This is a genomic window from Duganella sp. LjRoot269, assembly GCF_964254095.1.
GTDB lineage: Bacteria > Pseudomonadota > Gammaproteobacteria > Burkholderiales > Burkholderiaceae_D > Rugamonas > Rugamonas hordei.
Genome location: NZ_CAXUSL020000001.1, coordinates 4,325,913 through 4,381,639, shown reverse-complemented (window position 1 = coordinate 4,381,639; position 55,727 = coordinate 4,325,913). Strand labels below are relative to the sequence as shown.

Sequence of the window (55,727 nt, the reverse complement as noted above, 5' to 3'; positions counted from 1 at the left end):
AAATCGCTGGAAACCTTGCGCGCCGATCTGGCCAAGGTCCGCACCGGCCGCGCCCACACCGGCATCCTGGACCACGTGCAGGTCGAGTACTACGGTTCGCCGACCGCGCTGACGCAGGTGGCCAACGTGACCCTGATCGACGCCCGCACCATCGGTGTGCAGCCGTTCGAGAAGAAGATGGCGGCCACCATTGAAAAGGCGATCCGCGACGCCGACTTGGGCCTGAACCCGTCGTCGCAGGGCGACATGATACGCGTGCCGACCCCGCCGCTGACCGAAGAGCGCCGCAAGGAAATGGTCAAGCTGGTCAAGAGCGAAGCGGAAGACGCGAAAATCGCCGTCCGCAACATCCGCCGCGATGCCAATGAAGGCATGAAAAAGCTGGTCAAGGACAAGGCGATCTCGGAAGACGACGAACGCCGCGGCACCGACGAGGTGCAGAAGCTGACCGACAAGTTCATCGTCGACATCGACAAGATGGTTGCGGAGAAAGAAAAAGAAGTTCTGACGGTTTAAATACCAAGGGGCGCCAGCATGGTTTCCCCACCCCGGGGTCAGTTCCGGCAATCTGCCACGCGTGGCAGATTGCCGGAACTGACCCCGCGGGTGGTACGCTATGCTGGCGTCTTGTCTTTTTGCGTCACACCTGCAATACTTAACACTTTGGCACCAAAGTTTTCATGAAATATACGAGTTCGACTACCGAGGTCCCGGAAGCCCCTAACGTGCCGCGCCACGTTGCCATCATCATGGACGGCAACGGCCGCTGGGCGACCAAGCGCTTCCTGCCGCGCGTCGCCGGCCACGTCAAGGGCGTGGAGGCGGTGCGCACCGTGGTCGAGGCCTGCGCCCGCCGCGGTGTCGAATACCTGACCGTGTTCGCCTTCAGTTCGGAAAACTGGCGCCGCCCGGAAGAGGAAGTGTCGCTGCTGATGCGCCTGTTCGTGACCGCGCTGGACCGCGAAGTGTCCAAGCTGCACGCCAACAATATCCGCCTCAAGGTCGTCGGCGACCTGACCCGTTTCGACGACAAGCTGCAAGGCATGATCGCCTCGGCCGAGCGCAAGACCGCCAACAACACCCGCATGACCGTCACCGTCTGCGCCAACTATGGCGGCCGCTGGGACATCATGCAGGCGGTGGCCAAGATGGTCGCCGCCCACCCCGGCGCGACCGACTTCAGCGAGGAGCAGCTGGCGCCGCACCTGGCGATGGCCTACGCGCCCGAGCCCGACCTGTTCATCCGCACCGGCGGCGAGCAGCGCATCTCCAATTTCCTGCTGTGGCAGCTGGCCTACACGGAACTGTTCTTCACCGAGACCTACTGGCCCGATTTCTCGATCGAGTGCCTTGACGAGGCGATCGCCTCCTACCAGCACCGCGAACGCCGCTTCGGCCGCACCGGCGCGCAACTGGCTGAAAAGACAAGCTGATGCTGAAAACTAGGATTATTACCGCTGTGATCTTGCTGGCGGTGCTGCTGCCGGTCCTGTTCTTCAACTATTTCCCAGCGTTTGCCGTCGTCGTCACCCTGTTCGTCGGCGCCGCGATGTGGGAGGGCGCCCGCCTGTTCGGCCTGTCCGCCATGGCCGCGCGCGTGTTCGGCGTGGTCTGCGCCGGCCTGTTCGTGCTGCTGATGTACTCGGCCAAGCCGGGCGCCGTCAATTCGCTGTACGGCGTGGCCTGCCTGCTGTGGCTGATCCGCTACGTGCCGTCGCTGGGCCTGGGCCTGCCGCCGCTCAAGGGCGGCGGCAACTGGTCCATGGGCGTCACCTTCAGCTTCGCCGTGTTCGCCTGCTTCTTCGCCATCGTCGGCCTCTACCTGCATTCGCCGCTGTACCTGCTGTCGGTGATGGTGCTGGTGTGGATCGCCGACATCGGCGCCTATTTCTCCGGCAAGGCCTTCGGCAAGCGCAAGCTGGCGCCGTCTATCTCGCCGGGCAAGTCGTGGGAGGGCGCCATCGGCGGCGGCATCGCCGTGCTGGCGCTGTCGGCGCTGGGCATAGTCCTGGCCGCCTCTTTCCCGTGGCTGCGGGACACCTTCGCCTACCAGCTGCAGCAGCGCTTCGGCTGGCCGCTGGCCCTGCTGGCGCTGCTGCTGATCGTCGCCGCGTCCGTCGTCGGCGACCTGTTCGAATCCCAGCTCAAGCGCCGCGCCGGCCTCAAGGACAGCAGCAACCTGCTGCCCGGCCATGGCGGCGTGCTTGACCGTATTGACGCCTTGATCCCGGTCCTGCCCCTGGCCGCGCTGATCGGCTCCTGGTTCTGAAAGAATAAAATGCAACAAATCACCATCCTTGGCGCCACCGGTTCGATCGGCGTGTCCACGCTGGACGTGCTCGCCCGCCACCCCGAGCGCTATGCCGTCTACGCGCTGTCCGCGCACAGCCGCGTCGACGAATTGGCGGCCCAGTGCATCGCGTTCCGTCCGGCGCGCGCCGTGGTCGGCAGCGCCGCCGCCGCCGACCGCCTGGGCGTGTTGCTGCGCGCGGCCGGCGTCGACACCGAAGTGGAATATGGCGAAGCGGCCTTGTGCAGCATCGCCAGCGCGGCGGAAGTCGACAGTGTGATGGCCGCCATCGTCGGCGCCGCCGGCCTGGCGCCGACCCTGGCCGCCGCCCGCGCCGGCAAGAAGGTGCTGCTGGCCAACAAGGAAGCGCTGGTCATGTCCGGCCAGCTGTTCATCGACGCCGCGCACGAAGCGGGCGCGGTGCTGCTGCCGATCGACAGCGAGCACAATGCGATCTTCCAGTGCCTGCCGCAGTTCGGCGGGCGCGTGCCGGCGGTGCGCGACGACGCGGCCGGCGTGGCCAAGATCCTGCTGACCGCCTCCGGCGGCCCGTTCCTGACGCGCGACGTGGCCACGCTGGACGCGGTCACGCCGGAGCAGGCCTGCAAGCACCCCAACTGGTCGATGGGCCGCAAGATCTCGGTCGATTCGGCCACGATGATGAACAAGGGCCTGGAAGTGATCGAGGCGCACTGGCTGTTCGGCGCGCCGGCCGACCGCATCGAAGTCGTCATCCACCCGCAGTCGGTGATCCATTCGATGGTGTCGTATGCCGACGGCTCGGTGCTGGCGCAATTGGGCAATCCCGACATGCGCACGCCGATCGCCCACGCGCTGGCCTACCCGGAGCGCATCGCTTCCGGCGTGGCCCAGCTGGACCTGACGCAGATCGCCACGCTGCAGTTCGAGCGTCCCGATTTCAACCGTTTCCCCTGCCTGGCGCTGGCGTTCGAAGCGCTCAAGGCCGGCGGCACCGCGCCCGCGCTGCTGAACGCCGCCAATGAAGTGGCGGTGCAGGCCTTCCTCGACCTGCGGATAGGCTTCCGCCAGATCGACCGCGTGATCGCGCACGTGATGGAAGCGTTGCCGCACGGCGCCGCCGACAGCATCGCCGCCGTCATGGCGCAGGACGGCGCCGCGCGCGCCGCCGCCGAAACCTATATCGCCGGACTGGCAAAATGAACTTCCTGCAAACCGCGCTGGCATTTGTCGTCTGCCTGGGCTCCCTGGTCATCTTCCACGAGCTGGGGCACTACCTGGTGGCGCGCTGGTGCGGCGTCAAGGTGCTGCGCTTCTCGGTCGGCATGGGCAAGGTGGTGTGGTCGCGCCGTTTCGGGCCGGACCAGACCGAATGGGCCGTCTCCGCGCTGCCGCTGGGCGGCTACGTCAAGATGCTCGACGCGCGCGAGGCCGACCTGGGCCACCTGCCGCCGGAAGAGCTGAAGCGCGAGTTCACGCGCCAGAACGTGTGGAAGCGCATCGCCATCGTGGCCGCCGGCCCGCTGGCTAATTTCCTGATCGCGATCGTGCTGTTCGCCGGCTTGTACATGCACGGTGTCGAAGAACCGGCCAGCAAGGTCAGCGTGCGCGCGACGGTGGACGCCGCGCCGGCCGCCGCCTGGGCCGCCGGCCTGCGCACCGGCGACGTGGTCACCGCCGTCAACGAGCAGCCGGTCGCCGTCTGGTCCGAGCTGCGCTGGAGCCTGATCCAGGCCGCCATCGATAAGAAGGAAGCCCGCATCGCCGTCGAGCGCGTGGGGCAGGGCCGCTTCACCTTCACGCTGCCGGCCGCCGCGTTGTCCGCGCTGGACCTGGAGGGCGACGTGCTGGGCAAGCTTGGCGTCGGCGTCTCCCGCCCGACGCCGGTGGTCGAGCAGGTGATCGCCGGCGGCGCGGCCGACCGGGGCGGCCTGCGGGTCGGCGACCTGCTGGTGGCCGTCGACGGCACGCCGGTGGCCGACGGCATCGCCTTCATCGACATCATCCGCGCCTCGGCCGGCAAAACCGTGCAGGTGGCGGTCCGCCGCGCGGGCCAGCCGCTGACGCTGGCCATGGCGCCGCAGGCGGAACAGGTGAAAGGCGAGGCAAAAACCGGTAAGGGAACTGTAACAGTCGGTAAGATCGGCGCCTACGTCGCTCTGCAGCCGGATATGATCACCGTGCCATCATCCCCGGTTGCGGCCGTGGGAAAAGCCATGACGCGGGTCTGGGATACCTGCACGATGACCCTGAAGATGATCGGCAAGATGATCACCGGCGAGGTCTCGCTGAAGAACGTCACCGGACCGATCACGATCGCCGATTATGCCGGGCAAACGGCGCGGATGGGCGCGGCGAGCTATTTGAGCTTCATCGCCTTCATCAGCATCAGTTTGGGGGTGATGAATTTGCTACCGATTCCGGTTCTAGATGGGGGGCATTTGCTGTATTATTCGCTGGAAGTTTTAACTGGGCGTTCTGTACCGGAACGTTTTGGCGAGATTGCGCAGCGTGTCGGTATGGGGTTGTTGCTGACCCTGATGCTGCTGGCGGTGTTTAACGACGTCGCCCGGCTGCTGTAGCAGGCGCGCTTTCGCTTTGTATCTATATGAGTAGTTCGTTGATTTAGCCATTGAATAACCCCAATGAAATTATATTCTGACCGTATTACTTCACCTTCCTTTCGCCGTAGCCTGATCGGCGCCGCTGTCCTGGCGCTGTGCGCCGGCAGTGCCATGGCCATCGAGCCCTTCGTCATCAAAGACATCCGCGTCGAAGGGATCCAGCGTACGGAAGCCGGTACGGTCTTCAGCTATCTGCCGGTACGGGTGGGCGAGACCTTCAACGACGACAAATCCATCACCGCCATCAAGGCGCTGTATGCCACCGGCTTCTTCAAGGACGTCAAGCTCGAAGCCGACGGCGGCGTGCTGGTGGTGCTGGTCGAGGAACGCCCGGCCATCTCCAAGGTGGAATTCACCGGTACCAAGGAATTTGAAAAAGACACGCTGGTCAAGGCGCTGAAGGACATCGGCGTCGGCGAGACCAAGATTTTCGACAAGGCGTCGGTCGACCGCGCCGAGCAGGAATTGAAGCGCCAGTACCTGTCGCACGGCCTGTATGGCGTCAAGATCGTCACCACCGTCACGCCGATCGAGCGTAACCGCGTCAACATCACCTTCGCGGTGGACGAGGGCGACGTCGCCAAGATCAAGCAGATCAACATCGTCGGCAACAAGGTGTTCTCGGACAAGGAGCTGAAAGACCAGCTGGCGCTGAACACCGGCGGCTGGTTCAGCTGGTACACCAAGGCCGACCAGTACTCCAAGACCAAGCTGACCGGCGACATCGAGTCGCTCAAGTCCTACTACCTGGACCGCGGCTACATCGAGATGAACATCGACTCGACGCAGGTGTCGATCACGCCGGACAAGAAGGACATCTACATCACCATCAACATCACCGAGGGCGAGAAGTACAAGGTCTCGGGCATCAAGTTCGAAGGCGAGACCTTCGGCCGCGAAGAGGAACTGCGCTCGCTGGTGCTGCTGCGCGAAGGCGAAACCTATTCCGGCGCGCGCCTGACCGCCACCAACAAGCTGATCTCCGATCGACTGGGCACCTTCGGCTACGCCTTCGCCAACGTCAACGCCAATCCGGACATCAACCGCGAGAAGCGCGAAGTGGCGTTCACGTTCTTCATCGATCCGGGCAAGCGCGCCTACGTGCGCCACATGAACATCGCCGGCAACACCACCACGCGCGACGAGGTGATACGCCGCGAGTTCCGCCAGTTCGAGTCGTCGTGGTACGACGCCAACAAGATCAAGCTGTCGCGCGACCGCGTCGACCGCCTGGGCTACTTCAAGGACGTGACCATCGACACGCCTGAAGCGCAGGGCACGTCCGACCAGGTCGACGTCAACCTGACCGTGGTGGAAAAACCGACCGGTAACTTCCAGATCGGCGGCGCGTTCTCGCAGTCGGAGAAGTTCAGCTTCCAGGCCGCGATCCAGCAGGCCAACTTCGCCGGTTCGGGCACCACCGTCGGCATCGAACTGAATACCTCGAAGTACAGCCGCACGATTTCGTTCTCGCAGACCGACCCGTACTACACCGACGACGGCGTGTCGCGCTCGTACGAAGTGTACCTGCGCACGCAGCAGCCGCCGGCGCTCAACATCGGCTCCTACACCATCAAGCAGCAGGGCGGCCGCATCAGCTACGGCGTGCCGTTCTCCGAAGTGGACACGGTGTTCTTCGGCATCGGCCTGGAACGCTCGAAGATCACCACCGACGAAACGTCGCCGATCCGCTTCAAGGAATACGTCACCACGATCACCGGCAACACCACCGGTATCGGCACCGCCGCCACCAACGCCGTGCCGCTGACGGCCGCCTGGGCGCGCGACAGCCGCGACTCGGCGCTGACGCCGACCGTGGGCCGCTACCAGCGCGCCAACCTGGAGCTGGATCTGGTCGGCCAGCAGAAATACTACCGCGCCGTGTACGAGCACCAGTGGTACAAGCCGTTGTTCTCGAAAGTGACGCTGGCGCTGAAGGGTGAGATCGACTACGGCCATGGTCTGGGCAGCAGCAGTTATCCGGTGTTCAAGAACTTCTACGGCGGCGGCATCGGTTCGGTGCGCGGCTACCTGAGCTCCTCGCTGGGCGCGGTCGACTACACCTACGGCGATGCGCTGGGCGGCGCCTCGCGCCTGATCGGCAACGCCGAGCTGCAGCTGCCGTTCCCCGGCTCGGGCCAGGACCGCAGCCTGCGCTGGTTCGGTTTCCTCGATACCGGCCAGGTCTACCAGGAAGGCCAGAAGATGCGCGCCTCCGAGCTGCGCTACTCGACCGGCCTGGGTATCAGCTGGATTTCGCCGGTCGGCCCGCTCAAGTTGAGTTATGCTAAGCCTTTGAACGCCAAGCAGGGCGACCGCCTGGAACGCTTCCAGTTCCAGATGGGCAGCGGCTTCTGACGCGCTTCCAATGATGACTAGAGACTTTAATATTTTCCCCGGAGAAACAAGTTGAAGACTGTATCTGCTACCTTGACCAAATCCCTCGCCGTGCTTGCACTGGGCTGGTGTGCGTTGGCGCCGGTGCAGGCCCAGACCTCGGCCTCGCGCATCGCGTGGCTCAGCCCTGAGCGCATCTACAACGAATCGAAGCTGGCCAAGCTGGCCGGCGAAAAGCTGCAGGAAGAGTTCAAGAGCCGCGAGAAAGCCATGGCGGACATGGCTTCGCGCCTGAAGACGTCGACCGAAAAGCTGGAAAAGGACATGCCGGCCCTGTCCGAGGCCGACCGCGTCAAGCGCCAGCGCGACGTGTTCGAGCTGGATAAGGAATACCAGCGCCGCCAGCGCGAGTTCCGCGAGGATTTGAACCAGCGCACCAACGAGGAACGCCAGGCGATCTCGGAAAAAGCCACCAAGATCATCAAGCAGCTGGCACTGGTCGAAGGCTTCGACATCGTGCTGCAGGACGCGGTCTGGGCCAGCCCGCGCATCGACATCACCGAAAAAGTGCTGGCGGCGCTGGATAAAGACAAATAAAACGATAGATTGGACCACCCGATGGGCACTCGACTAGGGGAATTGGTCGAACGCTTGGGCGGGCAGTTGATGGGGGACGCGAACCTGGAAGTGACCGGGATCGCGCCATTGACGGACGCCGGCGTTTCGCACATCAGCTTTCTCAGCAATAGCAAACTGCGCGCGCAAGCGCTGCAAAGCCAGGCGGCGGCACTGATCGTGTCGGCCGCCGACGACGCTTTTATCGCCGCCGGCTTCCAGGGCGCGCGCATCGTCACCAACAATCCGTATGTGTATTTCGCCCGCGCGGCGCAGTATTTCGAATCGCTGACGGCCATCGTGCCGGCGGCTGGCGTGCACGCCAGCGCGGTGGTCGCCGACGACGCGCGCATCGCCGCCAGCGCCCATGTCGGCGCGCGCGTGGTGGTGGAGGCGGGCGCGGTGATCGGCGAGGGCGCGGTGATCGACGCCGGCTGCTACATCGGCCGCGAGGCGGTGATCGGCGAGGACACGCATTTGTTCGCCAACGTGACGTTCCATTCGCGCTGCGTGATCGGCAAGCGCGGCATCATCCATTCGGGCGCCGTCATCGGCACCGACGGATTCGGTTTCGCCAACGAGGGCGGGGCCTACATCAAGATTCCGCAGACCGGGCGCGTGGTCATCGGCGACGATGTGGACATCGGCGCCAACACCACCATCGACCGCGGCGCGCTGGCCGATACGATCATCGAGGACGGCGTCAAGCTGGACAACCAGATCCAGATCGGCCACAACTGCCACATCGGCGCGCACACGGCGATGGCCGGCTGCGTCGGCGTGGCCGGCAGCGCGAAGATCGGCAAGTACTGCACCTTCGGCGGCGCCGCCATGGTGCTGGGCCACCTGACCATCGTCGACAAGGTCCACGTGGGTTCGGGCAGCATGGTATCGCGCTCGATCCTGGAACCGGGACAGTACACAGGCTTTTATCCGCTGGCCAAAAACAGCGAATGGGAAAAATCAGCCGCCATCGTCCGCAATTTGTCGACGATGCGCGATAAAATTCGCGCGCTGGAAAAAACAATTAAAACACTGACGAATCACGACGAGAAATAAATCATGACTACTACCACTCCAGAAACCACCGAAGCGTCCACCTGCACCAAGAAGTGCCTGGACATCCACGCCATCAAGCAGTACCTGCCGCACCGCTACCCGATGCTGCTGGTGGACCGCGTGCTGGACTGGGAGTCGGGCAAGACCATCACCGCCATCAAGAACGTCACCGTCAACGAGGAATTCTTCAACGGCCACTTCCCGCACAAGCCGGTGATGCCGGGCGTGCTGATGATCGAGGCGATGGCGCAGACCGCCGCCATCCTGTCGTTCCTGACCATGGACATCAAGCCGGACGAGAATTCGGTGGTGTACTTCGTCGGCATCGACAACGCGCGCTTCAAGCGTCCGGTGGAGCCGGGCGACCAGCTGGTGATGAATGTCGAGATCCTGCGCGTGTCGCGCGGCATCTGGAAGTACAAGGCGGTCGGCACGGTCGACGGCCAGACGGCGGTCGAGGCGGAACTGATGTGCACCATCCGCAGCGCATCGGACGCCAGCCAGCCAGCAGGCAAGTAATCATGGCGACGATACACGCCACCGCCATCGTCGATCCGAAGGCGCATCTCGACACCGGTGTCGAGGTCGGGCCGTATTCGGTCATCGGTCCCAACGTCGTCATCGGCTCGGGCACCGTGGTCGGGCCGCACGTGGTCATCGAAGGCCACACCACCATCGGCCGCGACAACAAGCTGTTCCAGTTCTCGTCGATCGGCGCCGCGCCGCAGGACAAGAAATGGAACGGCGAGCCGACCAGGCTGACCATCGGCGACCGCAACACCATCCGCGAGTTCTGCACCTTCAACACCGGCACGGTGCAGGACAAGGGCGTGACCTCGCTGGGCAACGACAACTGGATCTCGGCCTACGTCCACCTGGCGCACGACTGCCAGGTCGGCAGCAACACGATCTTCTCGAACAACGCGCAGATCGCCGGCCACGTCGAGATCGGCGACTGGGTCATCATGAGCGGCTTCGCCAATGTGCACCAGTTCTGCAAGATCGGCGCGCACGCGTTCGTCGGCATGAGCACCTCGCTGACGCAGGACGTGCCGCCGTTCGTGCTGTTGAACGGGAATCCCGCGCAGGCCCACGGCGTCAATATCGAGGGCCTGAAGCGGCGCGGCTTTACGCGCGAGCAGATCAACGGCATCCGCGGCGCCTACAAGACCATCTACCGCTCCGGCCTGACGCTGGAAGAGGCCAAGGCCGCGCTACAGGCCGAAGAAGAGGCCAGCCCGGCCGACGTGGCGCAGCACATCCGTGCCATGCGCGACTTCCTCGGCGTCGCCAGCCGTGGCATCGTCCGCTGACAGCGCGCGGCCGATGGTGGCTGCGCAACCGGGCGTGCCATCCATAGCGCTGGTCGCCGGCGAACCGTCCGGCGACGTGCTGGCGGCGCGCCTGCTGTCCGGCCTGCGGCCGCACCTGCCCGACACCCGCTTCCACGGCATCGGCGGCGAGCACATGATCGCCCAGGGCTTCGAATCGCACTACCCGATGGACAAGCTGACGGTGCGCGGCCTGCTGGCCGTGATCCCGCGCTACCGCGAGATCAAGGGCATCCAGAACGCGCTGCGCGACCGGCTGCTGGCCGAGCGGCCGGCGGCCTTCATCGGCGCCGACTACCCGGGCTTCAACCTCGGGCTGGAAGAGCAGCTGAAGGCGGCCGGCATTCCGACCATCCACTACATCGGCCCGCAGATCTGGGCCTGGCGCGGCGGCCGTATCAAGAAAATCATCAAGGCGGTGTCGCACATGCTGGTGGTGTTTCCGTTCGAGGAAGAAATCTACAAGCAGGCCGGCGTGCCGGTCAGCTATGTCGGCCATCCGCTGGCCGAGCTGATCCCGCTGGCGCCGGACGAGGCGGGCGCGCGCCGCGCGCTGGGCCTGGCGGAGGACGCCAGCGTGGTGGCCATCATGCCGGGCAGCCGCATGTCCGAACTGAAGTACAACACGGCGGCCTTCATCGGCGCCGCCAAACTGCTGAAGCAGCGCGACAGCACGCTGAGGTTCGTCGCGCCGATGGCGGGCGAGCGCCAGCGCCGGTACTTCCTCGAACTGGTGGCGCAGGCCGGCCTGCAGGACGTCGAAGTGCAGCTGCTCGACGGCCAGTCGCATACCGCCATCGCCGCGGCCGACGCGGTGCTGGTGGCGTCGGGCACGGCGTCGCTGGAGGTGGCGCTGTTCAAGAAGCCGATGGTGATAGCCTATCGCATGATGGAGCTGGAATGGCAGATCCTGCGCCACTTTGGCTACCAGCCGTGGATCGGCCTGCCGAACATCCTGGCGCGCGAGTTCCTGGTGCCGGAGCTGCTGCAGGACGCGGCCAATCCGCAGGCGCTGGCCGACGCGATGTGGCAGCAGCTGAGCGACGCGCCGCACCGCCTGCGGCTGGCGCAGCGCTTCGCCGACATGCATCACAGCCTGCTGCGCAACAGCGCGGTGGAGAGCGCGGCCGCCGTGCTCAAAGTCATCCAAGCATAAAGAGTATCAACGTGAATAATCAACAATCCGGCCTGTTCGACTTCCTGCCCGATTCGCCCGACGAGATCATCTGCGGCGTCGACGAGGCGGGACGCGGGCCGCTGGCCGGCCCGGTGTTCGCGGCCGCCGTCATCCTCGACGTCTCGCGGCCCATCGACGGCCTGCGCGATTCGAAAAAACTCACCGAAGCCAGGCGCGACATGCTGGCGCCGCTGATCAAGGCCCACGCGCTGGCGTGGGCGATCGCCGAGGCGTCGGAAGAGGAAATCGACAAGCTCAACATCCTGCAGGCGTCGATGCTGGCGATGCGGCGCGCGGTGGAGGCGCTGAGCACCGTGCCGACGCTGGCCCTGATCGACGGCAACCGCTGCCCGGTGATGAAGATCCAGTCGATCGCCGTGATCGGCGGCGACGACAAGGTCGATGCGATTTCGGCCGCGTCGATCCTGGCCAAGACCGCGCGCGATGCCGCGCTGGTGGCCTTGCATGCGCAGTATCCGCAGTACTGCTTCGACCAGCACAAGGGCTACGGCACCGCGCTGCACCTGGAGCGCCTGCGCGAGCACGGCGCCTCGCCGGTGCACCGCCGCTCGTTCGCGCCGGTGCGCGAGGTGCTGGAACTGTTCGCGGCCCGTACCAGTGGCGGGAGGGCGGCATGAAGACGATCACCTCGCGCGACAACGCGCAATACAAGGACCTGGTCAAGCTGGCCGGCAGTTCCCAGGCGCGACGCAAGTCCGGCCGCACCCTGCTCGACGGCGTGCACCTGTGCCAGGCCTACCTGCAGCTGCGCGGCCTGCCGGAGCAGTGCGTGGTCAGCGAATCGGCGCTGCACAATCCGGAAGTGATGGACATCGTCGGCCAGCTGGAAGCGCGGCATGCGCACGTGCTGGGACTGCCGGACGCGCTGTACAACGCCGTCAGCCAGGTCGAACACGGCGTCGGCGTGATGTTCCTGATCGAGACGCCCGAGCGTGCGGTGGGCGGGCCGCTGGCCGTGTCGGCGGTGCTGCTCGACAACGTGCAGGATCCCGGCAACGTCGGTTCCATCCTGCGCAGCGCGGCGGCGGCCGGCATCACGCAGGTCTATTGCAGCGCCGGTACGGCGTTCTGCTGGTCGCCCAAGGTGCTGCGCGCGGCCATGGGTGCGCACTTTGTGCTGGATATTTTCGAGAACGTCGACCTGGCGGCGCTGGTGTCGGCGGCCAAGGTGGCCACGCTGGCCACCAGCGGCTATGCGACCCAGCGGCTGTACGACGTCGACCTGCGCCAGCCTGTGGCCTGGCTGTTCGGGCACGAGGGGCAGGGCGTGGCGGACGATCTGCTGTCGATGGCGACCCATCAGGTGGTGATACCGCACCTGGGCCAGGTCGAGTCGCTGAACGTGGCCGCATGCGCGGCAGTATGCTTTTTCGAACAAGTAAGGCAGAATCAGTCTTAACGCATCAACGGAGCAGTTCATGGATATCGCGCAGTTGCACTTTCTGGTAGCCGAAGGGGATCAGGTACAACGCCACGCGCTGGCCGACATCCTGGTGCACCTCGGCGTCGGCCGGATTACGCAGGCGCCGGACGGCCACACGGCGATGCGCCATTTCAGCACCGCCGCCAACATGGCGCCGCCCGTTGATATCGCCATCATCGACCTGGCGCTGCCGGGCATGGACGCGCTGGAACTGATACGCCGCCTGGCCGACGCCAAATCGCGCGTGGGCGTGGTGGTGGTGGGCGCGCAGTCGAACGCGGTGCTGTTCTCGGTCGAGACCATGGCCGCCGCCTACGGCATCAACATGCTGGGCGCGATCGGCAAGCCGGTCATCGGCAGCCGGCTCGAGGCGCTGATCACCAACTACCTGCAGCCGGGCGAAGCGCGGACCGCGGCGCGCCCGACAGTGCCGCCGATTTCGTTTGCCGAAGTGGGGCAGGGACTGCAGGCGCGCGAGTTCGACCCCTTCTTCCAGCCGAAGATCGAGCTCGAGACGGGACAGGTCAAGGGCCTGGAGATGTTCGCCCGCTGGCGCCACCCGCTGTACGGCGTGCTGGGACCGGCGTCGTTCATGCAGGTGCTGGAGGATAACCGGCGCGTCGATTTCCTCGACTGGAGCATGATCGAAAAGTCGGTCGCGGCCTGCCGCACCTTGCACGACCAGGGCATACCGATCTCGTTTTCCATCAATGTTGATCAGAGCACGCTGGCGCATCCGCAGTTCATGGACCAGATCGCGGCCTGCCTGGACCGGCACCGCATCATGCCCGACTACATCACTTTCGAGATGACCGAGTCGGCGGTGCTGACCACGGATCCGCATTTTCTCGAACGGTTATTGCGTTTGCGGATGAAAGGATTCGGGCTGGCCATCGACGATTACGGCACCGGCCGCAGTAATTTGCAATTACTGGCGCGCATACCTTTTTCGGAACTGAAAATAGACCGCAGTTTTGTCGACGGGGCGTCCAAGAAACAAGCCATCGGCACCGTATTGCGTTCCTGCCTTGGCCTGGCACGCAGCCTGGATCGTCGTTCGGTGGCGGTCGGCGTAGAAACAAAACAGGATTGGGATTTCCTGCAAGGCCTGGGCTGCACTTATGCCCAAGGCTATTATATCGCCAAGCCTATGCCGGTCGAGGAATTCCCCGCCTGGCTGGCCGACTGGCAGCACTTCTTCTAATCACTTTCCCCGAGTATAAATATACCTGGTTTATATGACCGGGGTATTGACTCGCCTATACTCCTCTCATCTCTTTTTTTTCATTGCGCTTCGTTGCCCCGCAATTCGCTCAATTCATGCTTGAAATTGGCATGTTTTAGCTAAAATCCGGCATGGCTAGGGTATGGGAGGGTAATATATCAAACCGGCTGCAATATAATGCAGCCGGCGTATTTATTTAATCCGGGAGATAACTGCGGCGCACACCGGCCATTAATTCCGTCAGTGCTTGTTTATCGCGCCAGCGGCCCTCGGCCATTACGCCCAATGGCGAACGTAAAGTCGATAAGCCATCCAGCGGATTCTGCTTGGTTAATATCAGGTCTGCGCGATAACCAGTAATAATCTGGCCAAACTGCACGCCGCCTTTTGTGCGCGAGATAAAGGTTCCCGGCGCGCGGGTTGCGGTAGATAATACCTGGTAACGGCTCAGTCCCGAGCGTTCCAATTCAGCCAGATTATCGTGCAGCGAATATCCCGGTACCAGTCCGGGAATAGATGGTGCGTCAGTTCCCGACAGTAATTCGACGCCGGCATCCGCCATCGCCTTCAGTTTGCGCAGGAACGCGAGCTTGGCCTCCAGCCGCGCGCACTTGCCGGCATAATCAGCAGCCCCTCAGTACTCGCGCCGGTTCGGCTTGATCTCTTGCAGGATGGTGGTGGAGATTTCCTCGATCGACTTGGTGGTCGACGACAGCCAGCGTATGCCTTCGCGCTTCATCATCATTTCGGCCTCGTTGACCTCGTAGCGGCAGTTTTCCAGCGCCGCGTACTTGCTGCCGGCCCGCCGTTCGTTGCGGATCTCCGACAGCCGCTCGGGCGTGATGGTCAGCCCGAAGATCTTGGATTTGAACTCGTACAGCGACGACGGCAGCTTGCCGCGCTCGAAATCGTCCGGGATCAGCGGATAGTTGGCCGCTTTGATGCCGTATTGCATCGCCAGGTACAAACTGGTCGGCGTCTTGCCCGAGCGCGACACGCCGACCAGGATCACGTCGGCCGACGACAGGTTCTTGTGCGACTGGCCGTCGTCGTGCGCCAGCGAGAAATTGATCGCCTCGATGCGATTCTTGTACTCCTCGCTGTCGACGATGTTGTGCGAACGGCCGATGGTGTGGGTCGATTTGACGCCCAGTTCCTGTTCCAACGGCGCAACAAATGTTTGAAACATGTCCATATACATGCCCTTGCAGTGGCGAATGACGTCGGACAACTCCGTCTTCACCAGCGTGGAAAAGATGATCGGACGTTGACCGTCGGTTGCAAAGGCCTCGTTGATCTTGCGCACCGCGTCGTGCGCCTTGTCCAGCGTATCGATGAACGGCAGCCGGACTTGGCGGAAGCGCAGCTCGAACTGGGTCAGCACCGAGTGACCAAAGGTTTCCGCCGTGATGCCGGTGCCGTCGGAGACGAAAAACACGGTGCGGGCGGAGGAAGGCAGCGTGGGGCGTTGTTCTTGTGTCATGTAGAGTGAGCCTGTCAGTATTGTGAATCGTCAATTTGGGCCGCAGGCTGTAGAATGGGCGCCATTGGTAAGATTGTGCTGCACGACGACCAGAATAACAAGAAACAAGTCTGCGCCTCGCTGGAAGATTTCTATCATCAAAAAGGTGTAATTATGTCCAACGCAGCATTGAAGGAGCAAAACAACGAAGCGGTTTATGTTGCCTCGTTTGAACACTTGCGAATGACGGATGTCGAATCCGTCGGCGGCAAGAACGCCTCTCTGGGCGAAATGATCAGCCAGCTGGCTGAAGCCGGTGTCCGGGTTCCGGGCGGCTTCGCCACCACGGCGCAGGCATTTCGCGACTTCCTGTCGCACAGCATCGGTGGCGGCAAGCCGCTGGCCGACCGCATCGCCGACCGCCTCGCCGACCTGAACATCGACGACGTGCGCGCGCTGGCGCAAGCGGGCGCCGAGATCCGTCAGTGGATCGTCGAAACCCCGTTCCAGCCGCGCCTGCAGAAGGAAATCGAAACCTTCTATGACCAGCTGGTCGCCGACTCCAGCACCGAGATGTCGTTCGCCGTGCGCTCGTCGGCCACCGCCGAAGACTTGCCGGACGCCTCCTTCGCCGGCCAGCAGGAAACCTTCCTCAACGTGGTCGGCATCGACAACGTGCTCGACGCGATGAAGCACGTGTTCGCATCGCTGTACAACGACCGCGCGATCTCCTATCGCGTGCACAAGGGCTTCACCCACGCCGAAGTGGCGTTGTCGGCCGGCGTGCAGCGCATGGTCCGCTCCGACCTGGGCGCGGCCGGTGTCATGTTCACCATCGACACCGAGTCCGGCTTCAAGGACGTGGTGTTCGTCACCTCCAGCTACGGCCTGGGCGAGACGGTGGTGCAGGGCGCGGTCAATCCGGACGAGTTCTACGTCCACAAACCGATGCTGGAAAAGGGCAAGTCGCCCGTCATCCGCCGCAACATCGGCTCCAAGCTGCTGAAGATGGAATTCACCAGCGAAGCCAAGGCCGGCCGCTCGGTCAAGACCGTCGACGTGCCGGTTGAAATGCGCAACCGCTATTCGCTCAACGACCAGGAAGTGGTGGAGCTGGCCAAGTACGCCGTCATCATCGAGAACCACTACGGCCGTCCGATGGACATCGAGTGGGGCAAGGACGGCCGCGACGGCAAGCTGTACATCCTGCAGGCGCGTCCCGAGACCGTCAAGTCGCAGCAGAAGGCGACCGACGTGCAGCAGCGCTTCAAGCTGAAATCGTCCGGCACGGTGCTGGCCTCCGGCCGCGCGATCGGCCAGAAGATCGGCGCCGGTCCGGTGCGCGTGATCCACGACCCGGCCGACATGGAACGCGTGCAGCCGGGCGACGTGCTGGTCGCCGACATGACCGACCCGAACTGGGAACCGGTGATGAAGCGCGCCTCGGCCATCGTCACCAACCGCGGCGGCCGCACCTGCCACGCGGCGATCATCGCCCGTGAACTGGGCGTGCCGGCCGTCGTCGGTTGCGGCGACGCGACCGAAGTGCTGAAGGACGGCACTTTCGTCACCGTTTCCTGCGCCGAAGGCGACGAAGGCAAGATCTACGACGGCCTGCTGGAAACGGAAATCTCGGAAGTGTCGCGCGGCGAACTGCCGAAGCTGCCGACCAAGATCATGCTCAACGTCGGCAACCCGCAGCTGGCGTTCGACTTCCAGTCGGTGCCGAACGGCGGCGTCGGCCTGGCTCGTCTCGAGTTCATCATCAACAACAACATCGGCGTGCACCCGAAGGCCATCCTCGAGTACCCAAACATCGACGCCGACCTGAAGAAGGCGGTGGAGTCGGTCGCGCGCGGCCACGCCTCGCCGAAAGCCTTCTACGTCGACAAGCTGGCCGAAGGCATCGCCACCATCGCCGCCGCGTTCTGGCCGAAGCCGGTCATCGTGCGCCTGTCGGACTTCAAGTCCAACGAGTACAAGAAGCTGATCGGCGGCTCGCGCTACGAGCCGGATGAAGAGAACCCGATGCTGGGCTTCCGCGGCGCGGCCCGCTACCTGGCGGCCGACTTCGCCGGCGCATTCGAAATGGAATGCCAGGCGATGAAGCGCGTGCGCAACGACATGGGCCTGACCAACGTCGAGATCATGGTGCCGTTCGTCCGTACCCTGGGTCAGGCCGAGAAGGTCGTCAACCTGCTGGGCAAGAACGGCCTGGTGCGCGGCGAAAACGGCCTGCGCCTGATCATGATGTGCGAAGTGCCGTCGAACGCCATCCTGGCCGACCAGTTCCTGCAACACTTCGACGGCTTCTCCATCGGTTCCAACGACCTGACCCAGCTGACCCTGGGCCTGGACCGCGATTCCGGCATGGCGCTGCTGGCGGCTGACTTCGACGAGCGCGACCCGGCCGTCAAGGCGCTGCTGTCGATGGCGATCAAGGCTTGCCGCGACCAGGGCAAGTACATCGGCATCTGCGGCCAGGGTCCTTCGGACCATCCGGACTTCGCCGCCTGGCTGATGGAGCAGGGCATCGAATCGATGTCGCTGAACCCGGACTCGGTGATCGATACCTGGCAGAAACTGGCGACACTGACCAAGCAATAATAAAGTGTTGACGCGGGACGGATTTGGTTTAGACTGGAGTTATCGAATTTAGTAGCAAATAACACTATCAATACCAACTGCCCCGCAGTAAAAACCCTCGCAGCCCGCACCGGGAAGCGGGGGTTTTTGCATTTTGAAACCTGAAAGGAGAGCACTATGGCTGACTGGAGTTACTGGGCCTTTGCCGCCGGCGCGACGGTCATTTTGGAACTGTTCACCGGCACCTTCTACCTGCTGATGATCGCCATCGGCATGAGCTCGGGCGTGCTGGCCGCGCTGCTGGGCTTCGGCATGGAGGCGCAGACGGTGCTTGCCGCCGTGGTCGGCGTGGCCGCCACCGTGCTGCTGCGGCGCAGCCGCTTCGGCAAGCAGGAAGACCGGGTGCGGGCCGAGCGCGATCCGAACGTCAACCTCGACATCGGCCAGACCGTCCACGTGCCGGCCTGGCAGGACGGCGCGGCGCGCGTGATGTACCGCGGCGCGCTGTGGGATGTGGAACTGGAGCCGGGGACTACGCCGGCGCCCGGCCAGTACACGATACGCGAAGTACGCGGCAGCCGCCTGATCGTGGCGGCCTGAGATCAACCTACGGAGAATTCAATGGATATCAGCATCGGCAACGTCACCTTCATCCTGTTCATACTGGCCCTGGTGTTCGTGTTCAAGACCATCAACGTGGTGCCGCAGCAGCACGCCTGGGTGGTCGAGCGGCTCGGCAAGTACCACGCCACGCTGGGCCCCGGCCTGAACATCGTCATCCCCTTCGTCGACCGCATCGCCTACAAGCACGTGCTGAAGGAGATCCCGCTCGACGTGCCGCCGCAGGTCTGCATCACGCGCGACAACACCCAGCTGCAGGTCGACGGCATCCTGTACTTCCAGATCACCGACGCCATGCGCGCCTCGTACGGTTCGTCGAACTACATCGCCGCCATCACGCAGCTGGCGCAGACCACCTTGCGCTCGGTGATCGGCCGCATGGAGCTGGACAAGACTTTCGAGGAGCGCGAGCATATCAACACCGCCATCGTCAACGCCATCGATGAATCGGCCGCCAACTGGGGCGTCAAGGTGCTGCGCTACGAGATCAAGGATTTGACGCCGCCGAAGGAAATCCTGCACGCGATGCAGGCCCAGATCACCGCCGAGCGTGAAAAGCGCGCGCTGATCGCCGCCTCGGAAGGCCGCAAGCAGGAGCAGATCAACATCGCCAGCGGCGAGCGCGAAGCGCAGATCGCACGCTCGGAAGGCGACAAGCAGGCCGCCATCAACCGCGCCCAGGGCCAGGCCGCCGCCATCATCGCGCTGGCCGAAGCGAATGCGTCGGCGCTGCGCCAGGTCGGCGCGGCGATCCGCGAGCCGGGCGGCGAGGACGCCGTCAACCTGAAGGTGGCCGAGCAGTATGTGGGCGCGTTCTCGCAGCTGGCCAAGACCAATAATTCGATTATCATCCCGGCCAACCTGGGCGAGATGAGCGGCTTGATCGCCACCGCCATGCAGGTCGTCAAATCACAGAAGGATGCGCCGCTGGTCAAGCCGGCCAAGGCATAAGGAGCAACGATGGGAACATGGGCAGTGGACGCCTTCGGCAACGACTACGCGCAGGACTGGGCGGAGGACTTGAAGGAAACCAGCAATCTCGACGCGGTCGAGAACACGCTGGACGTGGCGCTGGAGGACAACGGCGATGAACTGGAAATGCCGTTCGCCGTCGAGGCGCTGGTGGCGATCGAAGTGCTGGCGCGGCTGCAGGGCAAGGGCGGCGCGCGCACCGAGGACAGCGCCGCCGTCGACGACTGGGTGGACGCGCGCAAGCCCAAGGCCAGGTTGCGCACCGACCTGGCGGAAAAGGCGGGCCGCGCCATCGAGCGCATCCTGTCGGAGCGCTCGGAGCTGCGCGAGCTGTGGGAGGAGAGCGAGCACTATCAGGAATGGCTGGCCTCGGTCGAAGACTTGCGTTCCCGCCTCACCGCATAAGTCACAGCATATCGATGCGGCCGTAGGCGCCGTGTTGTTCGTCGCCTGGGCCGGCGCTGAAGAACAGCGTGTTGGTCGGCTGGCTGTTGATGCCGGGACCGAAGGCGATGCCCCACAAGCCGTCGATGACGATGGCGCTGCCGTCGCCCCTGGCCAGCGTGCCGGCGCTGGCGCCGGTGACCGGATCATAGGCGTTGATCTTGCCGTCGCCGAAATTCCCGACCAACAATTTTCCGCTGTAGCTGCCGAAATTGGACGGCGCCATCGCCATGCCCCAAGGCGCGTTCAGGGTGCCGCCGCGCACCAGTTGCTTGAGCAGGTTACCGGCCGTGTCGAACACGTCGATGGCGCCCAGGCCGGCGCCGGCCTGCTCGTCGTCGCCGCTGGTTTCGCGCTGGGCGTAGGCGACATAGATGCGGTCGCCGATGGCCTGGATGCCGAACGGCGCATAGCCCGCCGGCAGCGAGCTGTCGCTGAAGCTGCCCGGCAGCGCCACCTTGTTGAAGCCGGCGTCGAAGACGTCGACGCGCTTGTTGTGGAAGTCGGCCGCGTACAGGTAGTTGGCGTTGTTCCAGGTGGCGATCGCCAGGCCCTTGTACACCGCCTGCGCGGCGGCGCCGTCGTACACCTTGACGGCGTTGTTGCGGTCGACGGCCGGCGACCAGGCGGAGATGGCGCCGCTCTCATGGCTGAAGATGAACGGGCTGGCGCGGAAGTCGCCGCTGCCGTTGTAGACGATGCCGGTCGGCGCCGCCGGCGTGGCGACCACCAGCGTCTGCGGCACGCCGTTGCCGTCATACAGCGTCGAGCTGTCACTGCCGTTGTTGGCGACCCAGACAAAGCCGGCCGGATTGAAGGCGATGCCCCATGGATTGACCAGCTTGGCATCGGTGTGGGCGGCACCGGTCGCGGTGTCGGTGACCAGGTTGGCCACGGCGAAGTGGGTGGCGGTGGCCGGCGGCATCACCACCGGCGGCGCCGCCATCGACGGGTTGTCGTAGCCCCCGCCGCCGCAGGCGGTGAGGATCAGGGCGGCCAGCAGGGGGAAAGTCGAAGTGCGCATGGCGATTCCTTTCGAGAGCTCGGGTTGGTGGACTGTGGATTCCAGCCCCTCGCTCGCAGGTTTCGTCGTCGCTTGAATATATTTTTAGAAAGAATAAGTCGCGCTCATCGTCCAGGCCCGGTTCGATGACGGCGGGTAATGTATATAGCGCACGCCGTCGTCCTGGGTCTGCTCGCGCGCCAGCTGCAGGGTCCAATTGCCGATCGGGACGCTGGCGCCCAGCTTGAGGTCGTAGCGTGAATTGGCGGGGATGCCGGGCCAGGCCATGCCGTGCAGCGTGTGCATCAGTCCCGCATGCGCGATCAGGTTGACGCTGGGGTGGACCGGATAGAACAAGTTGACTTCGCCATACAGCGTGCGCGCCGCATAGCCGAAGTAACGCGGCGAATAATACAGCCGCGTGGTCAGCCGCTCGCCGGATGCGCCGATATAGCATTCATTGAAATCGGTGGAGTGCAGCTGGGTGTAGGCGGACCGGCTGCAGCCGGCCTCCACGCTCCAGCCCGAGGCCAGGCGCAGCGCATAGCCGGCATAGCCTTGCAGCTTGAGGCCGTTCCGGTCGCCGATCGACGAACCGCTGGCGAACAGGCCGCCATACCAGCCGGACGCGTCGTCGAGGTTCAGCGTCAGCTGCGGCACCGGGCGGCCGTCACCGAGCGACTGGCCACGATAGCGGTAATCCGATTGCAGCGCGGCGCTGCCGCTGAAATCGGTTTGGCCGGTGGCCTGGTGCCACGGCAGTATGCATAAAAGGGCCAGCGCGCAGCGGCGTAAGGTCACGGATTGAGGCCGCGTTGAGCGAGGCCGGCGGCGGTGCATGAGCAGCCGCAATTGCGGAGTAAGCGGGAGATGGTAGCGCATGCATCAATATTAACAGTGTTCGGCGTTTCGCCGGGCTGCAGCAGATGACGCAGCTGCACCGGTGTCGATGCCGGTTGCAGCTGGTCCATCAGCGCCAGCATGCCGCTGACATGGGCCGCCGCATACGAACTGCCGCTGACGAAGGACCAGCGCCCGCCGGGCGCCGTGGTCGGAACGTCGGTGCCGGGCGCCAGCAGCGGCGGATCGCTGGCGGCGGCGGCCGTTGGCGGCGTCCTGCCCACAGCCGCCTGCGAGGCCACCGCCAGCACGCCGCGGTGGCTGGCGGGGAAGGCCGGTCCGCCGGCCTTGGCATCGATCGCGCCGACCACGCCGATGCCGCGTTCGAGCGCGACGTCGAGCAGCTTGTCGAGCAGGCGGTCGGGCGGGCCGGACAGGCTGAGGTTGATGACCTTGGCGCCGTTGAGGATGGCGTAGTTGATCGCCTTGCTGAGCGTGAAGCTGTTGCAGCGCGTGGCCAGGTCGGGCTGCTGCCAGCAGGCGCGCAGGCCCATCAGCTTGGCCTGCGGCGCAACGCCGAGTATGCCGCCGTTGCCGGCGCGCGCGGCGATGATGCCGGCCACGGCCGTGCCGTGGTTCTCGGCCGGGATGGCGGCGGTGTCGACAAAGTTGGCGTTGACGGCCAACTGGCCCTGCAGGTCGGGATGGCTGGCGTCGATGCCGCTGTCGACCACGGCGACCTTGACGTCGCGCCCGGTGGTGTAGCGATGCAGCTCGGCCACATGCCAGTAGCGTCCGGCGGGCTGCACCGGATACAGGGCGTCGCCGCTGTCAGTAGGAGCCGTGCCGGCGGCGGCGGCCATGCCGTTGAAGCTGGCGACCGGCTGCGCCCATTCGACCTGCGGATCGCGCGCCAGCACGGCAATGATGCGCTCGGCGGACTCGTTGTCCGGGTAGCGCATGACGTAGCAATCAAGGCCGAGCACCGGCATCGGCCAATCGTCGACCAGGGTCAGGCCGTGCAGCGTGGCCAGCGCCTCGGCGCGGCGGCGGCGCGCGTTGCGTCCGCCGTCGTCGATGTAGCGGCCGCCGTAGCTGGCGTCCGGACGGAAGTGGGTCGCCGGCAGCCGCAGCATGACCAGCAGCTGATGCGCGCCGGGGGCCTCGCCGGTGGTGACGGCCTGCGGCTGCACGATCTCGTCGCCATCCGGCGGCGCGGCCGTTTGCGCGGCGGCCATCGGCGCCGATGCGAGACCCGCCAGGCAGGCCAGCAACATGCACAGACGTATCAGGGCGTTCACGGCGGGCTACCCGAATCCAGCGGCTCGGCCAGCTTGACGGCCGGCTCGGCGCGCAAGGCCTGCAGCGCGCGGTCGCGGCTGGCGGTGGGCACGTGCAGCAGATAGGCGTCGGTGACGGTCGGGCCGTCGACTACGCGCGCGCCCTGTGTCTGCAAGATGCGGCGCAGGTCGCGCTCGGTGGCGCCGGGCTGGAACACCACCACCATATTGCCGCCGTTGCTGACGGACGAGCCGAGCACACGGTAGGCCGGCGCCTCGTCGTCAGGCCGTACCAGGAACACCAGCAGGCCGACGATCGCCACCCATTGCGCCGCCACGGTCCAGCGCAGCCAGGATGGCTGGTTGGCCGCCGCAGTCCGCCACCAGGGCTGGCGAGCAGCAACGGCGCCAGGCGCGGCGGCCGGTGGTTGGGCGGGCGCAGAGGCCAGCACGCCGCCGTCGCCGGTCGTGGCGTGCTCCTGCGGTCCCAGCGCGGGCATCAGCCGGGCCAATGCCCGTTCCATGTCGACGCCGTCAGGCAGCGCGCCGGACGCCGCCGCCACGGCAGCCTGCGCCCGCATCTCGCGTTCCCATTCCAGCTCCTGCCGGCACTCGGCGCAGGTTTGCAAGTGCTGCTGCACCCGCTGCGTCTCTTCCGGCGCCAGTTGCGACGCCGCATACCATGGCAGCAATTCCTGCACCGCCTGGTGCGCCGGGATATCCATCCTGAATATGCGCCCGTTCATCGCGTGCTCTCTCTTTCGTTCCACAACAAGTCTTTCAATCTGTGCCGCGCATGAAACATGCGGGTCTTGACCGTATTCAGCGGACACTCGACCACTTCGGCGATCTCGCTGTAGGCCATGTCATGATAATAAGTCAGCACCATCACCGCCCGCTGGGCCGCCGGCAACTGGTCCAGCGCGTCGGCCACGGTCTGGCGCAACTGGTGGCGTCCAATGGCCTGTTCCGGCTGGTTGCCGCTGTCGTCCTCGTACAGCGAAGCGTCCGACTCGACCGGATCGTCGCCGGCCTTCAATCCCTTCAAGGTCTTGCGGTATGCGATCGCAAAGATCCACGTCGATACCTTGCAGCTGCCGTCGAAGCTGGCCGCTTTTTGCCAGACCACCAACATTGTATCGTTCACCACTTCCTCGATCAGCGCGGCGTTGCGCGTCATGCGGCCGATAAACCGCGACAAGCGGGAAAAATATGAGCGGTACAATGCTTCGAAGGCGAGCCGGTCCCCGGCCGAGACCCTGGCCAACAGTGCGACTTCATCCTTCTCGTGCTGTCCGTGCTGCATCCGACATCCTCCATTACCACCGTTAATACCTTGCCGAACGAAAACGGTTCTACGGACCTGGAAATTTTATGCCTCCATGCTACCACCGCGATTCTCGGCTAACATGGCGCACATGAACCTGAATCAGCAACTCGACCATCTTGGCAGCTTTTTGCAACGGCACCGCCGCGTGCTGGTGCTCACCGGCGCCGGCCTGAGCACCGCCTCCGGCATACCCGATTACCGCGACAAGGACGGCGTCCGCCGCGGCCGCACGCCGATCCAGGGCCCGGATTTCCGCCGCGACGAGGCCGTGCGGCGGCGCTACTGGGCGCGCAGCATGGCCGGCTGGCCGACGCTGGCGCAGGCGGCGCCGAACGTCGGCCACCAGGCGCTGGCCGCGCTGGAGGCGGCCGGCCGCATCGACGGACTGATCACGCAGAACGTCGACGGCCTGCACCAGCGCGCCGGCAGCCGCAAGCTGATTGAACTGCACGGCAACATCCACGGCGCCATCTGCCTGGACTGCCGCACGCTGCACCCGCGCGCCGCCATCCAGGAATGGCTGATCCAGGCCAATCCGGAGCTGGCCGCCAGCGCGGCGGCGGGCGTGGACAGCGTGGTGCCCGAATCCCGTCCCGACGGCGACGCCGAGGTCGAGCTGGACGCCTTGCAGCACTTTCACATGCCCAGCTGCGACGCCTGCGGCGGCACGCTGCAGCCGGACGTGATTTTCTTCGGCGACAACATTCCAGCCCAGCGCACGGCCGACGCCCTGGGCATGATGGAGCAGGCGGACGCGCTGCTGGTGGTGGGCTCGTCGCTGATGGTGTTTTCCGGCTACCGCTTCTGCAAGCTGGCGGCCGAGGCGGGCAAGCCGATCGCGGCCATCAACCTGGGCAAGACCCGGGCGGACGACCTGATCGGACTGAAAGTGGAGGCGTCGGCGGTGGATGTGCTGCCGCGCCTGGTATAGATCGCTAGTTCCGCTGCAGCATCGAGCGGACGATGGCTTCCTTGGCCAGCACGTAGTCCTGTCCGGCCAGCACGAAGTTGGTGTTGGGCTGGATCACCTTGATGTTGATGAACACCATGTCGCTGGTCTCCGCATACGAGCCGACCACGATGGCCTGGGCGTTGTGGGCGGTCGCCACTTCGCCGATCTCGCGCGTCAGCATCAGCTCGCCCTGGTTGCGCTTCAGGTAGACACTGTTGCGCAGCTTCATTTCCAGCATGCTCAGGCCGCCTTGCGCCAGCCGCGTCGACAATTGCTCCGACACCAGCCGTCCCAGCGTCGTGGTCTGCTCCAGCGCGTCGATGTTGACGATGGTGGCCATGATCAACGGCTTGTCGGCCAGCAGCTTGCCGCTCAACTGGTGCATCAGCGAATCGGCGGCCTTGTAGTTGGCGTCGATGAACTGGTTGGACGAGATGGTCGAATAATTGCCTTCATCCTTGGTCGGGGTGGAGGAGCAGGCCGCCAGCAGCAGCGGCAGGGCCAGCAGGGACGCGCGTAACATCAGGGTCATTTACATGTCTCCACGGACTTTGAAGAGCCGGGTCAGCTTGGGTTCCTCCGGCTCCGGATCGACGATGCCGTAGAGGATGCGGTCGCTGTCGGCCACGTAGTACGCCGAGGTATTGCGCGCCACGTAGCGGAACTGGTCGGACACCGACACGGTGACGATGATTTCGGTCTTGGGCGTCGCGCCGGGGGCGAACTGGGCGTTGAACCAGTCGTAGGAGTCCCAGGCGCCGGCGGCCACGGCCAGGTTCAGCACGACCGGCGCTTCGATCTCGCTCAGCAGCCAGACGCCGGTGCCCAGCACCGCGCGCTCGCCGTGATAGCGGTATTGCGGACGGTTGGCGGTAAAGGTGACGGCCTGCACGTCCATGTCGATCTTGAGCGAGCCGGCCGGGGAGCGCGTGACCACGTAGCCATCATTGACCAGCGAGGTGGTCAGCTGGGTCGACAGCGCGCGCTGGAAGGCGGACGGATCCCTGGGTTCGTTGATGAAGACCGGACGGGGCGGGCTCTTCTTGAGCTCGGCCACCACGCGCTTCTCGATGCTGTCGGAAATGACGCCCCAATGGTAAGCCGCTTGCAGCTTGGCCTGCTTGGTGGTCGGGAAGTTCGCGGCCAGCGGGGTCGGCGTGTAGCGCGATGCGCATCCCGCCAGTAGCAGAGCGGCCGCGGCTCCCAGGGCCATTGCAGTTTTCAGCGCCATTATTGCCTCGTCGTCAAAAGTACACTGTCTGGTTCGCAGGCGAACACCACCCGCGAATGTAAAATCATTCTGCTCCCAGTTTAGCATGGGTGTTTCTAATTAGAAACTCGTCAGGCAATAAAAAACCCGGCGCGGGACCGGGTTTTGTACAGGACGCGCAACACTGGCGCAAGGCGGATCAGCGGCTGTGGGTCTTCATGGCGGCCGCCACCTCGCGCTTGCCGTCGCGATCTTTCTCTGTGGCACGCTTGTCGTGCATCTTCTTGCCCTTGGCCAGGCCGATTTCACATTTGATGCGGCCGCCCTTGTAATGCAGGTTCAGCGGCACCAGCGTGTAGCCGGAACGCTCGACCTTGCCGATCAGCTTGTCCATCTCCGCGCGGTGCAGCAGCAGCTTGCGGGTGCGGATGGCTTCCGGGTGGATATGGGTGGAGGCGGTCGGCAGCGCGCTGATATGGGCGCCGAACAGGAACAGCTCGTCGCCCTTGATGGTGACGTAGGCTTCCTTGATCTGGACCCGGGCATCGCGGATGGCCTTGACTTCCCAGCCTTCCAGGACGATGCCCGCTTCGTAGCGGTCCTCGATGAAGTAGTCAAAAAAGGCTTTTTTGTTGTCGGCTATGGTCATGAGATGGTATCGGTTAAACTACTGCTTCACGCATGGAAATGCGGATAATTCAACATCATAGCAAATGGTTAGACAATGGCAGTAGTGCACAAATCAGTTTTCCTCGGTTATAGCGCCCAGCAGATGTTCGATCTGGTCGCCGCCATCGAGGACTATCCCAAATTTCTGCCATGGTGCGGTGGTGTGGAAATCCGTGAACGGAAAGAAAAATCGGTGGTGGCCAGCGTCGGCATCAACTATCACGGCGTGCGCCAGAGCTTCACCACCGCCAACGAGAACACGCCATCGACCGAGATCAAGATGAAGCTGGTGGACGGTCCTTTCAAGTGCCTGGACGGCGTGTGGACGTTTAAAGCGCTGCGCGAGGATGCCTGCAAGATCGAGCTGGACCTGCATTACGAGTTTTCCAGCGCCATCCTGGCCAAGCTGGTCGGGCCGGTGTTCGGCATGATCGCCAACAGCATGGTCGATTCCTTCTGCAAGCGGGCGGAAACGGTATATGGCAGCTGAGACCTTCAATATCGAGGTGTGCTACGCCAGCGACGCGGTGCAATTCCTGCGCGCGCTGCGGGTGCCGGCCGGCACCACCATCGAGCAGGCGATCGTCATCAGCGGCGTGCTGCAGGAGGCGCCCGAGGTGGACTTGTCGATCATGCAGGTCGGCATCTACGCCAAGAAGAAGACGCTGGACACCGTGCTGCGCGAGCATGACCGGGTGGAAATCTACCGTCCGCTGATCGCCGATCCCAAAAACGCACGCCGGCGCAAGGTCAGCAAGGCTAGCCCAGCCGCTTGAGCAGGAAGTCGCGCGTGTCGGCGCTCTTGAAGAGCTCGGTATGCCAGATCTCGGATTGCTTGTGCTGCGGCGTGCCGATATCCAATATGTGGCCGTCGGCGATCTGCATGCCGGGCAGCGGCACGCCGCCGTAGGGGACCACCACGTCGTTGTCGGCGTCCAGCAGCAGGCGGTTGAGCAGCGCGCCAGTTTGCGCCAGCGCCGAGCGGCCATAGTCGAAATCGGCGCGCACATACCAGCTGCTGGCGCTGGTCAGCAGCGTGCCGCCGCGGTTCAGCTGGCCGATCAGCGCCGAACCGTTCGCCAGCGCCTCCACGCTGGGCCGGCCGAAGCCCAGCGACACCACCATCCGCGCCAGCGCTATCACCAGGTCCAGCGCCATGCCGCCGCTGAACGAGGCCAGCATTGCCGCCACGTTGAGGAAGTGCTGGATGTCGTCCGGCGAGGCCAGCGGCGAGCCCTGATTGGCCGCCGCCACAAAGAACACCTTGTCCACGCTGGCGATACGCCCCGCGCGCCGGTTGGCGATGGCGGCCAGCACGGCGTCATCGGAGTTCGACAACAGCGAGCGCACCACCAGTCCGCCACGGCTGTGGCAGACGATGTCGATGTTCCAGCCGGCATCGGCCGGCAGACGGGACAGCAGGTCCAGCGCATTCTGCTGCGGCGTCTTGGCGATGGTCCAGTGATCGTAGGCGTAGACCCGGCCGTCGTAGCGCGCCAGCAGTTGCTGCATGGTGGTGTCCGCGGCCAGGTCGCCGAACGCGCCCCCGGTCGAACTGAACACGCCGTGCACCAGCAGCAGCACCTTGCGTCCGCGCGAGGCCGCGAGATCGGCCGCCGTCGCCGGTTGCGGGGTGCCGGTGCGCAGACTCAGCAGCGCCTCCGGCTTGTTGGCCGCCTCGATCTTCTCGATCATCGATTGCGTCAGCTGTTCCCTGGCGCGCAACGCGGCCTGCACGATCCATTCCCAGCGGCCCTGTGCGGCGGGCGCCAGCAGGGCCGGCTGCTCGCCCGGCGCCGGAAAGATGAACTGGATGCAGCCGCTGTCCTGGTGGCGCACGATGTTCAGGTTGGCATCGGCGATCTGCGCGGCCGGCCGCGGCGCGGCCGTGGCCGGCATAGTGCCTGGCAGCAGCGCCGCCTGCCGCGCGGGTCGGACCAGGTCGGCATCGGCCGCATCCAGCGCACGTTGCAGCTCAGCTTGCTTAGCGGGCGACAGGCTCATAACATTCTCCTTCGTGGCTGTCGACAAGTGTACGTTGCCGCCCCGGATCGGGGCGCGGCATTGATCAAGCGTCCGCAACACTCGGAAGTTTCTTGCTGGTACATGTCTGACAGCTACGTTACACTCTGGTTATCCCACACAATGAGCCCACGATGAGACGCTACAGGCGCAACTGGATCTGTTTGATTGCCGGTTTGTGGCTAAGTCCGGCCGCCGTCCAGGCGGGGGCGGGCTGTCCGTCGTCGACCCGGGTCGGGCTCAGCGACCTTGGCTACACCGCATTCCGCGACAGCAATGGGCACATCGGCGGCATCTCGGTCGACGTCGTCAACGAGCTCGCCCGCCGCACCGGCTGCAAATTCGAATTCCTGTGGTTCCCGCGCCAGCGCCTGTTCGTCGAACTGGAAGCGGGCCGCATCGACATGACGATGGCGGCGCTGCGCACGCCGGAGCGCGACGCCTACGCGAAGCACCTGCCGTACACCTACCTGCAATATGATTTGATCCTGACTGACCCCGGCGGGCAGCGCTACACCAGCCTGAGCGACTTTGTCGCGCGCGGCACGGGGCGGCTGAACGTCACGCGCGGCATGACCTACGACGCCGCCGTCGAGACCCAGCTGGCGCTGCTGGCCTCGGCCGGCAGGCTGGAAGTGGTCAACGATTTCGAGACGGTGTTCGGCAAGCTGGAAATGGGCCGCGCCGCCGGCACGCTGGCGACGCCGCCGATCTACACCAAATATCTGAAGTCGGCGTATTTCAAGGACCGGGCGCTGGTGATCCCGATGCCGGAAACCACATCGCGCTTTGCCGGTGTCTACCTGTCGAAGAAGAACATCACGCCGGAAGTGCGGGCGCGCTTCACCATGGCGCTGAAAGCGATGGTGAGCGAACAGGTCGTCCCGATGATCTACGCAAAATACTTCGACGATGCGCTGGTCAAGCGCACCTTCCGCCAGGGCGCGGCGCCGTTGTTGACGGCCTTGTCCGCGCCCGAGCAGTAGCCGATTATCGGCTTAACGGCCGTTGACGTTGACGGTCTGCGCGTCCAGGTGCAGCTTGACGCTGGCCGCCGGCGCGGCGCCCGCCGATTCGGCCAGGGTCACCAGGTAGTCGCCGCCGGCGATCTTCCAGGTTTTGCTGGCGCTGTCGTAGACGCCCAGCAGGCGCGGATCGATGCGCACGCTGGCCTTGCCGCTGTCGCCGGCCTTCAGCGCCAGCTTGTCCCAGCCGCCCAGGCGCTTGGGCGCTTCCCAGCCGCCGCCTACCGGCGACACATAGACCTGGCCCACGGCCTTGCCATCGCGCTTGCCGGTGTTCTTCACGCTGAAGCTCACTTCGACGCCGCCGCTGGCCGCCTTGGCGCTCAGGTCCGAATAGACGAAGCTGGTGTACGACAGGCCGTAGCCGAACGGGAACAGCGGCTTGTGGCCCTTCAGGTCGAACCATTTGTAGCCGACCGCCGCGCCTTCGATGTTGTAGTCGGTGGTGACCTTCTCGATGATGTTCTCATCCTTGGTCTTGTCGTCGCCGTCGATCACCTGGCGCGGCAACTGCGCCACCGAAGCAGGGAAGGTGGCAGGCAGGTGGCCCGACGGATTGACTTCGCCGCTGATGACGCGGGCGATCGCCTTGCCGCCGCTGGTGCCCGGGTACCAGGCCTCCAGCACCGCGCCGACATTGTTCAGCCACGGCATGACGACCGGGCCGCCGGTCTGCAGCACCACCACCGTTTTCGGATTGGCCTTCGCCACGGCGGCGATCAGCGCATCCTGCGCGCCCGGCAGGTTCAGGTCAGGCGCGTCGAAGCTCTCGGCCAGCCACTGGTTGCCGAATACGATGGCGACGTCGCTGGACGCCGCCAGCTTGGCTGCTGCGGCGGCATCCTTGCCGTCGTTGTAGACGACCTTGGCCTTGGTCTGCGCGGCGATTTCCGCCATCGGCGACGAGCGGTGGTACACGATAGGACCCGGGAAGTGCTTAGGTCCTTCGTTCGGCACCGCCGAACCGCCCAGCGGATAGACCTGCGCCGAACCGCCGCCCGACAGCACGCCGACGTCCGCATGGCCGCCGATGATGGCGATGGTGCGTACGCCCGTGCCCAGCGGCAGCAGGTTGTTCTGGTTCTTCAGCAGCACGATGGCCTCTTCGGCGTCGGCCTGGGTGACCTTGCCGTGGGCCGTGAAATCGATACCAGCGCTGGGCGAAGCAGGGGCCGCGACAGGGTGCTCCACCAAGCCGTTGGCGAACATGCTGCGCGTGATGCGCTTGACCATATCGTCCAGGCGCGACATCGGCACGTGGCCGTTGACCACCGCTTCCTTCAGGCCTTCATTGAAGTAGGCCGCCTTGTCGAACGGGTGGCCGGACTGCTGATCCAGGCCGTTCATCGCGGCGGGAATCGTCGAGTGGGTCGCGCCCCAGTCGGACATGACGAAGCCGGGGAAGCCCCAGTCCTGCTTCAGCACCTGGTTCAACAGGTAGTCGTTCTCGCAGGCGTAGGCGCCGTTGACGCGGTTGTACGAGCACATGACGGCGCCCGGTTTGCCGCGCTCGATCGCGAACTGCAGCGCCAGCAGGTCGGACATGCGGCCGGCCTTGTCCTCGATCTTGACGTTGACGTGATTGCGGTTGGTTTCCTGGTCGTTGAACGCATAGTGCTTGACGGTGGAGACCACGTGGCTGGACTGGATGCCGCGTATCTGTTCGCCGACCATCACGCCGGCCAGCAGCGGATCTTCGCCGCCGTATTCGAAGTTGCGGCCGTTGCGCGGTTCGCGCATCAGGTTGACACCGCCGGCCAGCAGGAAGTTGAAGCCGGTGCTGCGCGCTTCGGCGCCGATCATCGCGCCGCCTTCAAAGGCGCGCTGCGGATTCCAGGTGGCCGTGGTGGCCAGGCCCGACGGCAGGGAAGTGCGCTCGTACGGCTTCTTCGACACGGCTTGCGTCGCCACGCCGACGCCGGCGTCCGACTGCCATTGCGATGGCAGGCCGAGACGGGCGATGCCTGGAATGTAGCCGGCCGAATCGGGACGGCCTTCCTTCGGCTGCTCGAATTTCTTCGGCGAGAATTCGGTGGAGAAGTAGCCGAACACGGTCTGGATTTTTTCATCCAGCGTCATCGCCTTGACCAGCGCATCGGCGCGGGTATCGGCGGACTGCGTGCTGTTGAGCCATGGACGGCTATCGTCCGCGGCATGCACCGCGCCGGTTAACATGAGTGGATAAACCAGTGCCAGTGACAGCCAGAGACGCTTCTTCATATGATGCGGTGTCCTTATAATTTTGAGATGTAATGGTCAGCGCGGGATCAAAACTTCCAGCGCATATGCTCCGCCTGTAACGATACCGGTCACGCGGCCATCAGTCAAACGATTACCTCCCTGCCAGACCTGAATTTCATCGACGTCGGCCCGTTGTATAGACACCTTGAACGTCGCGCAGCGGAACTCGCGCGTGACCTTGATGCCGTCCCATTCCTTCGGCAGCTGCGGCCGTACCAGCAGGGCGTCGCCGTCGCCGCGCAGGCCGCACAGGCCTTCGATAAAGCAGCGGTAGGCCCACGACACGGTACCGGTGTTGAACAACTGGCTGGAGCGGCCGGCGGTGCGCGGGTACTCGTGATACGCGCCGCGATAGTAATTGGGGATGAATATCGGCAGCTGGCCGCGCTGCAGGTAATCGGCCTCGCTCGGGCCGGGTATCATCTGGCGCAGCAGCTGGTAGGCGCGGTCGCTTTCGCCGATGGTGTACAGGCTGTAGATGTAGAACACGGCGGCATGGTTGTAGACCGCGCCGTTCTCCGCCGATCCCGGGTGCTTCTGCGTGACGCGGCCGACGTCGTCGCGCATGGCGCTGAACGGTGGCGCGAACATGGCCACGCCGTACGGCGTCGCCAGCTGCTCCTCGACCTGCACCAGCATCGATGCGCGCTGCTGCTCGCTGGCCGTGCCGCCGAGGATAGCCCAGGCCTGCGGGTTGAGCCAGATGCGGCCTTCGACATCCTTGGCGATGCCGAAGGTGACGTTGTCGTCGGTGATGCCGCGCGCGTACCACTGGCCATCCCACAGGTGTTCGTTGGCGGCGCGGTTGACGGCGATGGCGCCGGCGCGGAAGTGCTTCGCGCTTTCCGCCAGCGATGCGCTGGCGCCGCATTGTTCGCAGATATCCGCCCACAGGTTCAGCGCGTAGGCGGTGGCCACGGTCAGCCAGCCCGACACGCCGCGGCCCTTGTAGCCGACCATGTTCATCGGATCGCACCAGTCGCCCTGGGCGATGTAGCTCAGGCCGCGCTGATCGCGCGACTGCAGCAGCCAGTCCATGGCGCTGCTCACGCGTTCGGAGACGGTGAGGGCGATGCCGTTCTCGTGGCCGATCACGTCCACGTTGAGGATGTCGTAGTCGTTGGTTTCGTCGAGGTAGACCTTCAGCGCCACCGGCAGCCACACGCAATGGTCGGTGTGCGGCACCTGGTTGATGTACTTGAGCTCCGCGCCTTCGGCCAGCAGGATCCCGTCCGGCATGGCGCCGCTGGCTTCCTGTTGCGACAGCGCGTGCAGGAAGGCGTTGCGCATCACGCTGGGCTTGATGAAGCTCATGCCCATGTTGTCCTGCAGGTAGTTGCGGGTCTGCGGATCGGTGCTCAGGCGGTTGACGTCGCCGTGGTAGAACACCTGGCGCGGCAGCCAGTTGTTGACGAAGTTGTCCAGTTCCTTGTCCGGCGTTTCGATCTGCAGGCATCCGCGTCCGCCGGCGATGTAGCGGGCGTAGTCGGCGCGGGCGGCGGCGAAGGCGTCGGCGCTCAGGTATTTTTCGCGCACGGCGCGGATCTCGGCGTCGTCGAAGGCCGGGCCGAAGATGAAGCGGTAGTCGTGCGCCTCGTCGGCGGCCAGTGCCAGGCGATACTGCACCACGGCGGTCGGCGTCTCGTAGCGGGCGTCGCTGTTGCCCAGTTGTTCGTCCTGCAGCGAACCTGGATTATGCAAGCCGCCTTCGCCCTCGAACGCCATCTGCCGGACTTCCCACGCCAGCGGCGCTTCCTCGCACAGGAAGTAGGTCTTGTCCTTGAAGTCCTTCTGCTTGAAGTAGTCGGCCACCTTTTGATACGGCGTGACGCAGCTGGCCACCACGCCGCCCAGGTCCGCGCGGTATTCGCCGGACTGGTTCATCCACGACATGTAGCCGATCGGGAAGTAGGGGTAGACGCTCAGCTTGCGCGCCCGGCCCGACAGGTTGGTCACGCGCAGCGACCACAGCTCCACCACGTCGCTGACGGGCAGGCTCAGATTCAGCTCGACCCGCACGCCCAGGTGCTCGATGGTCCACGACAGGTCGCTTTTACCGACCGAGAAATTGTAGCTGTCCACCGGCGCGCGCACCGGCTCGTACGGCGCCGAGAGCAGCTCGCCGGTTTCCTCGTCCTTGATGTAGAAGAAGCGGCCCGGATGGTGCGCGTAGTAGTTCTGCTCCGGCTGCATGAAGGTTTTCGCTTCCAGGTTGGGCGCGTACGCGTACTTGGCCGGCTCCGGCTGCATGAACTGCGCGGTGGCGTAGCCGCGGCAGGTCACCTGTATCATCATCTTCTGGTTCCACAGGAAGCCAGCCGCGCGCGGCATCGCCGTGGGGTTGGTCAGTTCGTAGCGGTCGCCGTCGTGGGTAGGGCCTAACATTGAAACTCTCCGTTCAAGATTGAGATTTGCGGGCTTCCAGATCCGCCTGGATCTGGACCAGCTTGGTATTGTCGAGGTTGTAGAAGAACATGACGGCCACCGCGAGCACCGCGAAGGCCGCCGGAATGAAGGACATCAGCCAGACGATGCCGGCCTGCGAACCGGAAGTCTGGGCGACGTTGGCCACGTATCCGAGCTTGGTGAACAGCCAGCCGATGACCGCCACCGCGACGGCGGTGCCGAGCTTTTGCGAGAAGGTGGCGGCGGCGAAGGTCATCGCGGTGGCGCGGCGGCCGGTGCGCCATTCGTTGTAGTCGGCGGTGTCGGCGTACATCGAGAACGCCAGCGGCGATTTCGGTCCCAGCACCAGGCCGGTGGCGATCTGCAGCGCGAACATCAGCGTGACCTGGTCCTTCTGCACGAAGAAGAAGGCCAGCGACAGCAGGGCGGTGGTGCTCATCAAGATCATCATCAGCTTGCGCTTGTCGATGAAGCGCGTCAGGAACGGCGTGAGCGACGCGCCGACGGCGGCCGAGATCATATAGGCGGGCACGAAACCCTGCATCAGCTCCGGCCGGCCGACCACGTACTTGAAGTAGTAGGCGGCGCTGGTGGTGCGCAGCGTGATGGTGATCATGATGATCAGCGCCAGGAAGAACAGCGCCACCCATGGCCGGTTGCGCGACAGGTCGCGGATGTCCTGCCACACATTGGACTGCTGCGTGGGCGCCGGCGCCACGCGTTCGCGCGTGTTGAGGAAGGTCGTCACGAACAGCGCGGAGGCCAGCACGCCCCACACCAGCATCGTCAGCTGCCAGCCCAGTTTGTCGTCGCCGTGGCCCAGCCAGCGCACCAGCGCCGGCGTGGCCGCCGTCACCAGCGTGCCGCCGGCAAAGGCGAAGATGAAGCGCAGGCCGTTGACGGTGGAGCGCTCCTGCGGATCGGCCGACAGCACGCCGGACAGGGCGTTGTACGGGATGTTGATGCAGGTGTAGCAAACCATCATCAGCAAGTAGGTGGCGTAGGCCCAGACGATCTTGCCGCCCTCGGACAGGTCGGGCGTGGTGTAGGTCAGGAAGGCGGCGCAGGCCAGCGGCAGGGGAACCCATATCAGGTAAGGGCGGAACTTGCCGAAGCGGGTGGTGGTGCGGTCGGCGACGGCGCCGATCAGCGGGTCGGTGAAAGCGTTGATGATTTTAATCGTAAACACCATCGATGCGGCGGCGGCGGCCGAGATGCCGAAGACGTCGGTGTAGAAAATCAGCAGGAAGGTGGCGATATTGGTCCAATAAAAATTGAAGCCCATATCGGCAATGCCGTAGCTGATCTTTTCCCGCCAGGTCAGTTGTTTGTTCACGATCGCTTTCAGACAGATGTAAAAACAGGCAGTGAAGGAGGGCCCTCACTGCCCGAACGGGGCGCGTATGGATAGTACACCCCGGGGAGAGCTCGTTGGCGCTTCAGCCTGATGCTGGAGCGTCGAATTTGTTAGCGGTAACTATAATCTCGCGCACCAGCTCGCGCGGGTCCTTGCGGATATCGAGCACGATGCCGGCTTCGTCGTCCTGCAGCGGTTCCAGCGCAGCCAGTTGGCTGTCCAGCAGCGACGGCGGCATGTAGTGGCCGGGACGCGCCGTCATGCGCTGCGCGATCAGTTCGCGCGGGCCGGCCAGATGGGCGAAGTGCAACTGCGGATCGGCGCTGCGCAGCAGGTCGCGGTAGCTGCGCTTCAGCGACGAGCAGGACAGCACCAGGCCGGTGTGCCCATCGCGCGCGGCGTGGATCTGCGCGTGCAGTTCCAGCAGCCAGCTGGCGCGGTCGGCGTCGGTCAGCGGCAGGCCGGCCGTCATCTTGGCCACGTTGGCGTAGGAATGAAAGTCGTCGCCCTCGATGAACGGCGCGTTCAGCGCGTGCGCCAGTTGCAGTCCGATGGAACTCTTGCCGCAGCCGCTGACGCCCATGACGACCCAGCGTATCTGACCCCTGTGTGTACTCATATTGCCCAATCAATGTTAGCGCTAACAGAATTAACCGAAGTGTAGACTTTTGGCTGGATTTGTAAACAAGATTTGATGTTGCGGTGCAGCAGGCGAGGGTGTCGCGCCGGGCCTAGGCGCTTTCGCGCGCCATCAGCGTGAAACCCAGGTCGATCTGCTTGTTGGGCGGATCCTCGCCCTTGATGACGGCGCGCAGCAGCGTGGCCGCCTCGAAGCCGATGCGGTAGCGCGGCGTGCCGATGGTGGTCAGCGACGGGTTCATCCAGGCCGAGGCGGGCAGGTCGTTGAAGCCGCAGATCGCCAGTTGCGCCGGCACCGCGATGCCGCGCCGCTGGCACTGGTAGATGGCGCCGTGCGCCAAGTCGTCGTTGCAGCAGAAAATGGCGTCGCAATCGGGCGCCTGGGCCAGCATGCGGCCCACCAGCTCGGCACCCAGCGCGATGGTCGACGGCTCGCCCACCATCACCTCCAGCTTGATGTCGGCCAGGCCGGCGTCCAGCATCGCCTTGCGGTAGCCCTCGGCGCGCCGCAGCGTGCGCTCGTCGAGCTGCGCGCCGATGAAGCCGATGCGCTTGTGGCCCTTGTCGATCAGGTAGTTGGTCATCGCCCAGCCGGCCTGGAACTGCGAGAAGCCCACGGTCAGCTGCGACGGATCGGTGGACATGTCCATCATCGACACCACCGGCACGCGCGAATTGGTCAGGATCTGCTGCACCCGGGGGCTGTGGGTCAGGCCGGAGAGCAGCATGCCGTCCGGGTTCGACTGCAGATAGGTGCCGATCAGCTTTTCCTCTTCCTTGTCGGAATAGCGGGTGTTGCCGATCAGGATTTGATAGTCGTCGGCGTCCAGCGCGTCCTGGATGCCGGCCAGCACTTCGGTGAACACCGCGTTCGACAGCGACGGCACCAGCACCGCGATCACCTTTGATTGCGACGAGGCCAGCGCGCGCGCGGCGCGGTTGGGCACGTAGCCCAGTTCGGTCACGGCCTGCTCGACGCGGTCGCGCAGCGCCTGCGACACCATGTCCGGCTGGGTGATGGCGCGCGAGGCGGTCATCGTCGCCACGCCGGCCCGCTCCGCCACCATCGCCAGGGTGATGCGGCCGCTGGCCCGGCTCTTGCCCGCTTGTGTCTTGATCATTATGGGTCTTGTTGGATGTTGATAGCGATATCATACGGCAGCATGCGCCGTGGCCGACAAGGGTTATTTGCAGCCGGCCAGCACTTTCTGGTTCTTTGTTGCCATTTCCGCACGTTCCTGGTCGCTCATGACGCCGCGTTCGCCGTTTTTATCGTAATTGGATATGCGGATGCCGTCCGCCAGCGCCTGCTGGTTTTTGCGGGCTGCGTCGCAATTGGCGGCGGTGTCGGCTTTTTGCCGGGCTTCGTCGGCGGCTTTTTTCTCGGCGGCGGCAGCCTCGGTCTTGCGCTTGTTGAAATCGGCGTTGCGTTCGGCCAGCGTGGGCGGGCGCTTGGCGGCCGGTTCGGCCTCTGCCGTGTTGGCGGCCGGTTCCGCTTCCGCCGGGGCGTTGGGATTGAACGGCGCCTTGCCGGGCGCCTTCAGGATGCGTTTTTCCGGCACCGACGCCGGTGGCGGGCGGTCCGACAGTTGTTTGACGCCCTTGTCGTCTATCCATATATATTGGGCCAGGGCCAGCGACGAGGCCGCCAGCAGCACGGCGCCAACGATGGCGCGCACAGGAACGAGGGAGTTGCGATGTTTCATAGGACGCTCCAGTAAGGCATGGGCAGATTTCGCCATGATTTACGGCAACTGTCAACCGGAGCGAACGAAACCCGCCATCATTTGATGGCGGGCAGAGACATCAGGACTGCTTGCGGCGACGCGCCACCAGACCCAGCAGACCCAGACCACCCAGCAGCATGCCATAGGTTTCCGGCTCAGGCACAGGCGTTACCGTGATGTGGCCGGAATATGCCGCCAACGGCGCACCGCTGGTTGTGCCCGAGAGCGTCAGCGTGAACGGAGCGGTCGACGTCAGATCGAACGCGCCGAGGCTGATCGGCGTGCTGTGATACAGGATCGACGGCGAATTGCCGTTCAGCGAAGCGGTCGTGATATCCGAGAAGTTGGCGCTGTACGTCAACACGACGTTATAGGCGCCAGCGGACAGGCCGGTGAAGGTCAGCACATCCGAACCGTCCGACAGCAGCCCGTCGCCGGGCAATGCCAGCCCGTTGAAGTCGAAGGTGACGTTGGGGAGGATGTTGAAGGTTTGGTCTGCAGCGTTCGCGGATAGTGCGGCGAAAGCCAGTACAGCAGGTGCGAGCAGTTTCAGTTTCATCGTAGAACCCCTAAAAAAAAAGTCATGTGGCCGGCTTATGAGCACCGGATCAGTTTGCCTAATGGCAGCGTTAAAATAGCAATATTTAAAAATTAGCGCATAAACAACACATATTCCGCGCTGCAATATTTAACAATTGAGATGACAGTTTTCTGGAGCTAGCGAAACAGAAGTTTCGGCAGAGTTAGGACAGGGGGCGGTTTATTCTGTATAATCTGCTTTTGCGCCTATAGGAAATGCTATGCGTCTACTCCAAAAAGCACTCACGTTTGATGACGTGCTGCTCGTCCCCGCGTACTCGAATGTTCTGCCTGCCGATACGTCCCTCAAAACTCGTCTGACCCGCAACATCAGCCTGAATATTCCCTTGCTGTCCGCAGCGATGGACACGGTCACCGAAGCCCGTCTCGCCATCGCGATGGCGCAAGAGGGCGGCATAGGCATCATCCACAAGAACCTGAATCCCAAGGACCAGGCCCGCGAGGTGGCGCGCGTCAAGCGTTTCGAAGCCGGCGTGCTGCGTGATCCGATCACGATCCCGCCGACGATGAAGATCCGCGACGTCATCAAGCTGACCGAGCAGTACGGCATTTCCGGCTTCCCTGTCGTCGAAGGCAAGGAAGTGGTCGGCATCATCACCAACCGCGACCTGCGTTTCGAGCAGGAACTGGACGCCGAAGCGCGCGCCAAGATGACCCCGCGCGAAAAGCTGGTGTTCGTCAAGGAAGGCACGGAAGGCGCCGATCGCGACGAAGCCAAGCGCCTGATGAACAAGCACCGCCTCGAGCGCGTGCTGGTCGTCAACGACGCGTTCGAGCTGCGCGGCCTGATCACCGTCAAAGACATCCAGAAATCCACCGAGCACCCGCTGGCGTCGAAAGACTCGCAGGGCAAGCTGCTGGTGGGCGCCGCGGTCGGCGTGGGCGCAAAAGATGAGGAGCGCATCGAGCTGCTGGTTGCGGCCGGCGTCGACGTGCTGGTGGTCGACACCGCCCACGGCCACTCGCAAGGCATCCTGGACCGCGTGAAATGGATCAAGACCAAGTTCCCGCACGTGGACGTCATCGGCGGCAACATCGCCACCGCGGCCGCCGCCAAGGCGCTGGTTGAATACGGCGCGGACGCGGTCAAGGTCGGCATCGGCCCGGGCTCGATCTGCACGACCCGTATCGTCGCCGGCGTCGGCGTGCCGCAGATCACCGCGATCTCCAACGTTGCCGAAGCGCTGGAAGGCACCGGCGTGCCATGTATCGCCGACGGCGGCATCCGCTTCTCGGGCGACATTTCCAAGGCGCTGGCGGCCGGCGCATCGACCGTGATGATGGGCTCCATGTTTGCCGGCACCGAAGAGGCGCCGGGCGAAGTGATCCTGTACCAGGGCCGCTCGTACAAGTCGTATCGCGGCATGGGCTCGCTGGGCGCGATGTCGGACGGTTCGGCCGACCGCTACTTCCAGGACGCCACCATGAAGGCCGACAAGTTCGTGCCTGAAGGGATCGAAGGCCGCGTCGCCTACAAGGGCAGCGTGCTGGCGATCATCTTCCAGCTGGTTGGCGGCGTGCGTCAATCGATGGGGTACTGCGGCTGCGCCACCATCGACGAACTGCGCAACAAAGCCGAGTTCGTCGAGATCACCTCGGCCGGCATGCGCGAATCGCATGTGCACGACGTGCAAATCACCAAGGAAGCGCCGAACTACCGTTCCGGCGACTAAACCGTCCTTGCAACGCCGGCTCTTGGAGCCGGCGTTTTTCTATTCTCATCTTCATCAGTAGATACTCATGCACTCTAAAATCCTCATTCTCGATTTCGGCTCCCAAGTGACCCAGCTGATCGCGCGCCGCGTGCGCGACTCCGGCGTGTTCTCGGAAGTGTTCCCGTATGACGTCAGCGACGAGTTCGTGCGCAACTACGGCGCCGCCGGCGTGATCCTGTCGGGCAGCCACAGCTCGACCCTGGAAGGCGACGCCCCGCGCGCGCCGGACGCCGTGTTCGAACTGGGCGTGCCGGTGCTGGGTATCTGCTACGGCATGCAGACCATGGCCGCGCAGCTGGGCGGCAAGGTCGAGAACGGCCTGGTGCGCGAATTCGGCTACGCCGAAGTGCGCGCCCGCAGCCACACCAAGCTGCTCGACGGCATCAACGACTTCGTCACCGACGAGGGCCACGGCATGCTGAAGGTGTGGATGAGCCACGGCGACAAGGTGTTGGAAATGCCGCCGAGCTTCAAGCTGATGGCCAGCACGCCAAGCTGCCCGATCGCCGCCATGGCCGACGAGGAGAAGCGCTTCTACGGCGTGCAGTGGCACCCGGAAGTCACCCACACGGTGCAGGGCAAGGCCATGCTGGGCCGCTTCGTGCACGAGATCTGCGGCTGCAAGTCGGACTGGAACATGCCGGATTACATCTCGGAAGCGGTCGAAAAAATCCGTGCGCAAGTCGGCACCGATGAAGTGATCCTGGGCTTGTCCGGCGGCGTCGATTCGTCGGTGGCCGCCGCGCTGATCCATCGCGCCATCGGCGACCAGCTGACCTGCGTGTTCGTCGACCACGGCCTGCTGCGCTTGGACGAGGGCAAGATGGTGATGGACATGTTCGCCAAGAACCTGGGCGTCAAGGTGATACGCATCGATGCGGAAGACCAGTTCATGGGTCACCTGGCCGGCGTCGCCGATCCGGAGCAGAAGCGCAAGATCATCGGCCGCGAGTTCGTCGAGGTGTTCGACAAGGAATCGGGCAAGCTGGTCAACGCCAAGTGGCTGGCGCAGGGCACCATCTACCCGGACGTGATCGAGTCGGCCGGCAAGGGCAAGAAGGGCCAGACCATCAAGAGCCACCACAACGTGGGCGGCCTGCCTGAGCACATGAAGCTGTCGCTGCTGGAACCGCTGCGCGAACTGTTCAAGGACGAAGTGCGCAAGCTGGGCGTGGCGCTGGGCCTGCCGCACGACATGGTCTACCGTCACCCGTTCCCGGGCCCGGGCCTGGGCGTGCGCATCCTCGGCGAAGTGAAGAAGGAGTATGCCGACCTGCTGCGCCGCGCGGACGCCATCTTCATCGAAGAGCTGCGCAACACGCCGTACGAGCCGGTCGTGGTTCCCGGCTTCGATCAGGACAGCGTGCCGACCAACTGGTACGAGGCGACGTCGCAAGCGTTTGCCGTGTTCCTGCCGGTGAAATCGGTGGGCGTGATGGGCGACGGCCGTACCTACGAATACGTGGTGGCGCTGCGCGCGGTGCAGACGCAGGACTTCATGACGGCGCACTGGGCGCACCTGCCGCACTCGCTGCTGGGCAAGGTGTCGAACCGCATCATTAATGAAGTACGCGGGATTAACCGCGTGGTCTACGATATTTCGGGCAAGCCGCCTGCGACCATCGAGTGGGAATGATTCCGTAGCTGGTAACTGCTGGCGTTGGCTGGCAAACGGATGAGACTAAGCCCCTGATTGTCAGGGGCTTTTTTATTTCTGCGAGCATCTTCTGGCGGGCTCGGGCAGGGCCGAGCACTGATATTGATGATACTCATGAGGGTAGCGGGTTTTCAGAGATGGGATTTTTAAACCTATGGGTGTGTGCCGAGCTTTACGAATCTGCGCGTCCTGTTTTCCTGTTCATCTCTATAGGAAGTATTTCATCTGTCCAAATTGTGCATACCAAAATACCGTCCGGTGTAAATCCGTTCCACGGAGTATCAAGTCATATTGCAATAATTTTTTAGTGAGCGTTGTTGCTTAAAAAATACCACCAATTGTCACATCTCCGGAGCCTGCTTCAGCTAGGAACATATGGTTGAAACGTGGGAGAAGAAGACGCAAGAGAGGATGCCTGGCGGACAGCGCCGCCGGGCCGGTGCTACATTGGTGGCAAATTTAGTTACGAATGTCCAGCGCGCGGTTCAGGCTCAGCGCCGCCAGCGAGCAGACCGCGCCCGACAGCAGGTACAGGCCGACATACGCCAGGCCGAACTGCGACGACACGCCCAGCGCCACCAGCGGCGCGAAGCCCGCGCCCACCAGCCACGCCAGGTCGGACGTGAAGGCCGCGCCGGTGTAGCGGTACTGCGCCGGGAAGTTGGCGGTCACCGCGCCGGCGGCCTGGCCGTACGACAGGCCCAGCAAGGCGAAGCCCAGCATGATGAAGGTGTCCTGCGCAGCCTCGCCGCCGTTGAGCAGCATCGGCACGAAGCCGCTGAACACCGCGATCAGGATGGCCAGCGAGCCCAGCGTGCGGCGGCGGCCGATGCGGTCGGCGATCAGGCCGGAGGCGACCACGCCCACCGCCATCAGCACCACGCCCACCATCTGCGTGCCGAGGAAGCCGGTGATCGAACGCGGCGAGTAGATCGTGATCCACGACAGCGGGAACACCGTCACCAGGTGGAACAGCGCATAGCTGGCCAGGGCGGCGAGGGCGCCGATGATCAGGTTGCGACCCTGCGAGCTGGCCATCTCGACCACGCTGGTCGGCTGCAGCTCGCGCTCTTCCAGCAGCTTCGCGTATTCGCTGGTGGAGGTCAGGCGCAGGCGGGCGAACAGCGCCACCACGTTGATGGCGAAGGCCACGTAGAACGGATAGCGCCAGCCCCAGTCCATGAAGTCCAGGTCGTTCAGGTTGCCGATCAGGTACCAGAACAGGCCGGCGGCGATGAAGAAGCCGGTCGGCGCGCCCAGCTGGCCCAGCATCGCGTACCAGCCGCGCTTGTTTTCAGGCGCGTTCAGCGCCAGCAGCGACGGCAGGCCGTCCCACGAGCCGCCCAGCGCCAGGCCCTGGCCGATGCGCAACGCCGACAGGATAATGATGGAGTTGAAGCCGTTGTCGGCATATGATGGCAGGAAAGCAATCCCGGCCGTGGTCGACCCCAGCAGCAGCAACGCTCCGGTCAGCTTGGCTTCGCGCCCGTAGCGGCGCTGCACGGCCATCGAAATGACGGTGCCGATGGGCCTTGCAATAAAGGCAAATGAAAAGATGGTGAACGCGTACAAAGTACCTTCCAGCCGCCCGTCGAACGGGAACAGCAGCGAAGGGAACACCAGTACGGAAGCAATTGCGTAGACAAAGAAATCGAAATACTCGGAAGCGCGGCCGATGACCACGCCTACCGCTATTTCGCCGGGGGAAATATGTTCGTCGTCCCGGGTATTGATGTTGCGTGCATCGTTACCGGCCTGAGATGGTTCTTGGGCGCCAACATGGACGCCGTTTGGTGTAGTCGTAGTGGCCATAATCTCTGTCTCTGTGTCTCTGTTGCGTTGATATTGTTATCACGGTCATGCCCCTGGCCACCCTAGGACAAAGTGTCCAATGGCAAGAACATTCCGTGATTGGTACAGTACCATGTTATCCATATTCTGTAACGTACATTACCGCATGATTCCTCCTATCGCTCGTCGTGGACTGTTCCTCGCACCGCTGTTGTGGCTTGCCGGCTGCAATACGGTCGTGCTGAACCCGTCCGGGGATATCGCAGCCCAGCAGGCACACCTTGTTGTTGTGTCAACCCTGCTGATGCTGTTGATTATCGTTCCCGTTATGTTCTTGATCTGTTTGTTCGCCTGGCGCTACCGCAAGTCCAATACCGCCGCCGAATACAAACCGAACTGGGATCACTCGACCAAGCTCGAACTGCTGATCTGGGGCGCGCCGCTGCTGATCGTCATCGTGCTGGGCCTGATCACCTGGATCTACACCCACCTGCTGGACCCGTACCGTCCGCTGAGCCGCATCGACGAGAACCGTCCCGTGGCCGCCGGCGTCAAGCCGCTGGAAGTGCAGGTCGTGGCGATGGACTGGAAATGGATGTTCATCTACCCGGAGCAGGGCATCGCCACCGTCAACGAGCTGGTGACCCCGATCGACGTGCCGGTGCGCTTCCACATGACGTCGTCGTCGGTGATGAACGCGTTCTACATCCCTGCGCTGGCCGGCATGGTCTACACCATGCCAGGCATGGAAACGCAGCTGAACGCGGTGATGAACAAGGTCGGCGTGTATGACGGCTTCTCGTCGAACTACAGCGGCGCCGGCTTCTCGGACATGAAGTTCAAGTACCACGGCGTCAGCCAGGCCGAGTTCGACAGCTGGGTCGAGAAGACCCGCGCCGGCGGCGCGCTGACCCGCGCCGGGTTCGCGGCGCTGGACAAGCCGACCATCAAGCATCCGATCATGCACTTCGGCAGCGTCGACAAGGGCCTGTACGACCTGGTGCTGAACCGCTGCGTGGCCGAAGGCTCGGTCTGCATCAACGCGCAGATGGAGCAGGACGCCATGCGCATGCAGGCCGCCGCCGCCGCGAAAGAATTGCCGAAAGACGTGTGCACGCCGAAAGTCGCCGCCGCCACGCCCCAACCACTCCGTAAAGAATGACCATGTCTGATCTCAACCTGACCAAACTGATCTTTGGGCGGCTGTCGCTGGAAGCAATTCCATACCACGAGCCCATCCTGATCGGCACCTTCGCCATGGTGGCGATCGGCGGCCTCGCGCTGCTGGCCGCCATGTTTAAATTCCGCCTGTGGGGCCCGCTGTGGCGCGACTGGATCACCTCCATCGACCACAAGAAGATCGGCATCATGTACATGGTGCTGGCCATCGTCATGCTGCTGCGCGGCTTCGCCGACGCGCTGATGATGCGCATGCAGCAGGCCATCGCCTTCGGCGACAACGCCGGCGTGCTGCCGCCGCACCACTACGACCAGATCTTCACCGCCCACGGCACGATCATGATCTTCTTCGTGGCGATGCCGCTGGTGACCGGCCTGATGAACTACGTGGTGCCGCTGCAGATCGGCGCGCGCGACGTGTCGTTCCCGTTCCTGAACAACTTCTCGTTCTGGATGACCACCTTCGGCGCGATGCTGACCATGGTGTCGCTGTTCGTCGGCGAATTCGGCCGCACCGGCTGGCTGGCGTTCCCGCCGCTGTCGGGCATCGCCGCCTCGCCGGACGTCGGGGTCGACTACTACATCTGGTCGTTGCAGGTGGCCGGGGTGGGGACCACGCTATCGGGCGTCAACCTGATCGCCACCATCGTCAAGATGCGGGCGCCGGGCATGAGCATGATGAAAATGCCGGTCTTCACCTGGACCGCGCTGTGCACCAACGCGCTGATCGTCGCCACCTTCCCGATCCTGACCATCACGCTGGCGATGCTGTCGCTGGACCGCATGGTCGGCACCAACTTCTTCACCAACGACCTTGGCGGCAACCCGATGTTGTACGTCAACCTGATCTGGATCTGGGGCCACCCCGAGGTCTACATCCTGGTGCTGCCGGTGTTCGGCGTGTTCTCGGAGATCGTCTCGACGTTCTCGTCCAAGCGGCTGTTCGGCTACACCTCGATGGTGTACGCCACCATCGTGATCACCATCCTGTCCTACCTGGTATGGCTGCACCACTTCTTCACCATGGGCTCGGGCGCGTCGGTGAACTCGTTCTTCGGCATCACGACGATGATCATCTCTATCCCGACCGGCGCCAAGATCTTCAACTGGCTGTTCACCATGTACAAGGGGCGTGTGCGTTTCGACGTGCCCATGCTGTGGACCGTCGGCTTCATGCTGACCTTCACCATCGGTGGCATGACCGGCGTGATGCTGGCCGTTCCACCGGCCGACTTCGTGCTGCACAATTCGCTGTTCCTGATCGCCCACTTCCACAACGTCATCATCGGCGGCGTGGTGTTCGGCTGCTTCGCCGGCTTGAACTACTGGTTCCCCAAGGCCTTCGGCTTCAAGCTCGACGAGTTCTGGGGCAAGGTCTCGTTCTGGTGCTGGCTGGTGGGCTTCTGGGTCGCCTTCACGCCGCTGTACGTGATGGGCTTCATGGGCGTGACCCGCCGCATGAACCACTTCGACGATCCGTCGCTGCAAAAATGGTTCGTCATCGCCGCCATCGGCGCGCTGATCATCGCCGCCGGCATCGGCGCCATGCTGGTGCAGTTCTACGTCAGCTGGAAGAACCGCGAGAAGCTGCGCGACGTCACCGGCGACCCATGGGGCGGCCGCACGCTGGAGTGGGCCACCTCGTCGCCACCGCCGGACTACAACTTCGCCTTCACGCCCGTGGTGCACGAGAGCGATACCTGGGCCGACATGAAAGCCAACCACTATCAGCGTCCGACCAGCGGTTTCGTGTCCATCCACATGCCGAAGAACACCGCCGCCGGCTTCATCATCTCGGCGCTGTCGTTCGCGCTGGGCTTCTGCATGATCTGGCAGATGTGGATCCCGGCCGGCCTGTCGTTCGTCGCCATGATGGCCGCCATCATCACGCACACCTTTAACTACAAGCGCGATTACTACATCCCTGCGGAAGAAGTCGTCCGCACCGAAGAAGCGCATACTCGTTTGCTGGAAGCCCATGTCTGAAACTATCGCTAACGGCGCCGTGAGCGCCGACCCGAGCGCACGCTACTACGTGCGCGAACACCACCCGGAGAACGGCACGCTGCTGGGCTTCTGGCTCTACCTGATGAGCGACTGCCTGCTCTTCGCCGGCCTGTTCGCCGCCTACGCGGTCCTGGGCCGCAACTACGCCGGCGGCCCGACCGGCGCCGAGCTGTTCGACCTGCCGACCGTGGCGATCAACACCGGCTTCCTGCTGATGTCGTCGATCACCTACGGCTTCGCGATGATCGCCTCGCAGCGCAAGAACGTGAAGGCGACCATCGCCTGGCTGCTGATCACCGGCCTGTTCGGCCTGGCCTTCCTGTACCTGGAACTGGATGAATTCGTCCATCTGATCCACGAAGGCGCCGGCCCGCAGCGCAGCGCGTTCCTGACCTCGTTCTTCGCGCTGGTCGGCACCCACGGCCTGCACGTGACCTTCGGTTCGATCTGGCTGGTCACGCTGGTGTGCCAGCTGGCCAAGCACGGCCTGACGCCTGAAAACAACCGCCGCCTGATGTGCCTGTCGATGTTCTGGCACTTCCTGGACGTGATCTGGATCGGCGTGTTTACCTTTGTCTACCTGATGGGAGTCCTGCCATGAGCGCACACAATCACGACCACCACGGCCACGACGACCATGGCCATGGTCACGAACAAGGCGCCCACGGCAGCCTGAAGGATTACGCGATCGGCTTCGTGCTGTCGGTGATCCTGACCGCGATCCCGTTCTGGCTGGTGATGCACAAGGTGTTCGACAAGTCGAGCACCACCGCCGCCGTCATCCTCGGCTTCGCCGCGGTTCAAGTAGTGGTGCACATGGTGTACTTCCTGCACATGAACGGCAAGATCGAAGGCGGCTGGTCGCTGCTGGCGACGATGTTCACGCTGGTGCTGCTGGTCATCGTGCTGGCCGGTTCGATCTGGGTCATGTACCACATGAACGTCAACATGATGCCGTCCATGGGGACGGACGTGCACAACATGCGCGACATGCAATGACAACAGGCGCACAGCGCCCACGTTCCCGCGCCCTGCGCGTCAGCCTGGCCTTTGCGGCCGGGTTGATGTTTGCAGGGTTTTTTGCTTTGGGGACGTGGCAGTTGTTCCGGCTGCAGTGGAAGCTGGCGTTGATCGAGCGCGTCGAACAGCGCGTGCACGCGGCGCCGGTGGAGGCGCCCGGCGCGGCGCAATGGCCGCAGCTGAACGCCGAGGCGGACGATTATCGCCGCGTGAAGCTCAGCGGTTTCTACCTGCGCGGCTCGGACACGCAGGTGCTGGCGTCGCTGGACCGCGGCATCGGCTACTGGGTATTGACGCCTTTGTGCCGCGACGACGGCGCCATCGTCATGGTCAACCGCGGCTTTGTCCGCGCCGGCTCCGGCGGCTGGGCGCCGCAGCCCGCACCGCCGGCCGCCGCGGCCAATCCGTGCACCGTCGGCGGCGATCTCGTCACCGTCACCGGCTTGATGCGCCTGAACGAAGTCTCCGGCCGCCTGCGCCAGAACGAGCCGGCCCGCAACTACTGGTACTCCCGAGACGTGCAGGCCATCGCCTGCGCGCGCGGACTGCCGGCCGTGGCGCCGTACTTTGTCGACGCCGATGCGGGGAGCGTGGTAGCCGAGGGCGGGCCGCTGGGCGGCCTGACCGTGGTTTCCTTCCCCAACAACCATTTGGTTTATGCTGTCACCTGGTACGCGCTGGCGCTGATGATCGCCGGCGCTGCCGCATGGGTCGTCCGCGACGGACGCCGATCACAGACAGCTGAAGCGTAAATGGCCAGGAAAAACGACAATCCGTACGACCGGGGGCGGCCCAACGCGCCGGTCATCGAGCCGCTGGCGGCGGTGAATGCCCACGCCAACACCATCTCCCACGCGGCCGGCCACAAGAACATGCAGCAGCTGATCCAGCTGCGCTGGATCGCGGTGGTCGGCCAGATCACCACCATCTTCGCCGTGACGATGATCTTCGACGTGCGGCTGCCGCTGCCCGCCATGCTCGACGTGCTGGCCTGCCTGATCGCCTTCAACATCGCCAGCACGCTGCGCTGGCAGGAAAACCAGGTGGTCTCCAACAGCGAGTTGCTGCTGGCGCTGACGGTGGATGTCGCCAGCCTGACGGCGCAGCTGTACCTGAGCGGCGGCGCCAGCAATCCCTTTGTATTCTTATACCTGCTGCATGTGATCCTGGGTGCGGTGCTGCTGGAGGCATGGTCGACCTGGACCATCGTCGGCGTCACCGGCACCTGCATCGCCGGGCTGGCGCTGTTCTCGGAACCGCTGCCGCTGCCGCTGGACCATTCGCGCGGCATCTTCAGCCTGTACGTGCAGGGGATGCTGATCTGCTTCGTGCTTGATGCGGCGCTGCTGGTCATCTTCATCACCCGCATCACGCGCAATATGCGGGTGACGGCGACCAAGCTGGCCGACCTGCGCCAGCGCGCCGCCGAGGAGGACCACATCGTCCGTATGGGATTGCTGGCGTCGGGCGCGGCGCACGAACTGGGCACGCCGCTGGCCACGCTGGCGGTGATCCTGGGCGACTGGCAGCACATGCCTGAGTTCAAAGGCAACCCGGTGCTGCTGGAGGAGATCGGCGAGATGCAGACGCAGCTCAAGCGCTGCAAATCCATCGTCAGCGGCATTTTGCTGTCGGCCGGCGAGACGCGCGGCGAATCGTCGGCCGCCACCACCGTCAACACCTTCCTGGCCGACCTGGTGGCGGAATGGCGCGTCGGCCGGCCGGTGGTGGAATTCGAATTCGAGAACCGCATCGCGCCGGATCATCCTGTGGTATCCGATTCGACGCTGAAGCAGATGATCTGCAATGTGCTCGACAACGCGCTGGAGGCGTCGCCGCACTGGCTGCGGATGGAGGCCGGCGTGGAAGAGGGCGCGCTGGTGCTGCAGGTGACGGACGCCGGTCCCGGCTTCGCGCCGGACATCCTGGCGCAGTTGGGCAAGCCATACAACTCAAGCAAGAGCCGGCCGGGCGGGGGATTGGGCCTGTTCCTGGTCGTGAACGTCGCGCGCACGCTGGGCGGCGCGGTCACGGCGTCGAACCGGCCGCAGGGCGGGGCGCAGGTGCGCCTGACGCTGCCGCTGTCCGAGATCGAAATCAAACCGGAATCGAATCAATATGACTACTGAAGAAGAACGCGTGTTGCTGCTGGTCGAGGACGACGCCGCCTTCGCGCGCACCTTGAGCCGCTCGTTCGAGCGGCGCGGCTACAGGGTGCTGCTGGCCGAGAACGTGGACGAAGCCAGCGCGCTGCTGGTCGACAATGCGCCGGGCTACGCGGTGGTGGACCTGAAGTTGAAGGGCAATTCCTCCGGACTGGCCTGCGTGCAGATGCTGCACCAGCACGATGCCGAGATGCTGATCGTGGTGCTGACCGGTTTCGCCAGCATCAACACGGCGGTGGAAGCGATCAAGCTGGGCGCCTGCCAGTACCTGGCCAAGCCGTCGAACACCGACGACATCGAAGCCGCCTTCGAGCACGTGGCCGGCGCGGCCGGCCTGGAGCTGAGCAACCGCGCCACCTCGGTCAAGACGCTGGAGTGGGAGCACATCCACGCGGTGCTGGCCGAGACGGACTTCAACATCTCCGAAGCCGCGCGCCGCCTCGGCATGCACCGCCGCACGCTTGCGCGCAAGCTGGAAAAGCAGCGCGTCAAATAACTACTTGGCCGGTGCCTCGGTGACGACGATTTTCATCTCCAGCGCACCACCGTTGTCGGTGGCGACCTTGATCCCGGCCTGATCGCCAAGTGCGACGAGCAAGCCATGCTGGCCGACCTGTTCCCCGCCGTGGACGGTGGTTGTGGCGACGTACACCGTGCCCGGCTTCTGCGCGGTGACCACAAAACTCGCTTTCCATTGTTGCGCGCCCTCGCCGACGGCGAGCGCCGCCTTCTCGCCAGCATGGACGAGCAGGCGGGGCGAAATGTCCAATCCGTCGGCATTCAGTTTCAGCGCGATGTTATAGAGCTGGCTTGCGGACGCTTGTTGCTGCGCGGCCCATGACGCGTAGCTGGCGCCCATCATGACGGCGGCGAGCAGAATGCGGCCAGTTGCGCGAGCGGCGAAGGTGGTGCGGCGATTCAGGTTCATGACTCTCTCTTTCAGTGGATGGTTGGACTGCCATTGACATGCCAGCGGAAAGCTGTCCGCCGCCAGCTGTGACTTCATCATCGCGCCGGCGTAGGCGCGGCGGGAGCGGGGATGGTTGCGCATTACGTCGGCATCGCACGCCAGCTCCTGGTCGATGCGCATGAGGCGTGCCCCCAGGTGTATCAGCGGATTGAACCACCAAAGGCATTGCAGCACCGCGCATGCGGCGTTGGCCAGCGGGTCGTGCCTTCGCGCGTGGGCACGCTCGTGCGCCAGGATTAATTCCCGCTCCGTCGCCGAATAGCGGTGGTCGAAATCGGCCGGCACCACCACCGGCGGGCGCAGTATGCCGACCAGCGCCGGCCCGGTGCAGCCTTGACCGGTATAGGCGCCGTCGCCGCGTAAACTCAGGCGGCCGATCCCGCGCGCAAAGCGGCGCTGCAGGCTGGCCTGGCGCATGGCGGCGGCAATCGCGCCGGATAGCCAGATGAACAGTGTCGCCGTGCCGGCAAACGGCCGCGCGCCGGCAGCAATGACCGGCCCGGCCGCCTGGCGCAGCGCCGGCAGGATGGACACTGGCGCGTACACGGCGTCGGCGGCTGGCGCCGGCATCAGCGTGGCCAGTGCGCACAAGGGCACGGCCAGCCAGAGCGCATAGGCGGCGCCGGCGCCTGTCAGGCTGCGCAAAGGCCGTCGCATCGCCATGACGACAATCACGACCAGGCTGGCCGCAACGGTGGAGCGGCCCAGCGCGGCGAGCAGCGGCGACAACTCATTTGTCGTCATCAAGCTCTCCAATCAGCCGCTTGAGTTCCGCGATATCGGCCTTGCTCAGCTTGCGATGGCGGCTGAAATGCGCAACCAGCGGCGCGACCCGCCCGTCGAACAGCCTGTCGAGGAAGCCCTTGCTTTCGCTGTGCAGCCATTGCTCGCGGGTGATGGCCGCCGAATACAGGTAACGCCGCCCGTCCTTCACAACCTTGACGGCGTGTTTGCGCAGCAGCCGGTTCAACAAGGTCTTGATGGTCGATTCCTGCCACGCGCGGTCCGGGCCGATGGCGGCCGCGACCTCGTCGGCGCCGCGTGGACTATGCGACCATAGCGCCTCCATCACGACCGATTCTGCCTCGCTGATGTGCGGTAGAGCTTTCATTGTTATTCGTTTACAGTTGTAATCGCTTAAATGATTACATGTGTAATCGATGCCGTCAAGCGTTATACTAGAGCCCATGACACAACAGACTTTACTGCCGGGTTTTGAGCCGGAACCGCAGCTGACCGACCGGATCTTTTTCGCGGCGTTGCCGGATGCCGGCGCGGTCGCGCACATCAAGACGTTGACGGCTGAGCTGAAGCAGCAGCACGGCCTGCGCGGCAAGCCGATTGCCGATGGCAAGCTGCATGCCACGCTGTGCAATCTCGGCGACTTTCCGCACATGCCCGACGCGCTGGTTGCGCGGGCGGGGCAGGCCGCCGCTTCGGTGGCGTCGGCCACCGCGCCGTTCACCGTCCGCTTCGACATGGTGCAAACCTTCGTCAACCGCAGCCGCCACCGGCCGTTCGTGCTGGGCGGCGTCGACGGCGTGGTCGGCCTGGGCGCGCTGTACAAGCAGCTGGCGCAGGCGCTGCTGAAGGCCGGCCTGCCGGGCAATCCGCCCGGCTATACGGCCCACATCACGCTGCTGTACGACGATGTGACTGTCAAGCCGCAAGCGGTCGCGCCGGTCGAATGGACGGTGCGCGAACTGGTGCTGGTGCACAGCCAGATAGGTCAAAACCTTCCCTACACCACACTGGCGCGCTGGACGCTCGAAGGCTGATGTTTTTTGTGATACTTTAACCTTGTCGATATCCACAAGGTGAGTGTCCATCATGCTGATCAGACGTTGCGCTGTGTTGTTCCTGGAGCCCCGCGAGGATCTCGATATCGACTGGACCTCGCTGTTCGCCGGCGAGGGCGCGCTGGGCGCGACGATGCGCTGGGTCGCGCTGGCGCCGCACCTGGGCGAGGAGGTCGAGGTGACGTTGCCGGAGATGGCGGCGCTGGGCGACATCGGCTTCACGCTGTGGCAGGATCGCGCCGGCTGCGAAGAGCGCCACGGCGCGGATCATGTGGCGCGGCTGTTGCAGGCCGGCCTGCTGATCGGCGACGACGCGGACGACGCCACCGGCGCGGCCTTCCGCGAACGCGACGAGACGCTGCGCTCGCAGCACTGGCGTCCCTTGTCCGCCGCCGCCCATATGTTCAGCCGCTGGGGCGACATGCGGGTCGACAAGGGCATGCAATTCCCCAGCTTCGAAGAACTCGTGGTGTCATATGGCACGCCGCCCGGTCCGGCGATCGAGCGCTGCGCCGACGGCCAGGCCATCATGCTGCCGCCGCCCGAACGCGCGCGGCTGGACGACACGCTGTTCCAGCGCTACACCGGCCGCAATTTCGACGCCGCCGCCGTGCTGCCCACGGCCACCGCCTCGCGCCTGCTGCAGCGCGCCTTCGGCTCGCAGGGCGAACGCGAAATGGCGCCCGACGCCTTCGTGCTGAAAAAACTCAGTCCCTCGGCCGGCGGCCTGCATCCGACCGAAGTCTATGTGATGGCGCAGCGCGTCGAGGGTGTGGCGCCGGGCCTGTATCACTATCATCCGGTACGTCACGCGCTGGAGCCGCTGGCGGCGATGGATACCGCGCAAACGGCGGAACTGGCGATGCGCATGGTGGCCGACCAGGACTGGTTTGTCGATGCGCCGATGATGATCGTGCTGGCCGCGCGCGTGGAGCGCAATTTCTGGAAGTACCGCAATCACGCCAAGGCTTATCGCGCCTTGCTGCTGGATGCGGGTCATCTGTCGCAGACCTTTTATCTGCTGGCGACCGAAGCGGGGATGCCGGCCTTTGTGACGGCGGCGGTGAACGAGGTGGATATCGAGCGGGCGTTTGGGCTCGATCCCTTGAAGGACATGGTGGTCGCCGTCTGCGGCTGCGGAATGGCGTCCGGGGCGCAGGATACGGTGGAGATGCGTTACGAGCCTTGACCCCGCGCTACCATGCGGGGCCGATGGCCGTTCAACGCTGACCGGACAGGAAGAAGGGAATCGCGCCGGCGGCGTTTTCCAGCTTGCCCTTGATGGCGTGGCGGCTGGCGGCGAACACTTCTTTCGACGGCAGGCTGCGCAGCGATGGAATGCTGGCGGCGTCGAGCTGGATGCCCAGCGTGCCCAGCGCCATTTGCGGATCGTTCAGGAAGCTCATGCGGAAGCCGTCGTCGCCGGACAGTTTGGATAGCAGCAGATCGAGATCTTGCGGGGAATGCGTGGCCATGTCTAACCTTTCGTGTGGTAGTGGTTGGATACGTCGCGTTCAAAACGCAAGTTCATCGTAGGCCAAAGATTGCCGAAGCTCAAGTCTTATTGCGCCTATCGTCTTGCTAGGGACTCTGCACCAATTCGGCCGCCGCCGATTCTTGTTCGGCCAGATCGATGCGCGCGCTTTCCATAACGACATCAAAAGCTTGCATGAAAGCAGCCAGTAAATCGGGATGGGCGGATGGCTGCTCTCTGAGGCAGGTCTCCAGCGTCCTTGACGCTTCGAACAACTCCGTTGCCGAAATATTACCGGCCGCGCCGCGGATTTTATGCACCAAATCGGCCGCCGCCGCAAAGTCGCCGGAGTGGATTGCATGTTGAATCTGTTGCAAACCGGTGCCGGCGTCGTGGGCGAACTGGATCAACAGGCGTGACAACAGCATGTCGTTGCCGCCCAGCCGCGCCAATGCCGCGTCGACGTCGATGCCGGCGCGCCTG

The 55,727-nt window shown here is 64.2% G+C and carries 55 protein-coding genes and 1 pseudogene (2 of these 56 cut by a window edge); 33 read left to right on the top strand and 23 right to left on the bottom strand.

Annotation, left to right across the window (positions count from 1 at the left end):
• From frr to ACSQ3S_RS19545, 14 genes are all read left to right on the top strand, one after another.
• Positions 1-516: the 3' portion of a ribosome recycling factor gene (gene frr / locus ACSQ3S_RS19610; RefSeq protein WP_176651099.1), read on the top strand. It extends 45 nt beyond the left edge of the window; 516 of the gene's 561 nt are visible here — the last part of the coding sequence; its start codon lies off the left edge, out of view; it ends in the stop codon at positions 514-516.
• Between the two features lie 164 nt (positions 517-680).
• The gene (uppS, locus tag ACSQ3S_RS19605; RefSeq protein ID WP_176651098.1) at positions 681-1,433 is read left to right on the top strand and encodes a polyprenyl diphosphate synthase; all 753 of its coding nucleotides are present in this window, start codon (positions 681-683) and stop codon (positions 1,431-1,433) included.
• Positions 1,433-2,269, top strand: coding sequence for a phosphatidate cytidylyltransferase (locus tag ACSQ3S_RS19600; protein ID WP_436143492.1), 837 nt, complete (start codon positions 1,433-1,435; stop codon positions 2,267-2,269). Before uppS ends, ACSQ3S_RS19600 begins: the two co-directional genes overlap by 1 nt.
• A 9-nt stretch (positions 2,270-2,278) precedes the next feature.
• Entirely contained in the window at positions 2,279-3,472 is a 1,194-nt protein-coding gene (gene ispC / locus ACSQ3S_RS19595; RefSeq protein WP_176651096.1) for a 1-deoxy-D-xylulose-5-phosphate reductoisomerase, read from the top strand.
• Positions 3,469-4,851, top strand: coding sequence for an RIP metalloprotease RseP (gene rseP / locus ACSQ3S_RS19590; protein WP_436143491.1), 1,383 nt, complete (start codon positions 3,469-3,471; stop codon positions 4,849-4,851). The genes ispC and rseP overlap by 4 nt, the downstream gene beginning before the upstream one ends.
• Before the next feature lie 63 nt (positions 4,852-4,914).
• Complete coding sequence (gene bamA / locus ACSQ3S_RS19585) at positions 4,915-7,251, top strand: outer membrane protein assembly factor BamA (protein WP_436143490.1); 2,337 nt, start codon at positions 4,915-4,917, stop codon at positions 7,249-7,251.
• Positions 7,252-7,323: 72 nt separating this feature from the next.
• Positions 7,324-7,827 carry an OmpH family outer membrane protein gene (locus ACSQ3S_RS19580; RefSeq protein WP_353404529.1) on the top strand — a complete coding sequence of 168 codons (504 nt, stop codon included), beginning with the start codon at positions 7,324-7,326 and terminating at the stop codon, positions 7,825-7,827.
• A gap of 21 nt (positions 7,828-7,848) precedes the next feature.
• The gene (lpxD, locus tag ACSQ3S_RS19575) at positions 7,849-8,904 is read left to right on the top strand and encodes a UDP-3-O-(3-hydroxymyristoyl)glucosamine N-acyltransferase (RefSeq protein ID WP_436143489.1); all 1,056 of its coding nucleotides are present in this window, start codon (positions 7,849-7,851) and stop codon (positions 8,902-8,904) included.
• 3 nt (positions 8,905-8,907) lie between these two features.
• A complete protein-coding gene (fabZ, locus tag ACSQ3S_RS19570) occupies positions 8,908-9,423 on the top strand; it encodes a 3-hydroxyacyl-ACP dehydratase FabZ (RefSeq protein ID WP_176651091.1) in 516 nt (171 codons plus the stop codon).
• Positions 9,424-9,425: 2 nt separating this feature from the next.
• Entirely contained in the window at positions 9,426-10,217 is a 792-nt protein-coding gene (lpxA, locus tag ACSQ3S_RS19565; RefSeq protein WP_176651090.1) for an acyl-ACP--UDP-N-acetylglucosamine O-acyltransferase, read from the top strand.
• On the top strand, positions 10,201-11,391 hold the full coding sequence (lpxB, locus tag ACSQ3S_RS19560) for a lipid-A-disaccharide synthase (protein WP_436143488.1): 1,191 nt from the start codon (positions 10,201-10,203) through the stop codon (positions 11,389-11,391). The genes lpxA and lpxB overlap by 17 nt, the downstream gene beginning before the upstream one ends.
• A gap of 11 nt (positions 11,392-11,402) precedes the next feature.
• On the top strand, positions 11,403-12,050 hold the full coding sequence (gene rnhB / locus ACSQ3S_RS19555; RefSeq protein WP_436143487.1) for a ribonuclease HII: 648 nt from the start codon (positions 11,403-11,405) through the stop codon (positions 12,048-12,050).
• On the top strand, positions 12,047-12,832 hold the full coding sequence (locus ACSQ3S_RS19550) for a TrmH family RNA methyltransferase (RefSeq protein WP_176651088.1): 786 nt from the start codon (positions 12,047-12,049) through the stop codon (positions 12,830-12,832). Before rnhB ends, ACSQ3S_RS19550 begins: the two co-directional genes overlap by 4 nt.
• Positions 12,833-12,851: 19 nt before the next feature.
• Positions 12,852-14,060, top strand: a complete 1,209-nt coding sequence (locus ACSQ3S_RS19545) for an EAL domain-containing response regulator (protein ID WP_176651087.1) — start codon at positions 12,852-12,854, stop codon at positions 14,058-14,060.
• A 217-nt stretch (positions 14,061-14,277) separates the two neighbouring features.
• Here ACSQ3S_RS19545 and ACSQ3S_RS19540 read toward each other — a convergent pair whose 3' ends face one another.
• Both ACSQ3S_RS19540 and ppsR read right to left on the bottom strand, forming a co-directional pair.
• Entirely contained in the window at positions 14,278-14,643 is a 366-nt protein-coding gene (locus ACSQ3S_RS19540; RefSeq protein ID WP_436143486.1) for a hypothetical protein, read from the bottom strand.
• Positions 14,644-14,715: 72 nt separating this feature from the next.
• Positions 14,716-15,564 carry a posphoenolpyruvate synthetase regulatory kinase/phosphorylase PpsR gene (ppsR, locus tag ACSQ3S_RS19535; protein WP_176651085.1) on the bottom strand — a complete coding sequence of 283 codons (849 nt, stop codon included), beginning with the start codon at positions 15,562-15,564 and terminating at the stop codon, positions 14,716-14,718.
• A 153-nt stretch (positions 15,565-15,717) separates the two neighbouring features.
• Here ppsR and ppsA point away from each other — a divergent pair, with 153 nt between their 5' ends.
• The 4 genes from ppsA to ACSQ3S_RS19515 all read left to right on the top strand — a co-directional run bounded on the left by ppsA (position 15,718) and on the right by ACSQ3S_RS19515 (position 20,127).
• A complete protein-coding gene (ppsA, locus tag ACSQ3S_RS19530) occupies positions 15,718-18,150 on the top strand; it encodes a phosphoenolpyruvate synthase (protein WP_436145054.1) in 2,433 nt (810 codons plus the stop codon).
• Between the two features lie 156 nt (positions 18,151-18,306).
• Complete coding sequence (locus ACSQ3S_RS19525) at positions 18,307-18,729, top strand: NfeD family protein (protein ID WP_176651084.1); 423 nt, start codon at positions 18,307-18,309, stop codon at positions 18,727-18,729.
• A gap of 21 nt (positions 18,730-18,750) precedes the next feature.
• A complete protein-coding gene (locus tag ACSQ3S_RS19520; RefSeq protein WP_413449223.1) occupies positions 18,751-19,701 on the top strand; it encodes an SPFH domain-containing protein in 951 nt (316 codons plus the stop codon).
• A gap of 9 nt (positions 19,702-19,710) precedes the next feature.
• Positions 19,711-20,127, top strand: coding sequence for a DUF4259 domain-containing protein (locus tag ACSQ3S_RS19515; RefSeq protein WP_353404543.1), 417 nt, complete (start codon positions 19,711-19,713; stop codon positions 20,125-20,127).
• Position 20,128: 1 nt separating this feature from the next.
• Here the strand turns inward: ACSQ3S_RS19515 and ACSQ3S_RS19510 are convergent, their stop codons facing one another.
• From ACSQ3S_RS19510 to ACSQ3S_RS19490, 5 genes are all read right to left on the bottom strand, one after another.
• The gene (locus ACSQ3S_RS19510; RefSeq protein WP_436143485.1) at positions 20,129-21,190 is read right to left on the bottom strand and encodes a TIGR03118 family protein; all 1,062 of its coding nucleotides are present in this window, start codon (positions 21,188-21,190) and stop codon (positions 20,129-20,131) included.
• Positions 21,191-21,274: 84 nt separating this feature from the next.
• On the bottom strand, positions 21,275-21,970 hold the full coding sequence (locus ACSQ3S_RS19505; RefSeq protein ID WP_436143484.1) for a TorF family putative porin: 696 nt from the start codon (positions 21,968-21,970) through the stop codon (positions 21,275-21,277).
• A complete protein-coding gene (locus ACSQ3S_RS19500; protein WP_436143483.1) occupies positions 21,967-23,310 on the bottom strand; it encodes a S8 family peptidase in 1,344 nt (447 codons plus the stop codon). The genes ACSQ3S_RS19505 and ACSQ3S_RS19500 overlap by 4 nt, the downstream gene beginning before the upstream one ends.
• Complete coding sequence (locus tag ACSQ3S_RS19495) at positions 23,307-24,035, bottom strand: zf-HC2 domain-containing protein (RefSeq protein WP_436143482.1); 729 nt, start codon at positions 24,033-24,035, stop codon at positions 23,307-23,309. Before ACSQ3S_RS19495 ends, ACSQ3S_RS19500 begins: the two co-directional genes overlap by 4 nt.
• Positions 24,032-24,595 (bottom strand): RNA polymerase sigma factor, encoded by a 564-nt coding sequence (locus ACSQ3S_RS19490; RefSeq protein WP_436143481.1) that lies wholly within the window; start codon positions 24,593-24,595, stop codon positions 24,032-24,034. The genes ACSQ3S_RS19495 and ACSQ3S_RS19490 overlap by 4 nt, the downstream gene beginning before the upstream one ends.
• A gap of 103 nt (positions 24,596-24,698) precedes the next feature.
• Between ACSQ3S_RS19490 and ACSQ3S_RS19485 the strand changes: the two genes are divergently transcribed.
• The gene (locus tag ACSQ3S_RS19485) at positions 24,699-25,550 is read left to right on the top strand and encodes an NAD-dependent protein deacetylase (RefSeq protein ID WP_436145053.1); all 852 of its coding nucleotides are present in this window, start codon (positions 24,699-24,701) and stop codon (positions 25,548-25,550) included.
• A gap of 4 nt (positions 25,551-25,554) precedes the next feature.
• On the opposite strand, the gene ACSQ3S_RS19480 is transcribed toward ACSQ3S_RS19485, so the two are convergent.
• The 3 genes from ACSQ3S_RS19480 to smpB all read right to left on the bottom strand — a co-directional run bounded on the left by ACSQ3S_RS19480 (position 25,555) and on the right by smpB (position 27,430).
• Entirely contained in the window at positions 25,555-26,103 is a 549-nt protein-coding gene (locus tag ACSQ3S_RS19480; protein WP_176651077.1) for a FlgO family outer membrane protein, read from the bottom strand.
• Positions 26,104-26,784: a hypothetical protein gene (locus ACSQ3S_RS19475; RefSeq protein ID WP_353404553.1), complete on the bottom strand. Its 681-nt coding sequence runs from the start codon at positions 26,782-26,784 to the stop codon at positions 26,104-26,106. It abuts the gene before it with no gap.
• A 196-nt stretch (positions 26,785-26,980) separates the two neighbouring features.
• On the bottom strand, positions 26,981-27,430 hold the full coding sequence (gene smpB / locus ACSQ3S_RS19470) for an SsrA-binding protein SmpB (protein ID WP_176651075.1): 450 nt from the start codon (positions 27,428-27,430) through the stop codon (positions 26,981-26,983).
• A 75-nt stretch (positions 27,431-27,505) separates the two neighbouring features.
• On the opposite strand from smpB, the gene ACSQ3S_RS19465 reads away from it, so the two are divergent.
• A complete protein-coding gene (locus ACSQ3S_RS19465; RefSeq protein ID WP_353404555.1) occupies positions 27,506-27,940 on the top strand; it encodes a type II toxin-antitoxin system RatA family toxin in 435 nt (144 codons plus the stop codon).
• A complete protein-coding gene (locus tag ACSQ3S_RS19460; protein WP_176651073.1) occupies positions 27,930-28,226 on the top strand; it encodes an RnfH family protein in 297 nt (98 codons plus the stop codon). The genes ACSQ3S_RS19465 and ACSQ3S_RS19460 overlap by 11 nt, the downstream gene beginning before the upstream one ends.
• Here ACSQ3S_RS19460 and ACSQ3S_RS19455 read toward each other — a convergent pair.
• Positions 28,210-29,454, bottom strand: a complete 1,245-nt coding sequence (locus ACSQ3S_RS19455; RefSeq protein ID WP_436143480.1) for an esterase/lipase family protein — start codon at positions 29,452-29,454, stop codon at positions 28,210-28,212. The two genes, ACSQ3S_RS19460 and ACSQ3S_RS19455, sit on opposite strands and share 17 nt — an antisense overlap.
• Positions 29,455-29,606: 152 nt before the next feature.
• Here ACSQ3S_RS19455 and ACSQ3S_RS19450 point away from each other — a divergent pair, with 152 nt between their 5' ends.
• Complete coding sequence (locus ACSQ3S_RS19450; protein WP_436143479.1) at positions 29,607-30,458, top strand: substrate-binding periplasmic protein; 852 nt, start codon at positions 29,607-29,609, stop codon at positions 30,456-30,458.
• 12 nt (positions 30,459-30,470) lie between these two features.
• On the opposite strand, the gene ACSQ3S_RS19445 is transcribed toward ACSQ3S_RS19450, so the two are convergent.
• The 7 genes and pseudogenes from ACSQ3S_RS19445 to ACSQ3S_RS19415 all read right to left on the bottom strand — a co-directional run.
• Positions 30,471-32,717 carry a glycoside hydrolase family 3 C-terminal domain-containing protein gene (locus tag ACSQ3S_RS19445; protein ID WP_436143478.1) on the bottom strand — a complete coding sequence of 749 codons (2,247 nt, stop codon included), beginning with the start codon at positions 32,715-32,717 and terminating at the stop codon, positions 30,471-30,473.
• A 36-nt stretch (positions 32,718-32,753) separates the two neighbouring features.
• Entirely contained in the window at positions 32,754-35,123 is a 2,370-nt protein-coding gene (locus ACSQ3S_RS19440) for a GH36-type glycosyl hydrolase domain-containing protein (RefSeq protein WP_436143477.1), read from the bottom strand.
• A gap of 13 nt (positions 35,124-35,136) precedes the next feature.
• A complete protein-coding gene (locus tag ACSQ3S_RS19435; protein WP_436143476.1) occupies positions 35,137-36,480 on the bottom strand; it encodes an MFS transporter in 1,344 nt (447 codons plus the stop codon).
• Positions 36,481-36,583: 103 nt separating this feature from the next.
• Complete coding sequence (locus tag ACSQ3S_RS19430) at positions 36,584-37,120, bottom strand: gluconokinase (RefSeq protein WP_353404562.1); 537 nt, start codon at positions 37,118-37,120, stop codon at positions 36,584-36,586.
• Between the two features lie 112 nt (positions 37,121-37,232).
• Positions 37,233-38,261: a LacI family DNA-binding transcriptional regulator gene (locus ACSQ3S_RS19425; RefSeq protein ID WP_176651067.1), complete on the bottom strand. Its 1,029-nt coding sequence runs from the start codon at positions 38,259-38,261 to the stop codon at positions 37,233-37,235.
• Between the two features lie 63 nt (positions 38,262-38,324).
• A complete protein-coding gene (locus ACSQ3S_RS19420; protein ID WP_436143475.1) occupies positions 38,325-38,846 on the bottom strand; it encodes a DUF4124 domain-containing protein in 522 nt (173 codons plus the stop codon).
• 100 nt (positions 38,847-38,946) lie between these two features.
• Positions 38,947-39,291 (bottom strand): annotated as a pseudogene (locus tag ACSQ3S_RS19415) (FxDxF family PEP-CTERM protein); the annotation flags it as partial.
• Between the two features lie 376 nt (positions 39,292-39,667).
• Between ACSQ3S_RS19415 and guaB the strand changes: the two are divergent.
• Both guaB and guaA read left to right on the top strand, forming a co-directional pair.
• A complete protein-coding gene (gene guaB, locus ACSQ3S_RS19410) occupies positions 39,668-41,140 on the top strand; it encodes an IMP dehydrogenase (protein WP_436143474.1) in 1,473 nt (490 codons plus the stop codon).
• A 67-nt stretch (positions 41,141-41,207) separates the two neighbouring features.
• On the top strand, positions 41,208-42,818 hold the full coding sequence (guaA, locus tag ACSQ3S_RS19405; RefSeq protein ID WP_176651063.1) for a glutamine-hydrolyzing GMP synthase: 1,611 nt from the start codon (positions 41,208-41,210) through the stop codon (positions 42,816-42,818).
• A 480-nt stretch (positions 42,819-43,298) separates the two neighbouring features.
• Here guaA and ACSQ3S_RS19400 read toward each other — a convergent pair whose 3' ends face one another.
• A complete protein-coding gene (locus ACSQ3S_RS19400; RefSeq protein WP_176650956.1) occupies positions 43,299-44,651 on the bottom strand; it encodes an MFS transporter in 1,353 nt (450 codons plus the stop codon).
• Positions 44,652-44,796: 145 nt separating this feature from the next.
• On the opposite strand from ACSQ3S_RS19400, the gene cyoA reads away from it, so the two are divergent.
• Genes cyoA through ACSQ3S_RS19365 form a run of 7 tightly spaced genes read left to right on the top strand, consistent with a single transcriptional unit; the run spans position 44,797 to position 51,497 of the window.
• Positions 44,797-45,792, top strand: coding sequence for a ubiquinol oxidase subunit II (gene cyoA, locus ACSQ3S_RS19395; protein WP_436143473.1), 996 nt, complete (start codon positions 44,797-44,799; stop codon positions 45,790-45,792).
• A gap of 2 nt (positions 45,793-45,794) precedes the next feature.
• Positions 45,795-47,795, top strand: a complete 2,001-nt coding sequence (cyoB, locus tag ACSQ3S_RS19390; RefSeq protein ID WP_436143472.1) for a cytochrome o ubiquinol oxidase subunit I — start codon at positions 45,795-45,797, stop codon at positions 47,793-47,795.
• Positions 47,788-48,417, top strand: a complete 630-nt coding sequence (gene cyoC / locus ACSQ3S_RS19385) for a cytochrome o ubiquinol oxidase subunit III (protein ID WP_436143471.1) — start codon at positions 47,788-47,790, stop codon at positions 48,415-48,417. The genes cyoB and cyoC overlap by 8 nt, the downstream gene beginning before the upstream one ends.
• Entirely contained in the window at positions 48,414-48,815 is a 402-nt protein-coding gene (gene cyoD, locus ACSQ3S_RS19380) for a cytochrome o ubiquinol oxidase subunit IV (protein WP_353398535.1), read from the top strand. Before cyoC ends, cyoD begins: the two co-directional genes overlap by 4 nt.
• Positions 48,812-49,588 carry an SURF1 family protein gene (locus ACSQ3S_RS19375; protein WP_436143470.1) on the top strand — a complete coding sequence of 259 codons (777 nt, stop codon included), beginning with the start codon at positions 48,812-48,814 and terminating at the stop codon, positions 49,586-49,588. The genes cyoD and ACSQ3S_RS19375 overlap by 4 nt, the downstream gene beginning before the upstream one ends.
• A complete protein-coding gene (locus ACSQ3S_RS19370) occupies positions 49,589-50,965 on the top strand; it encodes an ATP-binding protein (protein WP_436143469.1) in 1,377 nt (458 codons plus the stop codon). It abuts the gene before it with no gap.
• Positions 50,955-51,497, top strand: a complete 543-nt coding sequence (locus ACSQ3S_RS19365) for a response regulator transcription factor (RefSeq protein ID WP_436143468.1) — start codon at positions 50,955-50,957, stop codon at positions 51,495-51,497. Before ACSQ3S_RS19370 ends, ACSQ3S_RS19365 begins: the two co-directional genes overlap by 11 nt.
• Here the strand turns inward: ACSQ3S_RS19365 and ACSQ3S_RS19360 are convergent, their stop codons facing one another.
• Together ACSQ3S_RS19360 and ACSQ3S_RS19355 are read right to left on the bottom strand one after the other, a co-directional pair.
• A complete protein-coding gene (locus ACSQ3S_RS19360) occupies positions 51,498-52,715 on the bottom strand; it encodes a M56 family metallopeptidase (protein WP_436143467.1) in 1,218 nt (405 codons plus the stop codon).
• Positions 52,702-53,082 carry a BlaI/MecI/CopY family transcriptional regulator gene (locus ACSQ3S_RS19355; RefSeq protein ID WP_176650947.1) on the bottom strand — a complete coding sequence of 127 codons (381 nt, stop codon included), beginning with the start codon at positions 53,080-53,082 and terminating at the stop codon, positions 52,702-52,704. The genes ACSQ3S_RS19360 and ACSQ3S_RS19355 overlap by 14 nt, the downstream gene beginning before the upstream one ends.
• A 76-nt stretch (positions 53,083-53,158) precedes the next feature.
• Between ACSQ3S_RS19355 and ACSQ3S_RS19350 the strand changes: the two genes are divergently transcribed.
• Together ACSQ3S_RS19350 and ACSQ3S_RS19345 are read left to right on the top strand one after the other, a co-directional pair.
• Positions 53,159-53,749, top strand: coding sequence for a 2'-5' RNA ligase family protein (locus ACSQ3S_RS19350; protein ID WP_436143466.1), 591 nt, complete (start codon positions 53,159-53,161; stop codon positions 53,747-53,749).
• 52 nt (positions 53,750-53,801) lie between these two features.
• Complete coding sequence (locus tag ACSQ3S_RS19345; protein ID WP_436143465.1) at positions 53,802-54,959, top strand: putative peptide maturation dehydrogenase; 1,158 nt, start codon at positions 53,802-53,804, stop codon at positions 54,957-54,959.
• Positions 54,960-54,990: 31 nt separating this feature from the next.
• Here the strand turns inward: ACSQ3S_RS19345 and ACSQ3S_RS19340 are convergent, their stop codons facing one another.
• On the bottom strand, positions 54,991-55,245 hold the full coding sequence (locus ACSQ3S_RS19340; RefSeq protein ID WP_176650944.1) for an NHLP-related RiPP peptide: 255 nt from the start codon (positions 55,243-55,245) through the stop codon (positions 54,991-54,993).
• Between the two features lie 106 nt (positions 55,246-55,351).
• Positions 55,352-55,727, bottom strand: partial view of a response regulator gene (locus tag ACSQ3S_RS19335; protein ID WP_436143464.1) — the final stretch only. Its footprint extends 4,694 nt past the window's final position; 376 of the gene's 5,070 nt are visible here — the last part of the coding sequence; the start codon falls outside the window, past its right edge; its stop codon occupies positions 55,352-55,354.

Bases quoted from the DNA above. Each gene is read 5' to 3' on its own strand.
- lpxA (WP_176651090.1), top strand. From the start codon at position 9,426: ATGGCGACGATACACGCCACCGCCATCGTCGATCCGAAGGCGCATCTC.
- guaA (WP_176651063.1), top strand. From the start codon at position 41,208: ATGCACTCTAAAATCCTCATTCTCGATTTCGGCTCCCAAGTGACCCAG.
- ACSQ3S_RS19520 (WP_413449223.1), top strand. From the start codon at position 18,751: ATGGATATCAGCATCGGCAACGTCACCTTCATCCTGTTCATACTGGCC.
- ppsR (WP_176651085.1), bottom strand. From the start codon at position 15,564: ATGACACAAGAACAACGCCCCACGCTGCCTTCCTCCGCCCGCACCGTG.
- fabZ (WP_176651091.1), top strand. From the start codon at position 8,908: ATGACTACTACCACTCCAGAAACCACCGAAGCGTCCACCTGCACCAAG.
- lpxD (WP_436143489.1), top strand. From the start codon at position 7,849: ATGGGCACTCGACTAGGGGAATTGGTCGAACGCTTGGGCGGGCAGTTG.
- ACSQ3S_RS19460 (WP_176651073.1), top strand. From the start codon at position 27,930: ATGGCAGCTGAGACCTTCAATATCGAGGTGTGCTACGCCAGCGACGCG.
- ACSQ3S_RS19355 (WP_176650947.1), bottom strand. From the start codon at position 53,082: ATGAAAGCTCTACCGCACATCAGCGAGGCAGAATCGGTCGTGATGGAG.
- uppS (WP_176651098.1), top strand. From the start codon at position 681: ATGAAATATACGAGTTCGACTACCGAGGTCCCGGAAGCCCCTAACGTG.
- ACSQ3S_RS19430 (WP_353404562.1), bottom strand. From the start codon at position 37,120: ATGAGTACACACAGGGGTCAGATACGCTGGGTCGTCATGGGCGTCAGC.
- ACSQ3S_RS19540 (WP_436143486.1), bottom strand. From the start codon at position 14,643: ATGGCGGATGCCGGCGTCGAATTACTGTCGGGAACTGACGCACCATCT.
- ispC (WP_176651096.1), top strand. From the start codon at position 2,279: ATGCAACAAATCACCATCCTTGGCGCCACCGGTTCGATCGGCGTGTCC.
- ACSQ3S_RS19420 (WP_436143475.1), bottom strand. From the start codon at position 38,846: ATGAAACATCGCAACTCCCTCGTTCCTGTGCGCGCCATCGTTGGCGCC.
- ACSQ3S_RS19480 (WP_176651077.1), bottom strand. From the start codon at position 26,103: ATGACCCTGATGTTACGCGCGTCCCTGCTGGCCCTGCCGCTGCTGCTG.
- ACSQ3S_RS19365 (WP_436143468.1), top strand. From the start codon at position 50,955: ATGACTACTGAAGAAGAACGCGTGTTGCTGCTGGTCGAGGACGACGCC.
- ACSQ3S_RS19445 (WP_436143478.1), bottom strand. From the start codon at position 32,717: ATGAAGAAGCGTCTCTGGCTGTCACTGGCACTGGTTTATCCACTCATG.
- ppsA (WP_436145054.1), top strand. From the start codon at position 15,718: ATGTCCAACGCAGCATTGAAGGAGCAAAACAACGAAGCGGTTTATGTT.
- ACSQ3S_RS19475 (WP_353404553.1), bottom strand. From the start codon at position 26,784: ATGGCCCTGGGAGCCGCGGCCGCTCTGCTACTGGCGGGATGCGCATCG.
- ACSQ3S_RS19425 (WP_176651067.1), bottom strand. From the start codon at position 38,261: ATGATCAAGACACAAGCGGGCAAGAGCCGGGCCAGCGGCCGCATCACC.
- ACSQ3S_RS19495 (WP_436143482.1), bottom strand. From the start codon at position 24,035: ATGAACGGGCGCATATTCAGGATGGATATCCCGGCGCACCAGGCGGTG.
- cyoB (WP_436143472.1), top strand. From the start codon at position 45,795: ATGTCTGATCTCAACCTGACCAAACTGATCTTTGGGCGGCTGTCGCTG.
- ACSQ3S_RS19340 (WP_176650944.1), bottom strand. From the start codon at position 55,245: ATGGCCACGCATTCCCCGCAAGATCTCGATCTGCTGCTATCCAAACTG.
- ACSQ3S_RS19545 (WP_176651087.1), top strand. From the start codon at position 12,852: ATGGATATCGCGCAGTTGCACTTTCTGGTAGCCGAAGGGGATCAGGTA.
- ACSQ3S_RS19465 (WP_353404555.1), top strand. From the start codon at position 27,506: ATGGCAGTAGTGCACAAATCAGTTTTCCTCGGTTATAGCGCCCAGCAG.
- ACSQ3S_RS19375 (WP_436143470.1), top strand. From the start codon at position 48,812: ATGACAACAGGCGCACAGCGCCCACGTTCCCGCGCCCTGCGCGTCAGC.
- ACSQ3S_RS19400 (WP_176650956.1), bottom strand. From the start codon at position 44,651: ATGGCCACTACGACTACACCAAACGGCGTCCATGTTGGCGCCCAAGAA.
- ACSQ3S_RS19345 (WP_436143465.1), top strand. From the start codon at position 53,802: ATGCTGATCAGACGTTGCGCTGTGTTGTTCCTGGAGCCCCGCGAGGAT.
- ACSQ3S_RS19350 (WP_436143466.1), top strand. From the start codon at position 53,159: ATGACACAACAGACTTTACTGCCGGGTTTTGAGCCGGAACCGCAGCTG.
- ACSQ3S_RS19550 (WP_176651088.1), top strand. From the start codon at position 12,047: ATGAAGACGATCACCTCGCGCGACAACGCGCAATACAAGGACCTGGTC.
- cyoC (WP_436143471.1), top strand. From the start codon at position 47,788: ATGTCTGAAACTATCGCTAACGGCGCCGTGAGCGCCGACCCGAGCGCA.
- ACSQ3S_RS19490 (WP_436143481.1), bottom strand. From the start codon at position 24,595: ATGCAGCACGGACAGCACGAGAAGGATGAAGTCGCACTGTTGGCCAGG.
- ACSQ3S_RS19600 (WP_436143492.1), top strand. From the start codon at position 1,433: ATGCTGAAAACTAGGATTATTACCGCTGTGATCTTGCTGGCGGTGCTG.
- ACSQ3S_RS19360 (WP_436143467.1), bottom strand. From the start codon at position 52,715: ATGACGACAAATGAGTTGTCGCCGCTGCTCGCCGCGCTGGGCCGCTCC.
- smpB (WP_176651075.1), bottom strand. From the start codon at position 27,430: ATGACCATAGCCGACAACAAAAAAGCCTTTTTTGACTACTTCATCGAG.
- ACSQ3S_RS19455 (WP_436143480.1), bottom strand. From the start codon at position 29,454: ATGAGCCTGTCGCCCGCTAAGCAAGCTGAGCTGCAACGTGCGCTGGAT.
- guaB (WP_436143474.1), top strand. From the start codon at position 39,668: ATGCGTCTACTCCAAAAAGCACTCACGTTTGATGACGTGCTGCTCGTC.
- ACSQ3S_RS19515 (WP_353404543.1), top strand. From the start codon at position 19,711: ATGGGAACATGGGCAGTGGACGCCTTCGGCAACGACTACGCGCAGGAC.
- ACSQ3S_RS19485 (WP_436145053.1), top strand. From the start codon at position 24,699: ATGGCGCACATGAACCTGAATCAGCAACTCGACCATCTTGGCAGCTTT.
- ACSQ3S_RS19510 (WP_436143485.1), bottom strand. From the start codon at position 21,190: ATGCGCACTTCGACTTTCCCCCTGCTGGCCGCCCTGATCCTCACCGCC.
- ACSQ3S_RS19450 (WP_436143479.1), top strand. From the start codon at position 29,607: ATGAGACGCTACAGGCGCAACTGGATCTGTTTGATTGCCGGTTTGTGG.
- ACSQ3S_RS19525 (WP_176651084.1), top strand. From the start codon at position 18,307: ATGGCTGACTGGAGTTACTGGGCCTTTGCCGCCGGCGCGACGGTCATT.
- ACSQ3S_RS19370 (WP_436143469.1), top strand. From the start codon at position 49,589: ATGGCCAGGAAAAACGACAATCCGTACGACCGGGGGCGGCCCAACGCG.
- cyoD (WP_353398535.1), top strand. From the start codon at position 48,414: ATGAGCGCACACAATCACGACCACCACGGCCACGACGACCATGGCCAT.
- rseP (WP_436143491.1), top strand. From the start codon at position 3,469: ATGAACTTCCTGCAAACCGCGCTGGCATTTGTCGTCTGCCTGGGCTCC.
- ACSQ3S_RS19440 (WP_436143477.1), bottom strand. From the start codon at position 35,123: ATGTTAGGCCCTACCCACGACGGCGACCGCTACGAACTGACCAACCCC.
- cyoA (WP_436143473.1), top strand. From the start codon at position 44,797: ATGATTCCTCCTATCGCTCGTCGTGGACTGTTCCTCGCACCGCTGTTG.
- bamA (WP_436143490.1), top strand. From the start codon at position 4,915: ATGAAATTATATTCTGACCGTATTACTTCACCTTCCTTTCGCCGTAGC.